At 66.4% G+C, this 46973-nt stretch carries 36 protein-coding genes, 1 other RNA gene and 1 pseudogene; 31 read left to right on the top strand and 7 right to left on the bottom strand.

The features are described from left to right. The first annotated feature begins 73 nt into the window (after window positions 1–73). From fabZ to ssrA, 5 genes are all read left to right on the top strand, one after another. On the top strand, window positions 74–517 hold the full coding sequence (gene fabZ, locus EFAMC1_RS09105) for a 3-hydroxyacyl-ACP dehydratase FabZ (protein WP_154053964.1): 444 nt from the start codon (window positions 74–76) through the stop codon (window positions 515–517). Between the two features lie 5 nt (window positions 518–522). Then, the gene (locus EFAMC1_RS09110; protein WP_154053965.1) at window positions 523–1860 is read left to right on the top strand and encodes an acetyl/propionyl/methylcrotonyl-CoA carboxylase subunit alpha; all 1338 of its coding nucleotides are present in this window, start codon (window positions 523–525) and stop codon (window positions 1858–1860) included. Window positions 1861–1913: 53 nt separating this feature from the next. Next, window positions 1914–3629, top strand: coding sequence for an acetyl-CoA carboxylase carboxyl transferase subunit alpha (accA, locus tag EFAMC1_RS09115; RefSeq protein ID WP_154053966.1), 1716 nt, complete (start codon window positions 1914–1916; stop codon window positions 3627–3629). Window positions 3630–3711: 82 nt separating this feature from the next. Further along, window positions 3712–3945 carry an acyl carrier protein gene (locus EFAMC1_RS09120; RefSeq protein WP_154053967.1) on the top strand — a complete coding sequence of 78 codons (234 nt, stop codon included), beginning with the start codon at window positions 3712–3714 and terminating at the stop codon, window positions 3943–3945. Window positions 3946–4259: 314 nt separating this feature from the next. Then, window positions 4260–4626, top strand: a transfer-messenger RNA (tmRNA) gene (gene ssrA / locus EFAMC1_RS09125). An 86-nt stretch (window positions 4627–4712) separates the two neighbouring features. Here the strand turns inward: ssrA and EFAMC1_RS09130 are convergent. Then, entirely contained in the window at window positions 4713–5957 is a 1245-nt protein-coding gene (locus EFAMC1_RS09130; protein WP_154053968.1) for a hypothetical protein, read from the bottom strand. A gap of 46 nt (window positions 5958–6003) precedes the next feature. After that, on the bottom strand, window positions 6004–6567 hold the full coding sequence (locus tag EFAMC1_RS09135; RefSeq protein WP_154053969.1) for an RNA polymerase sigma factor: 564 nt from the start codon (window positions 6565–6567) through the stop codon (window positions 6004–6006). Window positions 6568–6835: 268 nt separating this feature from the next. On the opposite strand from EFAMC1_RS09135, the gene EFAMC1_RS09140 reads away from it, so the two are divergent. The 20 genes and pseudogenes from EFAMC1_RS09140 to ychF all read left to right on the top strand — a co-directional run bounded on the left by EFAMC1_RS09140 (window position 6836) and on the right by ychF (window position 33580). Next, entirely contained in the window at window positions 6836–7783 is a 948-nt protein-coding gene (locus EFAMC1_RS09140) for a patatin family protein (RefSeq protein WP_261981850.1), read from the top strand. A 188-nt stretch (window positions 7784–7971) separates the two neighbouring features. Next, on the top strand, window positions 7972–8409 hold the full coding sequence (gene rplM, locus EFAMC1_RS09145; protein ID WP_154053970.1) for a 50S ribosomal protein L13: 438 nt from the start codon (window positions 7972–7974) through the stop codon (window positions 8407–8409). Between the two features lie 2 nt (window positions 8410–8411). Then, on the top strand, window positions 8412–8807 hold the full coding sequence (gene rpsI, locus EFAMC1_RS09150) for a 30S ribosomal protein S9 (protein ID WP_154053971.1): 396 nt from the start codon (window positions 8412–8414) through the stop codon (window positions 8805–8807). A gap of 403 nt (window positions 8808–9210) precedes the next feature. After that, window positions 9211–10557, top strand: coding sequence for a uracil-xanthine permease family protein (locus EFAMC1_RS09155; RefSeq protein ID WP_261981851.1), 1347 nt, complete (start codon window positions 9211–9213; stop codon window positions 10555–10557). Window positions 10558–10822: 265 nt separating this feature from the next. Further along, the gene (gene glmS, locus EFAMC1_RS09160; RefSeq protein WP_154053973.1) at window positions 10823–12667 is read left to right on the top strand and encodes a glutamine--fructose-6-phosphate transaminase (isomerizing); all 1845 of its coding nucleotides are present in this window, start codon (window positions 10823–10825) and stop codon (window positions 12665–12667) included. 3 nt (window positions 12668–12670) lie between these two features. Beyond that, on the top strand, window positions 12671–13162 hold the full coding sequence (gene acpS, locus EFAMC1_RS09165) for a holo-ACP synthase (protein ID WP_154053974.1): 492 nt from the start codon (window positions 12671–12673) through the stop codon (window positions 13160–13162). A 7-nt stretch (window positions 13163–13169) separates the two neighbouring features. After that, on the top strand, window positions 13170–14810 hold the full coding sequence (locus EFAMC1_RS09170; protein WP_154053975.1) for an NAD(P)H-hydrate epimerase: 1641 nt from the start codon (window positions 13170–13172) through the stop codon (window positions 14808–14810). Between the two features lie 131 nt (window positions 14811–14941). Beyond that, window positions 14942–16102, top strand: coding sequence for an alanine racemase (gene alr / locus EFAMC1_RS09175; protein ID WP_154053976.1), 1161 nt, complete (start codon window positions 14942–14944; stop codon window positions 16100–16102). Window positions 16103–16220: 118 nt separating this feature from the next. Beyond that, a pseudogene (locus EFAMC1_RS09180) lies at window positions 16221–16826 on the top strand (uracil-DNA glycosylase); the annotation flags it as partial. 179 nt (window positions 16827–17005) lie between these two features. Further along, the gene (gene tsaE / locus EFAMC1_RS09185; RefSeq protein WP_154053978.1) at window positions 17006–17515 is read left to right on the top strand and encodes a tRNA (adenosine(37)-N6)-threonylcarbamoyltransferase complex ATPase subunit type 1 TsaE; all 510 of its coding nucleotides are present in this window, start codon (window positions 17006–17008) and stop codon (window positions 17513–17515) included. Between the two features lie 161 nt (window positions 17516–17676). Continuing rightward, on the top strand, window positions 17677–18819 hold the full coding sequence (locus EFAMC1_RS09190) for an ATP-binding protein (protein WP_154053979.1): 1143 nt from the start codon (window positions 17677–17679) through the stop codon (window positions 18817–18819). A gap of 38 nt (window positions 18820–18857) precedes the next feature. Continuing rightward, the gene (gene tsaD, locus EFAMC1_RS09195) at window positions 18858–21287 is read left to right on the top strand and encodes a tRNA (adenosine(37)-N6)-threonylcarbamoyltransferase complex transferase subunit TsaD (RefSeq protein ID WP_154053980.1); all 2430 of its coding nucleotides are present in this window, start codon (window positions 18858–18860) and stop codon (window positions 21285–21287) included. A 75-nt stretch (window positions 21288–21362) separates the two neighbouring features. Continuing rightward, entirely contained in the window at window positions 21363–21839 is a 477-nt protein-coding gene (locus tag EFAMC1_RS09200) for a hypothetical protein (protein WP_154053981.1), read from the top strand. A gap of 125 nt (window positions 21840–21964) precedes the next feature. Then, a complete protein-coding gene (locus EFAMC1_RS09205; protein WP_154053982.1) occupies window positions 21965–24061 on the top strand; it encodes an NAD(+) synthase in 2097 nt (698 codons plus the stop codon). Window positions 24062–24120: 59 nt separating this feature from the next. Continuing rightward, window positions 24121–26574, top strand: a complete 2454-nt coding sequence (locus EFAMC1_RS09210; protein WP_187324644.1) for a LuxR C-terminal-related transcriptional regulator — start codon at window positions 24121–24123, stop codon at window positions 26572–26574. Window positions 26575–26766: 192 nt separating this feature from the next. Continuing rightward, window positions 26767–28629 carry an ATP-binding cassette domain-containing protein gene (locus EFAMC1_RS09215; protein ID WP_187324645.1) on the top strand — a complete coding sequence of 621 codons (1863 nt, stop codon included), beginning with the start codon at window positions 26767–26769 and terminating at the stop codon, window positions 28627–28629. 199 nt (window positions 28630–28828) lie between these two features. After that, the gene (groES, locus tag EFAMC1_RS09220) at window positions 28829–29119 is read left to right on the top strand and encodes a co-chaperone GroES (RefSeq protein WP_154053985.1); all 291 of its coding nucleotides are present in this window, start codon (window positions 28829–28831) and stop codon (window positions 29117–29119) included. An 87-nt stretch (window positions 29120–29206) separates the two neighbouring features. Continuing rightward, complete coding sequence (groL, locus tag EFAMC1_RS09225; protein WP_154053986.1) at window positions 29207–30847, top strand: chaperonin GroEL; 1641 nt, start codon at window positions 29207–29209, stop codon at window positions 30845–30847. 297 nt (window positions 30848–31144) lie between these two features. Beyond that, on the top strand, window positions 31145–32416 hold the full coding sequence (locus EFAMC1_RS09230; protein WP_154053987.1) for a 4Fe-4S ferredoxin: 1272 nt from the start codon (window positions 31145–31147) through the stop codon (window positions 32414–32416). 87 nt (window positions 32417–32503) lie between these two features. Then, entirely contained in the window at window positions 32504–33580 is a 1077-nt protein-coding gene (ychF, locus tag EFAMC1_RS09235; protein ID WP_154053988.1) for a redox-regulated ATPase YchF, read from the top strand. A gap of 326 nt (window positions 33581–33906) precedes the next feature. On the opposite strand, the gene EFAMC1_RS09240 is transcribed toward ychF, so the two are convergent. Beyond that, window positions 33907–35211, bottom strand: coding sequence for an LCP family protein (locus EFAMC1_RS09240; RefSeq protein ID WP_154053989.1), 1305 nt, complete (start codon window positions 35209–35211; stop codon window positions 33907–33909). Next, window positions 35211–36713 (bottom strand): LCP family protein, encoded by a 1503-nt coding sequence (locus EFAMC1_RS09245; RefSeq protein ID WP_154053990.1) that lies wholly within the window; start codon window positions 36711–36713, stop codon window positions 35211–35213. Before EFAMC1_RS09245 ends, EFAMC1_RS09240 begins: the two co-directional genes overlap by 1 nt. A 267-nt stretch (window positions 36714–36980) precedes the next feature. Between EFAMC1_RS09245 and guaA the strand changes: the two genes are divergently transcribed. The 5 genes from guaA (at window position 36981) to EFAMC1_RS09270 (ending at window position 43126) form a co-directional block, all read left to right on the top strand. After that, window positions 36981–38600: a glutamine-hydrolyzing GMP synthase gene (gene guaA / locus EFAMC1_RS09250; RefSeq protein ID WP_154053991.1), complete on the top strand. Its 1620-nt coding sequence runs from the start codon at window positions 36981–36983 to the stop codon at window positions 38598–38600. A 172-nt stretch (window positions 38601–38772) separates the two neighbouring features. Then, complete coding sequence (fic, locus tag EFAMC1_RS09255) at window positions 38773–39429, top strand: protein adenylyltransferase Fic (protein ID WP_222838697.1); 657 nt, start codon at window positions 38773–38775, stop codon at window positions 39427–39429. A 193-nt stretch (window positions 39430–39622) separates the two neighbouring features. Next, complete coding sequence (locus tag EFAMC1_RS09260; protein ID WP_261981852.1) at window positions 39623–40225, top strand: GIY-YIG nuclease family protein; 603 nt, start codon at window positions 39623–39625, stop codon at window positions 40223–40225. Window positions 40226–40283: 58 nt separating this feature from the next. Further along, window positions 40284–41516 (top strand): ATP-binding protein, encoded by a 1233-nt coding sequence (locus EFAMC1_RS09265; protein ID WP_154053993.1) that lies wholly within the window; start codon window positions 40284–40286, stop codon window positions 41514–41516. 377 nt (window positions 41517–41893) lie between these two features. Further along, window positions 41894–43126: an ATP-binding protein gene (locus EFAMC1_RS09270; protein WP_154053994.1), complete on the top strand. Its 1233-nt coding sequence runs from the start codon at window positions 41894–41896 to the stop codon at window positions 43124–43126. Between the two features lie 110 nt (window positions 43127–43236). Here the strand turns inward: EFAMC1_RS09270 and EFAMC1_RS11535 are convergent, their stop codons facing one another. After that, window positions 43237–43656: a DUF2992 family protein gene (locus EFAMC1_RS11535; protein WP_410054790.1), complete on the bottom strand. Its 420-nt coding sequence runs from the start codon at window positions 43654–43656 to the stop codon at window positions 43237–43239. On the opposite strand from EFAMC1_RS11535, the gene EFAMC1_RS09280 reads away from it, so the two are divergent. After that, complete coding sequence (locus EFAMC1_RS09280; RefSeq protein ID WP_154053995.1) at window positions 43598–44698, top strand: transposase; 1101 nt, start codon at window positions 43598–43600, stop codon at window positions 44696–44698. The two genes, EFAMC1_RS11535 and EFAMC1_RS09280, sit on opposite strands and share 59 nt — an antisense overlap. A 34-nt stretch (window positions 44699–44732) precedes the next feature. Here EFAMC1_RS09280 and EFAMC1_RS09285 read toward each other — a convergent pair whose 3' ends face one another. Both EFAMC1_RS09285 and EFAMC1_RS09290 read right to left on the bottom strand, forming a co-directional pair. Next, window positions 44733–44954, bottom strand: a complete 222-nt coding sequence (locus tag EFAMC1_RS09285; RefSeq protein ID WP_261981853.1) for a nucleotidyl transferase AbiEii/AbiGii toxin family protein — start codon at window positions 44952–44954, stop codon at window positions 44733–44735. Between the two features lie 245 nt (window positions 44955–45199). Next, window positions 45200–46486, bottom strand: coding sequence for an ATP-binding protein (locus EFAMC1_RS09290; protein ID WP_261981854.1), 1287 nt, complete (start codon window positions 46484–46486; stop codon window positions 45200–45202). Window positions 46487–46973 lie beyond the last annotated feature (487 nt).

Raw genomic sequence — 46973 nt, forward strand, 5'->3', positions numbered from 1 at the left:
GCAGCGGGAGCGCCGCGCCCGCGGCCGACCGGGCAGGACGCCCGGAGCACCCGGGGCAACTTGGAGGTCGCCCATGAACAAGACCGAGCTTGAGGGCCTGCTGCCGCACCGCCCGCCCATGCTTCTCCTCGACGAGGCGGAGGTCGTCGAGGGCCCCGACGGCCCCGAGGCCCACGGCCGCATCACCATCACCGGCGACGAGTTCTTCGTCCAGGGCCACTTTCCCGGAAACCCCGTGGTGCCCGGCGTGATCCAGTGCGAGATGCTCGCGCAGAACTGCTGCGTCCTGCTTGCCGACGACCCGGCGGCCAAGGGCGCCACGCCCTACTACACGAGCCTCGACAAGGTGCGCTTCAAGCATCCCGTGGTGCCCGGCGACACGGTAGAGCTCGTCTGCCGCCTCACGCGCGCCCGCGGCCCGTTCCGCTTCGCGGAGGGCACGGCCAGCGTAGACGGCAAGGTGTGCTGCAAGGCGGAGATGTCGTTCGCCCTCATGCCAGCGGGCAAGGAGGCATAGGCCCCGTGTTCGAGAAGATCCTCATCGCAAACCGCGGCGAGATCGCTGTTCGCGTCATCCGCGCCTGCAAGGAGATGGGCGTGCGCACCGTGGCCGTCCACTCCACGGCCGACGCCGGGGCGCTGCACGTGAACCTCGCCGACGAGTCGTACTGCATCGGCGGCCCACGCGCCCAGGAGAGCTACCTCAACGAGGATGCCATCATCACCGTGGCGCTCGAGACGGGCGCCAAGGCCATCCACCCCGGCTACGGCTTCCTCTCCGAGAACGCCGGTTTCGCCCGCGAGTGCCGCGACTGCGGGCTCGTCTTCGTGGGCCCCACGCCCGAGGTCATCTCGCGCATGGGTGACAAGGACGCCGCCCGCCGCACAGCTCGCGCTGCCGGCGTGCCCGTCGTGCCCGGCTGCGACCTCATCGCCAGCCCCGGGGACGCCACCGCCGAGGCCGAGCGCATCGGCTGCCCCGTGCTCATCAAGGCCCGCTCGGGCGGCGGCGGGCGCGGCATCCGCAAGGTCGAGCGCCCCGAGGACGCGGCGGCGGCCTTCGAGGAGGCCCGCGCCGAGGCCGAGAGCGCCTTTGGCGACGGCGAGTGCTACATGGAGAAGTTCGTGCACCCCGCCCACCACGTGGAGGTGCAGATCCTCGCCGACGCGGCCGGCCGCGTGCTGTCGCTTGGCGAGCGCGAGTGCTCCGTGCAGCGCCGCAACCAGAAGCTGCTCGAGGAGAGCCCCGCGCCTTGCCTCGACGGCCATGACGACATCCGCGCCGCCATCCACAAGGCCGCGCGCGACCTCGCTCGCGAGGTGGGCTACGTGGGCGTGGGCACCATCGAGTTCCTCTACACCGACGACGGCGCGTTCTACTTCATGGAGATGAACACGCGCCTGCAGGTGGAGCACCCCGTCACTGAGATGGTCACGGGCCTCGACCTCGTGAAGTGGCAGCTGCGCGTGGCGGCCGGCCAGCCGCTGCCGCAGAAGGGCGACGAGGTGCCGCCGGTGAAGCGCGCCATCGAGTGTCGCATCAACGCCGAGACCCCCGACTTTCTGCCCTCGTGCGGCACGGTCACGGGCCTGCACGCGCCGGGCGGCCCGTGGGTGCGCTTCGACTCGGCCCTCTACCAGGGCGCCAAGGTGCCGCCCTACTACGACTCGATGCTCGGCAAGCTCATCGTGAGCTCGCCCACGCGTGAGGAGGCCATCCGCAAGATGCGCGCCGCGCTGGGGGAGCTCGTGATCGAGGGCGTGTCCACCAACGTGGACCTGCAGTTCGACATCCTGGCAAACCGCGAGTTCGCTGCCGGCATGTACCACACGAACCTGATGGAGCACCTCTATGAGTAGCGAGGGTGGCGGGCACGCCTGGGGCGTACCTGCCGCGTGCGAGGGGAGTCACCATGTGCGCTAGGCGAGACAAGCGCGAGAACGAGCTCGAGGGGCCCGTCACCGAGGTGGCCGTGGAGCTGCCACCGCGCACGCTTTTGGTGAAGTGCCCGGGATGCCGGCGCGTCATCGACCAGGAGCAGCTCTCCGCGAACTACGACGTGTGCCCGCGCTGCGGCCATCACCTGCGTGTGAACGCCCGGCACCGCCTGCGCCTCACGGTGGACGCCGGCTCGTTCGAGGAGTGGTACAAGGACCTCGAGGTCCGCGACTTCCTCAAGTTCCCGGGCTATGCCGAGAAGCTCGACGCAGCGCGCGCCAAGACCAGCGAGGCCGACGCCGTGGTGTGCGGGCGGGCCACCATCCGCGGGCGCGCGTGCACCATCTTCGTCATGAACGGCGACTTCATGATGGGCTCGATGGGCTCGGTCGTGGGCGAGAAGATCTGCCGCACGTTCGAGCGGGCCATCGAGCTGGGCCTTCCCGTGGTGGGCTTCACCGTCTCCGGCGGTGCCCGCATGCAGGAGGGAACCACCTCACTCATGCAGATGGCCAAGGTCTCGGCGGCCCGCCGTCGCCTGGCCGAGGCGCACCTGCCCTACGTCTGCGTGCTCACCGACCCCACGACGGGCGGCGTCACGGCGAGCTTCGCCATGGAGGGCGACGTCATCCTGGCCGAGCCCGGCGCGCTCGTGGCCTTTGCCGGCCCACGCGTCATCGAGCAGACCACGCACAAGCGCCTGCCGGCGGGCTTCCAGCGCTCCGAGTTCCAGCTCGAGCACGGCTTCGTGGACCGCATCGTGCCGCGCCGCTCCACCCCCGACGTCCTGGGCGAGCTTCTGGCCCTGCTCGCCGGCGAGGCGCCGGAGGAGGGCAGCCTCGACGAGCTCAAGCCCGAGCCCGCGCCCAAGCTGCGTCCGCGCCGCCGTGGCAAGGACGAGGTCGACGCCTATGCCCGCGTCACGCAGGCCCGCTCCACCTCGAGGCCCACGCCGCTCGAGCTCATCGAGCGCGCCTTCGACGGCTTCGTCGAGCTGCACGGCGACCGCCTCTTTGGCGACGACGCCGCCGTGGTGGCCGGCCTCGCCTGGGTGGGCCGGCGCGTGGTGATGGTGTGCGCCACCGAGCGCGGCCGCACCACCAAGGAGCGCGTCGAGCGCAACTTTGGCTCGGCGCACCCGGAGGGCTACCGCAAGGCGCTGCGCCTCATGCGCCTGGCCGAGCGCTTTGGCCTGCCCGTCGTGTGCCTCGTGGACACGGCCGGCGCGTTCTGCGGCATCGGCGCCGAGGAGCGCGGCCAGGGCGAGGCCATCGCGACCAACCTCGTGGAGATGAGCGGCCTTTCCGTGCCGGTGGTCTCGGCGGTGGTGGGCGAGGGCGGCTCGGGCGGCGCGCTCGCGCTGGCCGTGGCCGACCGCGTGCTCATGCTGGGCAGCGCTGTGTACTCGGTGGTGAGCCCGGAGGGCTGCGCGTCCATCCTCTGGAAGACGGCCAAGCGCGCCCCCGAGGCGGCCGACGCCCTGGGCCTCACGGCCTCGGACCTCATGCGCCTCGGCATCGTCGACGACGTGGTGGACGACGAGGGCCTCACAGCCGACGAGCTGGCCCACGCGCTGCTCGTGAGCGTCGAGGCCCACCTCGACGAGCTGGCCAGGCTGGAGCCCGACGAGCTCGTCCGCCGGCGATACGAGCGCTTCCGCGGTATGGGGGCGCAGGCGCTCATCGGGTAGGGTATAGTGTCCGCGACATAGGGTTGCCCGCGCGCGAGCCGGGCGGCGCGGAAGACCCGCGTCAGAGGAGAAGGGGGCCGTCATGGCCGAGGAGTCCACGTTCGATCGCATCGTCAAGATCCTCCAGGAGCAGGATGGCCTCGAGGACGTCGAGATCACCAACGACACCAAGCTCTCCGACCTGGGGCTCGACAGCCTCTCCGTGGTCGAGGCCGTCATGGCCTGCGAGGACGAGTTCGGCATCGAGGTCGACGCCGACGCCGCCCCCGAGACCGTGGGCGACTTCGTCGACATGGTCGAGGCCCTGCTCGACTAGCATCGTTCGCTCGCGTCCGGCGCCGCTCGCTTCACTCGAGTACGCCGAGTGTACCGTTTGCACCAGTTATCCGCCTGTTTTTGCCGTGCTAACTGGTCAAAACGGTACACTCGGCGAAAGATAGCCGGCAAGTGGGTATACTGTGGGTCCGCGTCTGCGTGTCGGGCGCGCCTGCGGTCGGGACGCCGCACCCCGTGGCCGAGGCGCCGCACCCAGCGGCTACGTGCCGCCGTATCTTGATAACTCGCATGGTGGTTTGGCGGGGCTGTGGCGCATGGGCGTTGGCGGTTTGGGTATACTCTCAAGCACCTTTTGGGGGCGACTGGTTTCGACAGGGTGTTCCTGAGGTGGGCAGCAAGCCGTGGTCTCCTCGCCACGTAAAACAGGGGTACCGTCAAATTGAATTGACGACAACTCTTATCAGGGCAACCTTGCCCTCGCTGCTTAATCTAATTTAGCAGCCGTCAATGCGGGAATCGCTCCTGTTCCCGCGGCGACGTCACGTTAGGGAGCTGCTGGCGCGGACGTGGTTGGTATGCCGCGCAGTAAGCCTGAACCAGCTGGGGCGTCGAGCGCGGGTCACCGTGTGCGAAGCGCCCGAGACTCAAACGGCGACTGAGCTTGGAGACACCTGCCAGGGGAGTGCTTTGGACCGGAGTTCGATTCTCCGCGCCTCCACCAAGAGCGATGAGCGGGCCGTGGCCGTAGCAGCCGCGGCCCGCTTTCTTGTGCGTAGCGGAGGGGTGAACTCTGTGCAGGGCGCTTGGCTACTCGGTGATGTCCGCTATCGTGTAAATGGGCGCTGTCAGGCGCGCGTCGGTCTCGGACGCCTTCTCTACGGCCTCTTTGTCCCAAGTGGCCCAGGGGAGCCTGTCTTTGACAATCTCATCGGTTGGGTCTTTTATTGCGCAGAGCGCGTCAAAGCGACTGGAAAGAACCTGTTCATAGTTGTCTGCGAGCTGAATGCGATAGAGGCGGGTTTCGGTCGATCCGTCTTCATAGGTGGCCGTTGCTTCTAGCGTCGTTGCGGCAACTTGTTTGGCAGCCAGCGCGATACCGGAGACATAGTTTTTCTTCGCCCACGCGAGGGTGCTCTCGCGCGTCGAAGTGACCTCATCGAAAGCCGTCTCGTACGCGTCCCTAAGCTCGGGCAGCTCCTCGTCTACGTTCGCCCAGGACTCCGGGTTTTCTTTCGGGTTTCCTGCTCGCGTGCCAACGAGATTGAGGTCTTCGTCGAGGACGTCGCCAATGGAGGCCTTTGTTAGGCGATAGAGCGAGCGAAGGGTCTCATCGCTGCGGTAGAACTCGGCTTCGTCGGCCGCCACGCTCAGTAAGTTGTAGACGCCGTCAGTCGTGTGGTAGATGCCGTCCGCCCCTTGGCTGTCGTAGCTTATTGTGACAACGTTATTTGCTACTTCCTCGGGGGTTGACGTCAATGACCCCAGGTCGTTCGGGTCTGATCTCGCGGGGTAAAAGGCGGGCGCGTCGGTGCCGTTTGAGGCCCAAATCCAGCTTCCAATAGATACCGTGTTCCATTGTGCGGTGCCGGGTTCTCCGCTTGCGCCTGTGTTCGTTGGATTGGTGCCGGAGCCAAGCACGCGAAATTCCACGGAGGAGACCCCGCGCCCAGCCAGAGAGAGGTTCAGCTCGAGGGCTTGGTGCCAGCCGATTGTGTCGCGGGCGGGCATGATTCCCGACCCCGTTGACTGAACGGCGACGCTGTTGCCGGGCTCTGCTGCGTTGGCAATGGCGAGGCCGAACGCATGGGAGGCCCCGGCGGCCTGCTCTGAGCCGGGGGTGCTGATACCGCTTGGGATGAGGGCCGGTGTGGCTAGGGCGAGGCCGGCAACAATGGCGACGGCGGCTCCCGCGCGGGTAAGCCTGGAGAGCGGCTTTGGCCGGTACGCCTGCTCATTCTCTCCGGCACGGAGCCCACGAATGCGATCAAGGGTTCGGGCGTTGAGATCGTCGCTCGGACGCACGGGTTCCATGAGCGTTTTATACTCGTTCACGAGTCCTCCTTAATTGTGGTGGTCGCTAAAGCCAGCGGCGGGCTTTCTACGCCCATTCGAATTCTCCGTACTCTTCACCTCCCAAGATGTCCTTAAGCCTTGCTCGCGCTCGCTGTAAGCGACTCCGGACGCTGGATGGTTTGATACCGAGCACGTGGGCTATCTCCTCGCAGGAGAGTTCCTCGCAATAAAACAGATGCACTGGTGCCCTGAGTTTTGGCGGAAGTTGCCGGACGGCATCCCAGAGGGCCTTGATTGCCACCTCGTCCCCGATGATGGATGGTGGTCGGTCGCGGTCTTCCGGGTTCAGCTCGAGGGCGTCCATGCTCGTGGTTCTGCGTCGCCACCATGAGCGGGCTAGGTCATGGCAGCGGTTGAGCGTTACTCGCAGAAGCCAGGCCCGCAGGTGGTCATCGCCGGAGAAGCTCGTTGCGTCGCAGGCGAGGCTTACGAAGACGTCCTGATAGATGTCTTCGGCGTCCGCTCGCGAACCTGTTTGGGCAATCGCGAGCCTCAGGACGCTGGCCCCATGCGCTTTCATTGCGTGCCTGAGAAACGAGTCGCTGCGGAGCACGGTTTTGCGGGTGCGTCCGAACGGGGAGTTGCTCATACCTGCCTCCTCTCTTTCTTCACTGTAGATTCAGGCCTGCTAGCCAATAACACGCGGTCGGTGGGCGGGTGTCTCAAAAAAAGACGAATGAGTGATGGCGCACGTGTTCGCGGTGAGGGACCGCTCCGAGGCGACTCTGGTTGCCGGCGGTTTATCGGAACGATGCGCGAAGCCACCGGGTGCTCGTTATGTCAACCTGCGGGGTATAACTGAGCCATCGACTTTGATGCTGGGCGCGTGGCGCCCGCTGCTGACCTTGGGAGGTCTCATGTCTCTCGACATCATCAACAAGGTTGCGTCTGCGGCGCGGGGTGCTGCGGCCAAAAGGGACGATGCCCAGCTCAATGTGATGGGCGCGCCGCGCACCGGCGTCGACCTCGTGCTGGAGGGCGGCGGCATGCGCGGCATGTTCACGGCCGGCGTGCTCGACGTGCTGCAGGAGCGGGGCGTCTACGGCTTCGACACGGTGTGGGGCGTCTCGGCCGGCGCCATCAACGCGGCGAGCTACCTGTCGCGCCAGATCGGCCGCTACATGCGCGAGAGCCTCGCCTTTCGCGACGACCGCCGCTTCATGAGCCTGTGGTCTCTGGCCACGACGGGCAACATCGCTGGGGCCGACTTCATGTACCACCAGCTGCAGGACGAGATCGACCCGTTCGACTACGCGACCTTCGCCAGGCGCCGCTCGCGCTACATGGTGGTGGCCACCGACGTGGTCTTTGGCACGGCCGACTACCTCGAGGTGAGAAGCCTGCCGGAGGACATCGACAAGGTGCGGGCCTCGGCGTCCCTGCCGGTGCTCTCCCGTATCGTGGAGGTGGGGGAGAGCCGCCTGCTCGACGGCGGCACGGCCGACTCCGTGCCCGTGGAGCGCGCGCTTGCCGAGGGCGCCGACAAGGCGCTCGTGGTGCTCACGCAGGACCGCGGCTACGTGAAGCGCGGGCCCTACGAGCTGCAGCCCCTGGCCGACCGCCGCTACTCGGACTTCCCGTACTACCTGGAGGCGCTGCGCACCCGCGCCGAGCGCTACAACGAGCAGCGCGAGCACATCTGGGGGCTCGAGCGCGAGGGCAAGGCCGTGGTCATCGCGCCAAGCGAGCCCGTGCGCGTGGGCAGCACCTCCGGCGCCGACGGCGAGGGGCTCCTCCGCCTCTACCTGGACGGCCGGCGCCAGGCGGTGGCAGCCCTGGAGGCCGTGCGCGCGCTGGGCGCGTAGATTGGGCGAGCACATGGTCGGCTCTCGCCCTTTTGCGCCGTCTTGCACATTTCCTTCAAAAATCACGGATTTGACAGGATTTAGCTTGCACTTCGCAAGCCGCGACATACAATAGGAAAGCTTCTTTTGCAGAGCCCCGTAACCTCTTTAAAAGAACACCGCAACACGCAAGCACACGGAGGAGTCAAATGAAGTCGACTCAGTACGCCAAGCCCGGCGAGGTCACCCGCAATTGGGTCCTCATCGATGCTGATGGCGCCACGCTCGGCCGTCTCGCCACGAAGGCCGCTATGATCCTTCGCGGCAAGAACAAGCCGCAGTACACGCCTCACACCGACACGGGTGACTTCGTTGTCATCATCAATGCCGATAAGGTCCAGCTTACCGGCAACAAGGCTGACAAGAAGACCTACTGGCGCTACAGCGGATGGCTGGGCGGCATGCACTTCGAGAGCTTCAAGGAGGCCATGGAGAAGCACCCCGAGCGTGTCATCGAGCACGCCGTGAAGGGCATGCTTCCCAAGAATTCCCTCGGCCGTAAGCAGTTCACCAAGCTCAAGGTCTACGCTGGCCCCGAGCACCCGCACACCGCCCAGAACCCCGTTCAGGTTGATTGGAGGGCCTAACGATGGCTGACAACACCGCTGTCTACACCGGCACCGGTCGCCGCAAGGAGGCCGTCGCCCGCGTCCGTCTCGTTCCCGGCACTGGCAAGGTGACCGTCAACGGCCGCGACGCCCTCAACTACTTTGGCCGTCAGCAGCTCGTCGACGACGCCTGCGCCCCCTTCAAGGTGACGGACACCGTCGGCCACTTCGACGTCATCGCCCTCTGCGACGGCGGCGGCATCACGGGTCAGTCCGGCGCCCTGCGCCTCGGGATCGCCCGTGCCCTCCTCGAGGCCGGCGAGTACCGCGCCGAGCTCAAGAAGGCCGGCTACCTCACCCGCGATTCCCGCGCGGTCGAGCGCAAGAAGTACGGCCTCAAGAAGGCCCGCAAGCGTCCGCAGTTCTCGAAGCGCTAGGCCTTCGGTCGCAGACGACTCTGCCCCTGCACCTACTGGAACCCGTCAGCTCTGGCTGGCGGGTTCCTTTTTTCGCAGGCTCCTCTGCAGCAGGGCCCCCATGCTGCAGAAGCCATACGCCTGCGGCCTTTTCGGCCGTCCGTCTGCGGAACCTTGCCCGGCCGCTCCGGTCCGTGCCCCGTTTGCCGTCCATTACCTACCTTCTGGCATCCCGCACCCTTACCAGGAGTAAGTAGCCCTAACTCTCTGTAAGAATGGGCACGACAACGCCTTGCCGGACGAGCGCGCAGCAACGTCCCGCGTTGGCCAACCAACGGTTTCGGTGCGTCTGGGCGATGCCCCGTCGTGCCGTGCGTCTCTATGGGGAGCCTCAGGGCTCAGGATAGTCGAGAGGGTGATGCGCGTGAGCAGGGGAATTGCGTCGGCGGGCGGAGAGGGAGAGCTCTACAAGATTGACGGCAAGCCGTCGCTGGGGATGGCGTTCCCCCAGGCGATGCAGCACGTCCTGGCCATGCTCGTGGGCAACATCACGCCGCCCATGCTCATCGCGGCCTCGCTGGGGCTTCCCGCCTCGGACGAGACGATGCTCATCCAGGCGGCCATGATCATCGGCGGCATCACCACGCTGCTGCAGCTCTTCCCGGTGTTTGGCTTTGGCATGGGGCTTCCCGCCGTCATGGGCGTGGCCTTTGCCTACATGCCCATCCTCACCATGATCGGCACGCAGTATGGCATCTCGGCAATCTTTGGCTCGCAGCTCGTCGCCGGCTTTGCCTCTATCTTCATCGGCATGTTCATGGAGAAGATCCGGCGGTTTTTCCCACCCATCGTGAGCGGTACCGTGGTGCTCTCCATCGGTCTCTCGCTCTATGAGACGGCCATCAACTACATGGGCGGCGGCGCGGGCGCCAAGGCGCTGGGCACGTTCGGCTCGCCCGAGTTCTGGGTGCTTGCGCTCGTGACCCTCGTGGTGACCCTCGCGTGCAGCCTGTTCGGCAAGGGCTACATCAAGGTGTCCGGCATGATCGTGGGCATCATCGTGGGCTATGCCATCGCCCTGTTCATGGGCGGCATCGTGGCGTTTGACGACGTGAGCGCCGCCGCGTGGTTCTCCGTTCCCGTTCCGTTCCACTTTGGCCTCGAGTTCCATCCGGACGCCATCATCCTCATGGTGCTCATGTACGTGGTGCAGGCGGTGCAGACCATCGGCGACGTGTCGTCCACGGCCATGGGCGGCTTTGGGCGCGAGGCCACCGACCAGGAGCTGGGTGGCGCCATCAAGGGTCAGAGCATCTGCGGCATGATCGGCGCGTGCCTGGGCGGCCTGCCCACCGACCCCTATAGCCAGAACGTGGGCCTCATCTGCACCACCAAGGTCGTGGCCAAGCGCGTCTTCTTAATCGTGGCGGCCGTGATGCTGGTGGCGGGCGTCTGCCCCAAGTTCAGCGCGCTCATGGCAACCATCCCACAGCCGGTCTTGGGAGGCGCCACCGTCACGGTGTTCGCGGCCATCACCCTCTCGGGCATCCAGCTGCTCACCGAGGAGCCGCTCAACTACCGCAACCGCATGATCGTGGGCATCGCGCTCGCCCTGGGTGTGGGCATCGGCGCCGTGCCCGAGATCCTGCAGTTCATGCCGCAGCTGGCCCGCAACATCTTCGGCAGCCCGCTCGTGGTGTCGTTCATCGTGGTGTTCGTGCTCAACATCATCGTGCCGGAGGACAAGTCGGAGGACTCCGAGGAGGGATAGCACCCGGTGCGCGCGACCGGGGTTGGCGCCCGTCGTGGCGCAGCCGTCCGGCGACGTACGTGACGGGGCCGGCTGAGCCGTGCCCGAACGGGGGAGGATGCGTGGTGCCTCGGACTGGCGCCGCGTACCTCCCCGCTCGCACACATGGGGCTGGTACAATGCCATAACCTGCTGTTGAAGCTCCCGATACAAGCTCGGCGGGAGTTGCGGCGTATTGGGGTCGAACGTGCGGCCGCGTCGCCGCCGACCAAGACGGGAGTCTGCCATGTGCGGAATCGTTGCCTACACCGGCTCGTCCCAAGCCATCCCCTTTCTCCTCGACGGGCTCAAGACGCTCGAGTACCGCGGCTACGACTCCGCGGGCGTTGAGGTGCTGGCCCAGGACGGGAGCCTCGCCGGCGTGAAGTGCGCTGGCCGCGTCTCGGCGCTGGTCGAGAAGTGCCAGACCCGGGACCTGCGCTCCACCTGCGGCATCGCCCACACGCGCTGGGCCACCCACGGTGCCCCCACCGACAGAAACGCCCACCCGCACACGAGCTGCGATGGCCGTGTGGCCATCGTCCACAACGGCATCATCGAGAACTACCGTTCGCTTCGCGAGGAGCTCCAGGCCCGTGGGCACGAGTTCAGGAGCGAGACGGACTCCGAGGTCATCGCTCACCTCGTGGAGGAGGCCCTGCGCGGCCCCGCCGCTGGGGACGTGGTGGAGGCCCTGCGCCAGGCGACGCGTCGCCTCGAGGGGTCTTGGGCGGTCGCGGCCATCAGCGCCGACGATCCCGGCACGGTCGCCTGTGCGCGCAAGGGCTCGCCTCTGGTGCTTGCCGCGACCGATGGCGGAGCCTATGCGGCAAGCGATATAACGGCGCTTGCCGGCATCACCTCGCATGTCATCCAGCTCGACGACGGCCAGCTGGCGCGCATGGACCCGAGCGGCGCCGTCACCGTCTACGACGCGTCTGGCAGCGAGGTCGCCAAGCCCGACACGCTCGACATCGACTGGGATGCCAGTGCGGCCACGCTCGGCGGCTACGACGACTTCATGGCCAAGGAGATCGCCGAGCAGCCGGCGGCAATCGAGCGCCTGCTCAGGGGGCGCCTCTCCGACGGGCGCATCAACCTCGACGAGCTCGACCTCACTGACGACGAGATCGCGGCCATCGACCGCATCTACGTCGTCGCCTGCGGTACGAGCCTGCACGTGGGGCTCCTCGCCCGCCGTTTCATCGAGGGTTGGGCGCGTATTCCGGTGGTCGCCGAGGCCGCGAGCGAGTTCATCTACGAGGATGTCCTCGTGACCGACCACACGCTCTGCGTCATCATCACGCAGTCCGGCGAGACGGCCGACACCCTGGCCGCCGCGCGCAAGATGCACGCCGCGGGCGCCAAGGTCTTCGCCATCACCAACGTCTTGGGCTCCACGGCCGCGCGCGAGAGCGACGGCGTCCTCTACATCCAGGCCGGCCCCGAGGTCTCCGTCTGCTCCACCAAGGCCTACACGGCGCAGATGGTGGCGGCCACGATTCTTGCCCTGCTGCTTGCCCAGAAGAACGGCCACATGGCCACGGGCGAGGTGGCCCGGCGCTTCCGCGAGCTCGCCCGCGTGCCCGACCTCATGCGCGTCGTGCTCGACCGCAGCTGGCAGGCCAAGGCGGCCGCCCGCGAGTTCGTGCACGCCCCCTCGGCGCTCTTCATCGGGCGCGGCGTCAACTCGGCGACGGCCTCGGAGGGCGCGCTCAAGCTCAAGGAGGTCAGCTACCTCCATGCCGAGGCCTATGCCGCCGGCGAGATGAAGCACGGTCCCATTGCTCTGCTCGAGCCGGGCTTTCCCGTGGTGGCCATCGTGCCGCGCGACTCGGTGCGCGACAAGACCGTCTCGAACATCCAGGAGGTCATCGCCCGCGGGGCCACGTGCGTGGCGGTTGCCACCGACGGCGACGAGGACGTGGCCTCGCTCGTGGAGCGCGTCATGTGGATTCCGGACTGCCCGGAGAACATCGTGCCCATGGTGGCGATTCTGCACCTGCAGGTGCTGGCGCGCTATGTCGCGCTGGCTCGCGGCTGCGACGTGGACAAGCCGCGCAACCTTGCGAAGTCCGTGACGGTGGAGTAGCGCATGGCTCTGGCTGGCGTTGGCGTGGACATGGTGGAGATTGCTCGCATGGAGCGTATCCTGAGGCGGACCCCTCGGTTCAGGGAGCGCGTCTTCTCGGAGGAGGAGCGCGCGTTCTGCGATGCCACGGCGCGACCGGCCGCCCACTACGCCTGCAGGTTCGCCGCGCGCGAGGCGGTGCTCAAGGCGCTTGGCTGTGGCTTTGCTCCGGGGGTGCGCTACAGTGACGTAACGGTGGGCTCGGACGCCTCGGGAAGGCCCCGCGCCCTGCTGTCGGGCCGCGCCGCCGAGGTGGCCCGCGAGCAGGGGGTTCTGGCCGTGGCCATCTCGCTCTCGTTCACGCGGGAGATGGCGGTGGCCAACGCCGTGGCGACCACGGCGGAGACGGCGCCCAAGCCCAGGCAGGCCCGCGACCCGCGTCGCGAGCTTGCGGAGTCGTTCAAGGAGGCGCGCTCGGTCATCGACGAACTCGAGCGCGTGCGGGATAGGAAGTGAGTGGGCCATGCAGCCTGTTTTGAACGTTGAGGACATCAGGGCGGTCGAGCAGCGTCTCGCCGACGTGGGCGTGAGCGTCTCCGAGCTCATGCGCCGCGCCGGCGGCGCGGCGGCGCAGGAGGTGCTGCGCCTGGGCGACGTCTCGCACGTTGTCGTGCTGGCGGGCCTGGGCAACAACGGCGGCGACGGCTGGGTCGCGGCCGAGGAGCTCAAGGCCAAGGGCGTCTCGGTCAAGGTGGTCTCCCCCTGCGACCCCGACGACCTGCACAGCGACCTGGCGCGCATCGTCGCCAAGGGCGCGGCCGAGGCGGGCGTCGACTGCGTGGTGGGGCCCGCCCGCGACGAGCTGGACGAGCTGCTGGCCGATTGCGACACGGTGGTCGACGCCATGCTGGGCACGGGCTTCCACGACGCGCCGGTGGCGCCGTTCTCCATCTGGATCGACGCCCTCAACGCCTCGGGCGCGCGCGTGGTGGCGGTGGACGTGCCGAGCGGCCTCTCCGCGCAGACGGGCCACGCGCCCGGCGCCGTGGTGGTGGCTGACGTCACGATCACGATGCTGGCGCTCAAGCCGGGCCTCCTCTCCGACGACGGCCGCGACGTCTGCGGTTCGATCGTGGTGGCGCCGCTGGCCGAGCAGACCCGGAAGCTCGTCTTCGACGCCGACCCGGTTGCCTGGCGCTGCGAGCCCGAGGACTACCTCGACGTGCTCAACCCGCCCACCTGCGTGGTGGACAAGTACACGCGCGGCAGCGTGCTCGTGGTGGGCGGCTCCACGCGCTTCCCGGGTGCGGCCATCATGGCGGCCAAGGCCGCGGCGCGCGCCGGCGCCGGCTACGTGACCCTTGCCGTGCCCGAGCCGGTGGCCAACCTGGCCCGCGCGCACCTGCTCGAGATCCCGGTGGTGGGCCTGCCGGCCGACGCCGACGGCACCTTCTCCAGCGCGGCCCGTGCCCAGGTGGCAGACCTCGCCGCCCGCCGCTCGGCCGTGCTCGTGGGCCCCGGCATGTGCGTCACGGGCGGCACCGTGGGCGTGGTCTCCACGCTGCTCGCGAGCCCAGCCCCGCTCGTCGTCGACGCCGACGGCCTCAACAGCCTGGCTCGCCTCACGAGCAGCCGCATCGACGAGTTCCCCGAGCTCCTGCGCCGCAAGGCCCCGCTCGTCCTCACGCCGCACCGCCGCGAGCTCGGCAGGCTCGTGGGCCTCAAGGACAACCCGCCCGACTCGCTCACCTCGGCCCTCGAGGCCGCGCGCCGCATCGTCTGGTCCGACGGCGGCAGCGAGCTCGTGGTGGTCGCCAAGGGCACGGCCACGGCCTGCGTGGGCGTCGAGGTCGCGCTTCTGCCCAAGCCTGGCCCGGCGAGCCTCGCCACGGCCGGCTCGGGCGACGTCCTGGCGGGCATCATGGCGGGCCTGCTCGCCCGCGGCTCCGACACGGACGCGCTGCCCATGCTGGCCTCGCTCGCCTGCGAGGTGCACGGGTGCGCCGCGTCCATCGCGCAGGAGCGCTTTGGCTCGAGGGGCGTCATGGCAGCCGATATAATCGACACCGTTGGCCTCGCGGTCGACGCGGTGGAGGACCGGGCCGCCTACAGCGACGCCGACGACGCGGACTCCGCCCAGGACAAGGGCTCGGACAAGGCGTAGACGTCTCGCCCGTGGGGCGCTCGGCTCACGGCGCGGACGCGTCGGGCCGGCGCCCCGCGGGCGAGCAGCACGAAAGATTGGGAACAGAGAACGTCGCGGCCCCGGGGCCTGCGACGACGGGGGCGTATCGCATGGGTCAAGACAGGTGTCCAGACACGCGCTGGGCGTGGGTGGAGATTGACAAGGGGGCGCTGCGCCGCAACACGCGCGCCTTCAAGGACCTGCTCGAGCCGGGCGTGCGCATGATGGCCGTCGTCAAGGCCGATGCCTACGGCCACGGGGCGGTGCAGTGCGTCAAGGTTATGCGCGCCGCCGGTGCCGACCAGTTTGCCGTGGCCACGGTGAAGGAGGGCCTGGAGCTTCGCGAGGCGGGCATCACGTGGCCCATCCTCATCCTCTCCGAGCCGCCCATGGAGTGCGTGCGGACCCTCGTCGAGCACGACCTCATGCCCTCGGTCTACACCCAAGGGTTCGCCCTGGCCTACGGCGAGTGCGCGGCGGCCCTCGGCAAGGTGGGCAAGTACCACCTCTCGCTCGAGACCGGCATGACGCGCATCGGCGTCAACTGGAAGGACGCGGTGGAGTTCCGCCGCGGCATCGACTTCCACCGCGGCCTCTCCTGCGCGGGCACGTTCACGCACTTCGCCACGGCCGACGTGCCCGGCGACTGGACCTTTGCCCTGCAGTTCAAGCGCTTCACCGAGGCCGTCTCGGCCATGCGGGGCGCGGGCATCGACTGCGGGCTCGTGCACTGCGACAACACGCCGGCCACGATCCTCTATCCCGACACGCACCTCGACATGTGCCGCGTGGGCGTGGGCCTCTACGGCATGCAGCCGGCCGAGAGCACCCGCCCGCACATCTCGCTCGACCCGGTCATGGGCGTGCGCGCCAAGGTGACGCGCGTCATCTATCCCGAGACGGGCGCGGGCGTGAGCTACGGTCTCACCTACACGGTGGCGCGGCAGAACACGCAGATCGCCACGATTCCCGTGGGTTATGCCGACGGCCTGTCCCGTACGCTCTCGGACAAGATGGACGTGCTGGTGCATGGCACGCGCTGCCCGCAGGTGGGCCACATCTGCATGGACCAGTGCATGTTCGCCGTGGACGTCAACACGCGTCGCGCGGTGCGCCCCATGGACGAGGTTCACTTCGGCGACGTGGTGACCATCCTGGGCGCCGACGGCAACGAGCGCATCACCGCCGAGGAGATGGCCAAGCTCAGGGGCACCATCAACTACGAGGTCACGTGCAACTTCGGCATGCGCCTCGAGAAGGTCTACGTCTAGGCTCTGACTGCCTGGCTTGTGGGCGCGGGGCTGGCGGAGATGACTCGGTCGGTCCCCTGACCTGCGACTTATTGACCTGGTGCCCACCCTTCCCGTTCCTCGCATTGGAGGTCGTCCCATGTCCGTCATGCACATTCCCGGCCACGAGCACCAGCAGCCCCGCGAGGTCATGCTCGAGGAGATTCAGAACGTCCTGGGCAACTGCCAGCGCTGCGAGCTGGGCCAGACGCGTACCAACATCGTGTTTGGCGTGGGCAACCCGCATGCGCGCGTGATGTTCGTGGGCGAGGGGCCGGGGCGAAACGAGGACATCAAGGGCGAGCCGTTCGTGGGGGCGGCGGGCCACAAGCTCGACTCGCTGCTGTCGGTGGCGGGACTCACACGCCAGGAGATCTACATCGCCAACGTGGTGAAGTGCCGCCCGCCCGGAAACCGCAACCCCAAGCCGGCCGAGATCGAGGCCTGCTCGCCGTTCCTGCGCGAGCAGATTCGCTCCATCTGGCCCGACGTCATCGTGTGCCTGGGTAATTTCGCCTCGCAGTGGGTCCTCAAGACCGACCGCGGCGTCACGAACCTGCGCGGCCAGCTCTACCAGCAGGGACACTTCGTGGTGTGCCCCACGTTCCACCCGGCGGCGTGCATCTACCACTCCGACTGGCAGCCCCTTCTGGAGGAGGACCTGCGCCGCGTGGGCCAGTGGCTCAGGGCCAACCCGCCCAAGGAGGATCCGGCCGAGGCGGCGCGGCGCGTGGCTCGCGAGGTGGGCATCGACCACGACGGCGACCCCAACGAGGGGCTGCGCATGGTGGACGCCAGGGAAGTTGCCGGGCGCAAGGCACCGGCCGGCGCGGGCGTGCCCGACTCGCGGCACGGCTCGGGGCTTGGCGCGGACGGGGGCGCGCGATGAGCAGGCTCGAGCTTGACTCTCGCTCCGCCACCGAGACCCAGGAGCTGGGTCGTCTCATGGCGGGGGCACTGGAGCCGGGGGACGTCCTCGTGCTCACGGGCGACCTCGGTGCGGGAAAGACGCAGCTCACGAAGGGCATCGCGCGCGGTTTGGGTATTGACGACGAGGTCACGAGCCCCACGTTTGCGCTCGAGGCCATCCACGAGGGCGGCCGCATGCCGCTCTACCACTTCGACCTCTACCGCCTGCACGACGCCGACGAGCTGGGCGACGCCGGGCTCTGGGACGTGCTGGGCACGGACGGCGTCTGCGTCATCGAATGGGGCGAGCAGTTTGCCGACGAGCTGGGCGACGAGCGCGTCGACGTGCTCGTCACGCGCGCGGAGGGCGAGGTGGAGGCCGGCGGCGAGCCGTTGCGCCACATCGAGCTCGTCTCGCACGAGGCCCGCGGCGATGCCCTCGTGGCCGCCGTGGCCGACGTGCTGCGGGGCCAGGGCCCAGCGTAGGCCGGCGGCACCCCCCACCTGCCCGGCGTTGTCAAGGGGTAACGATCGGTACAACTCGGTATAAGTTAGTACAAATTAGTACAAGTTGGTGCAAGTCGGTATAAGTTGGTGCAAGTTGGTATAACTTGGTATAAGTTCACCAACGACGGGAGGACTTTGCGATGGCTACCAACCCCTTCAAGCCGACTGCCGGCAAGATGCCGCCCGTGCTGATTGGACGCCAGGGAATTATCGATGACTTTGCCGAGGGTATCGACAACGGCGCGGGCGCCCCCGGCAGGCTGATGCTCATCACGGGACAGCGAGGCTATGGCAAGACGGTCATGCTCACCGAGCTGGGGCGCGTTGCCGAATCCCGCGGGTGGGGCGTCATCTCCGAGACGGCCTCGGAGGGGCTGTGCGGACGTCTCATCGAGGCGCTGGCAGACAAGGGGGTTCGTCTACGCGGCCTGAGCCTCACCCCCACGATCGGCGTTCCCGGGGTGACGGCGAGTCTCGGCGGCGCGAGCTTCTCCGCGGCAGAGCAGGGGGCGCTTACCCTCCGAGACGCCATTGAGGCCCGCCTTAAGAAGCTTCCGGCCGGCAAGGGCATCGCCTTTACCATCGACGAGGCCCAGGCTGCCTCGATGGAGGACATGGTCGCCCTTGCGACGGCGCTTCAGCACGTCATTCGTGACGAGGACATGCGCAATGTCTCGGACGCCGAGAAGCACGGGGTCGCCTTCGTCTTTGCCGCATTGCCCTCGCTTATGGACGAGCTTCTTCACGAGCGTGTGCTCACCTTTCTCAGGAGAAGCGTCCAGAGAAACCTTGCCGACGTCTCGATTCCTGACGTGCGCCTTGCCTACATGGAGACTGTTGCCGATTCGGGAAAGTCCATTACTGACGACGTGGCTCTCGAGGCAGCACGACTGTCTGACGGCTATCCGTACATGATTCAGCTCGTCGGCTACTACATGTGGCGTTCGGCGGAGCTGCGTGGGTCTCGTCTCATCGAGGTCGAGGACGTGAGGCGGGGGGTCGAGGACGCGACGTGGGCGTTTGGCGACGCCGTGTGTGCCCCTCTCATCGATGGCCTCACGACGGCCCAGCGCCTCTTCGTCGACGCCATGGTGCGAGACTATCCGGAGCCTGCCCGCACGTCAGACGTCGAGAAGCGGGTGAGACGCAGCGCCAGCTGGGTGAGCAAGTATCGGGCGAGCCTCATCAAGGAGCGGGTCATCGAGCCGGCCGGCTACGGGAGGGTCCGCCTGGCGGTGCCGCATCTTGGGGACTACCTGCGCAACCGCACGCACGCGTCGTAAACTGTCTGCATTACGTATAAGCCTTGGGAAGGGCTTCCATGAACATCGATTCCACCACATCGCAGCTTGTGCTTGCGATTGATACCTCCACTGACATGCTGGCGTGCGCGGTGGCAGAGCTGGTGCCGGGCCAGGCGGGCGCGGACGTGCGCGTGCTGGCTACGGGCGACCACCAGTGCCGCCGCCAGGCAAACGTCGAGCTCGTGAGCACGTGCCAGGACACCCTTGCGCGGGCGGGCCGCTCCATGGACGACGTCGACGCGGTGCTCGTGGGACGCGGCCCCGGCTCGTTCACGGGCGTGCGCATCGGCATCGCCACGGCAAAGGGCCTGGCGTGCGGGCTGGAGCGTCCGCTCTTTGGGGCCTCCACGCTCGACGCCGTTGCCTGGGGCGTGTGGCGCTCCGGCGTGCGCGGGCTCGTGGGCGTGGTGGGGGATGCCATGCGCCGCGAGGTCTACCCGGCCCTCTACCAGCTGGGCGAGGCTGGCCCCGATCGGCTCTTCGACGTCGAGTCGGTGTCCAGGGTGCCCGCGGCCGTCTCCGCGTGGGCTGAGCGTGCCGACCACGACCAGATCATGCTTGCCGGAGACGGGCTCAAGAAGTATCGGGTGCAGTTCGAGGCGGCTGGTTTGTCGCGCTTTGCCGACGAGGACGCCTGGCACCCGACGGGGGAGGGGCTGCTGCGCGCCCTTGCCGCCGAGCTGGTCGCCGCACATGTCGGCTCCGGGGACGCGACGGCATCCGCCCAGTCGGGTGACCCCGCGCTCGTGCTGCCCGTCTACACGCGCCTCTCCGACGCGGAGGAGAACGAGGCCAGGCGCCTGGGCCTCAAGGAGCCCGCGACGGTGGCGACCACCGGCTGCGACGATGCCCTGGCCGACCGCCACCTGCAGCTGCGCCCGATGAACGTGAACGACGTGGCGGCCGTGACGGCGCTCGAGGGCGAGGTGTTTGCCCCGAGCAACCACACACCCTGGAGCGCGCAGCTCTTCTCGGACGACCTTGCCGAGCCGGGTCACATCTGGTGGGTCGCTCACGACGAGGGCCAGATCGTGGGCTATGCCGGTGCCGTCATGGCGGGCGGCGACGCGCAGGTCTCCAACGTGGCCGTGGCCGAGGGCCGCCGGCGCGAGGGCGTCGCGGGCAGGCTGCTCGCGCGCGTCACCTACGACGCGCAGATGCTGGGAGCCGCCACGTCGTCGCTCGAGGTGGACGCCGACAACGCCGCAGCCCAGCGGCTCTATGCGCAGCTTGGCTACGGGGAGGTCGGCCGTCGCCCCAACTACTACGGCAAGGGCCACGATGCCCTCATCATGGAGGCGCAGCTGCCGCTCGTGACGCCAAGCCGCCACGACACGCCCGACCCGCACGCCTCCGTGCGCCCGTGGCCCATCGTGGCCGCGCCGCGCTCGGACGAGGAGGCCGCCACCATCGCCGGTGCCGGTCCGCTCATCCTGGCCATCGAGAGCAGCTGCGACGAGACAGCCATGGCCATCATCGACGGCGCCGGCCAGATCGTGGCCAACGTCGTTGCCACGCAGATCGACTTCCACGCGCGCTTTGGTGGCGTGGTGCCCGAGATCGCGAGCCGCAAGCACGCCGAGGCCGTCGTGGGCGTCTACGAGGAGGCCATGGCGCAGGCGGGCGCGCACTTTGGCGTAGACACGTTGGTCCCGGCCGACCTCGCGGCCGTGGGCGTGACGCAGGGCCCGGGTCTCGTGGGCGCACTCGTGGTGGGCATCGCGTTTGCCAAGGGCCTTGCCGCCGGCTCTGGCCTGCCGCTCATTGGCGTCGACCACCTCGAGGGGCACCTCTTTGCCAATCTCTTCGAGACGCCGGACCTCAGGCCTCCCTTCGTGGCGAGCCTCGTCTCGGGCGGGCACACCATGCTCGTGCACGTGCGCGACTGGGGCGACTACGAGGTGCTGGGGCAGACCATCGACGACGCGGTGGGCGAGGCGTTCGACAAGGTGGCCAAGGCGCTGGGGCTGGGCTATCCCGGCGGCCCCGTCATCAGCAGGCTGGCGGCGAAGGGCAACAAGAAGGCCATCCACTTTCCGCGCGCGATGATGCACTCGGGCGACTACAGCTTCTCGCTGTCGGGCCTCAAGACAAGCGTCATCACCTACATCAACAACGAGAACAAGGCCGGCAGGCCCATCAACCTGCCCGACCTCGCGGCGAGCTTCGAGGCGGCCGTCATCGACGTGCAGGTGGCCAAGGCCGTGGACGCCGTCAGGCAGACGGGTGCCAAGGACTTTTGCGTGGGCGGCGGCGTGGCGGCGAACCCGCAGCTCCGCGAGGCGTATAAGCGTAGGTTCGGGCACATGGGCGTGCGGGTGACGGTGCCGCCCCTCTCGGCCTGCACCGACAACGCGGCCATGATCGCCCTCGTGGCAAAGCGCAGGTTCGACCGCGGCGAGCTGTCTGACCTGCACATGGACGCCGATCCCAACATGAGCCTGTAGGGTTGTCCGGGGCGGGCTGTTGTCTGGGGCCGGTCCCCTTGCGGTCCGGCCTCCTTCTGAGGGGAGACGAGCGAGATGGGCAAGGGCTCCAAGACGCGCAGGGAGCGGGGGCGGGCGCGGGCTCGCGAGCGCGCGGAAGCGGTGCGCGAGGCCAAGCGAAGCGAGGCGCGCGGGGACGCCGCCGGTAGCGAGGCCGCCGGGTCCGAGGTGCCGCTTGGCGGACGTATCTGGTCGGTCGTCGGGCCGTCCCGTCCGCTTCTGCTCGTGGACACGGCCGTGGTGGCTGCGCTGGGCCTGCTCGCGGCATGGGTGACGCCCAACGCCGCGCGCACGGTCATGGGCAGCCGGGAGCTCTGGGCCTTCATGATGGCGGTGTGTGGCGCATGGCTGGTGCTTGGCGTCGTCGCGGCGCTCATGCACTTCTACTACGTGGGCACGGGCCAGGTGGGCCGCAAGGCATTTGGCAAGGAGACCGAGCGCCAGAGCCTCTTCCTCTGGTCGGTCGTCGTCTTCGTCTCGACCCTGGCGCTGGCCGTCAACCTGGCTGCGTAGGGGACCTGTTGGCGCGAGCCCTCCGGCGTGCGGCCGCGCGCGTTGGTCGGGCTTGCTCCCCAGGCATCGCCGTCCGCCCAAGTCTGTAGACTTGTGCCAATGACCACAGGCAAGGGGGGGTTCCCATGCGAGACGGATTCGTGAAGGTGGCCGCGCTCACGCCGGCCATACGCGTCGCCGACGTCGACTACAACGTCGACGCATGCGTCGCCGCGGCGCGCGAGGCGGCGGGGGAGGGCGCTCGCGTCATCGTTTTGCCTGAGCTCGCAATTACGGCCTATACCTGCGAGGACCTCTTCTGGCAGGACGCGCTGCTCGATGCCGCGGCCCGGGGCCTGGCCTGTCTCGTCCGCGAGACGGCCGCCCTTGACGCCCTTTTGCTCGTGGGCGTTCCCCTGCGCGTGAACGGCAAGCTCTACAACTGCGCGGCCGTGGCGAGCCGCGGCCAGCTGCTTGGCCTCGTGCCCAAGCGCAACATCCCTACCTACAACGAGTTCTACGAGGGCCGGCACTTCTTGGCCGGGCCGGACGAGGCGGCGTGGCTGTCGCTTGCGAGCCTCGGGTTGGGCGAGCTCGCGGGCACAGGCCCGGACGGCGACGTCGTTCCCTTCGGTAGCCGCCTGCTCTTTGCGTGCGACGAGCTGCCCGGCCTCGTGGTGGGCGCGGAGATCTGCGAGGACCTCTGGGTGCCAGACCCGCCCTCGACCGCGCTTGCCCAGGCGGGCGCCACGCTCGTGTGCAACCTCTCCGCGTCCAACGAGCTCGTCGGCAAGGCCGACTATCGCAGGAGCCTCGTGGCCTCCACGAGCGCCCGGCTGGTCTGCGCCTATATGTATGCGAGCGCAGGCTGGGGCGAGTCAACGCAGGACCTCGTCTTTGGCGGGCACGACCTCGTGTGTGAGAACGGCCGCGTGCTGGCCGAGACCAAGCCGCTCGCCGACGCCGGTCTGGCCCGGGTGGGCGAGGGCCACGCGGCGGTGGGCGTCTCCGCCGCCATCGACGTGCAGCTCCTCGCGGCGGACCGCCGCCGCATGTCGACGTTCGAGACGCTCTCCAGCCCGGACGACCACGGCTTTACCGTCGTGCCCTTCTCGCTCGGCGTGTCCGAGACGAGCCTTGCCGGGCGTCTCGTCGACCCGCACCCCTTCGTGCCGGCCGACCGCGCACGCCGCTCCGAGCGCTGCGAGGAGATCTTTGCCATCCAGGCGCACGGCCTGGCCAAGCGGCTTGCCCATACGCACAGCGCGCGGGCGGTCGTGGGAGTCTCGGGCGGCCTTGACTCCACGCTTGCCCTGCTCGTGTGCGCGCGGGCGTTTGACCTGCTGGGACTTGACCGCGCGGGCATCCTCGCCATCACGATGCCCGGCTTTGGCACGACCGCACGCACGCACGACAACGCCCGGGCCATGAGCGAGGCGCTCGGCTGCGAGCTGCGCGAGATCTCCATCGCGGCGGCCGTGCGCCAGCACTTCGCCGACATCGGGCACGACGAGGCCGACCACTCCGTGACCTTCGAGAACGCGCAGGCCCGCGAGCGCACGCAGATCCTCATGGACGTGGCCAACCAGGAGGGCGGCCTCGTGGTGGGCACGGGCGACCTCTCCGAGCTTGCGCTGGGCTGGGCCACCTACAACGCCGACCACATGAGCATGTATGGCGTGAACGCGGGCGTGCCCAAGACGCTCGTGCGGCACCTCGTGCGCTACGTGGCCGACGCGGCTGCGGCCGGTGGCAAGGCGGCGCTCGGCGCGGGCCTCGGCGAGGAGGCCGTGCGTAATGGCGCCGAGCTTGCGCGCGTGCTCTACGACGTGCTTGACACGCCGGTCTCGCCGGAGCTGTTGCCGGCGACGGGCGACGGCAAGATCTCGCAGAAGACCGAGGACCTCGTGGGTCCGTACGAGCTGCACGACTTCTTCCTCTACAACGTGCTGCGCTGCGGGTTTGGTCCGGCCAAGGTCTACCGCCTGGCGCTCGAGGCCTTTGGCGGCCGCTACGCCTCCGGCACCGACGCCGACGACGCGGCCGTGGGCACCTATGACGCCGAGGCGGTCATGAAGTGGCTGCGCAAGTTCTACTGGCGGTTCTTCTCCCAGCAGTTCAAGCGTAGCTGCCTGCCCGACGGCCCCAAGGTGGGCACCGTGGCCGTGAGCCCGCGCGGAGACCTCCGCATGCCGAGCGACGCCGTCTGCGCCCTCTGGCAGCGTGAGCTCGAAGGACTGTAATGCTCGCGCGGGGCACGAGGGGGAGCCGGCGTGCCGGGAAGCGGGGCTCGAGGGGGATCATGGACCACGCCGCGCCTCTGGTGCGCGTGCTGTGGTGCGCATGGCTGGGGGCGCTGTTTGGGGCGCCCCCGGTGCTCTCGCTCGAGGGCGTGCTCCCGAACAGTGGGTACGCGCTCGTTTTTTCTGACCTCAGGATGGTCATGACCGTGTGCGGGGTCCTGGGCATCGTCGGGGGCGGATATCTGAGGGACGTGATTGACCGACGGCGGCTCCATGGGCTGCCGCTGGTTTGCGATGCCGGCGCGGGCGGACTGTACGTGGCAGCGTCATGGGGGAGGGCGACGGGCTGGATAGCCGGAGGCCCCGACGAGCCGCTGCCCCTTGTGGCGTCCGTTGTCCTGGGCGTCCTGGGAACGTCGTTGGCGGGCGTTGCGTCGTTGTGCCATGCGGCGCTGTTCGCATGGCTGCCCTCAGGACGTCGCGCTCCGGAAGCGGTGGCGGAACGTCGTCCGTCTGCCCAGGAGCTGCCGCGGCATTCGCTTGCCTCAAGGATCTGTGCCTTCGTGCCCTTTTCTTCAGCTTTCCTGTTGGCCTGGGGCCTGATGCCCGCCGGCGCCCGCGCCTTTCCGGGCTGGACGGTTCTGCGGGCGTCCCTGGCCCAGGCGTTTCCTCTCTCCGACCAAGAGTGGTGGCAGATCGTCTTCTACGTCATTCCTCCGGGCCTTTCGGGGACGATTGGCCCCTTCGTGCTGCGTCTTGGTGCCGCCGATATCGACATGCAGTCGATTGTGCCCATGGCGGCCTGGATGCTGGGGCCCCTCTGCCTGGTTGCCGTCGGGTCTGCCGTGAGCCGTCTCGTGCCGAGTGGGCGGGGGAGTGTTGCCCCGCTTCTTGCAGCCCTTTTCCTGGGTGCCTATACCTGTTGGGTCGCCTGCTGTGCGTGGCCGACGCTCATGCTGTGGCTCGCGCTCTCATGGTGGAGGCTCGTGGCGGCAGCCGCGGCCCTGATGCTCGGGGCGGTCCTGGTGCCGGTCGTGTCGCGCCGCCGGCCTGGCACCGGTGCGCTGTGCCCGAAGGGCACCTGCCGGTCTGGCACCGGTGCGCCGTGCGCGGCGGATGCCTGCCGGCCTGGCGCTTGCATACCACATGCCGTGGGGGACCGCGCGCCTGTCTCGCACCATGAGGCGCGCGATGGGAGGGGCGTGTCTCCCAGTATGGGCTTCCGTGACGACGGGGCCGCTGCCGCCCTCGCGGAGCGCGGGGGATTCTCGGCCCGCGAAGCCCAGGCGGTGACCTTGCGTCTGCGGGGTCTGAGTTCGGCGGCGGTGGCGGAGAGGATGGGCATCAGCCCGTCGACCGTACGCAACCTGCAGGCGCGTGCCTGCAGGAAGCTCGGCGTCTCCTCGTTTGGGGAGCTGACAGACTGGGCTGGCGACTTGGGGGAACAGGCCGGTCGAACCGGCGATGCGGCCAGCCGGACCAGCGGCTCCGGAAGGTCGGCCTGTCGAGCTGGCGGTGCGTCTGTGTTTCGGCGTGGTTCTTCGGATGAGGGAATCTGCCGAGCCCAAGGTTCCATGGCCGCCTCCTCAGAAGTTCCCAGGTACTGTGCCCCGGCTCTCATGCGGGCTCTGTTGCCGGACATTCTGGTGGGCGCCTTGGCCCTCGCCTTTATCCTCGTGCCTCTCGGCCCCGCCGATCCCGATGCGAGCCCCCTGCGGTGGCAGCGGCCGTTCATTCGCTTTGCCGCACTGTTCGCGGCTGTTCTTTGGCTGGTGGCGTGGCGATGGGTGTCGAATCGCGGTGTGCGCGGCTTGGGGCGATGGACGCTGCACTTCCGGGCGCTGCACGTGGTGCTCTGCGTTGCAGTTGGCATGGGCTGGGGAATGGCGCTCGACGCGACGGTGCCCCTTGCCATGGTGCCACGCGCTCCCGCCGTTGGGGTTCTTGCCCTGCTGTTCGCGGGGCTGGTGGCACATACGTCGGTAGAATTCGATCGTGTCGGGCGGACGAGAGTCCCCGTGCCGTGGAGCGGCGCAGGCTGGCTGCTGGTCGCTGCCGGTGCGTTCATGGGCTCCCTTGCATCGTGGTGTCTCTTTTCTGCGCAGCGGGTGCTCGTATTGCTCAACCAGGGAGAGAGGGCCGTGAGGCTCGCCTCGGCGGCGGGGTGGGTCGAGGGCGGGCTGGGGCTCCTGGCGTTTGGGGCTCTCGTGTTCGTGGCGCTCGACGCGCTGCGAAGGTATCAAGCCGGTGGCCTCTCCGATGGCGAAGGCGCGGCCGGACGGCCTGTTACGGACGAGCGCGTACGCGCCTACCTTGTGAGCCGGGGCCTGGGCGAGACCCAAATCGAGGTCATGATGATGACGATGGCCGGAGCTTCTCGTTCGGAGATCGCGCGTCGCCTCACTATCGCTGTGGGAACGGTCAACTCGTCACGATATATGGCCTACCGCGCCCTGGGCGTGCATACGCGCGCGGGCTTTCGTGACGCGGTGCTCAGGGGCCTGAGTCAATAGGATCTGGCCCACGACCGCCGGCCACGCCTACCGCGTGCTGTCGGCGTCAGTCGCCCGTAGACACCCCTCATATCTGCAGATGCATACCTCTTGTCTACAGACGCCTCTCCTTTCGCAGGGCATGGTGGTGACGGGTCGGTAAAAGCCGATTTGATGGTGAATGACCCATGTCAACCAACGTGGGGGTGCGGTATGAAACTGTTCGCAAGGTACCTTGGGGCACTCGTCCGCGTGGCCTTCGATAGGCGCCGAGGCATTATTCCGCTTGTGATCGCTCAGATCATCATGCTGCTCCCCCTGGTCTTCGGATTCCCTTCCGGCTACGAGGCAATCACCCTCGTGGCCCGGCAGAATCTTGACCTGAAGACAAGCCTGCTGAGCAGCGCGCAGCCCGCGGGCATCCCCCAAGATGTCATCGATGCGGACAGACGAGAGAGGGACATCCTGAGCGAGGCCCTCTCCGCGGCGGATGGCAGCGCTGCCCAGCTCGAGGGCCTTGCCGACTACTACAGTCTTGGCGCAAGCTCCGAGGCAGCCTCCCGGGATAGTGAGCTTTGGCTTCTCGACCAAGCGCGGGCGACGCTCTTGCGTTCCATCGCGGAGTTGAAGCGTCCGGAAGTCTATCAAACGACGCGACAGATGCCATTCACCTACTATCTCGCCTATTCATTCTGGGTCATCCCGGTCGCGCTCGTGGGTATCGTCGTCGCGACGGGTGTCTCGTCGGTGCTGTCCGTCCTCTGCGACGGCCGGCTGTTGTGCCGGGCCCCGGTGAGCGAGCCCGTGCGGTGGCTCGGGGCCTACCTCGTGATGCTCCTCGCCTCGGTCGTATACCTGCTTGCGGCCGTGGCGCCAACTGCCCTGATTACGGTGGCGCGCTCCGGCGCGGGCTCTCTCGACTATCCCGTCGTGTCGGTCCTCGACGGCGAGGTCGTTGTGTCGACGGTCGGACGGGTGCTGGCGGGCGACGTCGCGCTCACGGCCATGGCCCTGGCGTGGGGCCAGGCCCTGATGACGCTCGTCGTGGCGTCATCCTCCTCGCCCGCCGCCGGGCGCGGTGTGATCTTCGCGGCGTTCCTGCTGCCGCTGCTCCCGCTGTACCACGAGCCGGGCATGCCGTGGAGGGGCCTTCTCACGTTCCTGCCGATGACCTACCTCTTGGTGTCGGGGGTCGTGGGAGCCCCGCTCTATGTGAACGGCTCCGAGATGCGATACGCGAGCGGCGCGACCCTCGGCCTCGGGGCTGCGGTGTGTGGCGCGTCCGTGCTCCTGCTGCTTATGCTCTTGACGTTCCTGGGCCTTGGGCGGGACGCCGCCCGCCGGAGGCGCCTCGCCCCCTCCGCGGCGACGCGCCCGGCGGTTCTGGGCCTGGACGACGTTTCGGTGGGCCACGGGCGGCGACACGTGGTGCATGTCTCGTCGTTCTCGCTGGCGTCGAACGCGGTGACGGGCCTTGTCGCCCCCAACGGCAGCGGAAAGACCTCCCTCATGGCAGCGATGGCTGAGCCGTGGCTGCCCGGGGTGTCCGGTCGGGTCTCGAGGGTGGACGCGACCGGCTCGTGCGCCGCGTGGCGGCGTGCAGTGGTGTTCGTGCCGGGTCCGCAGATGCTCTATCCCTGGCTGACGGGTCGCCAGCAGGCACGCGTGGCGTGTGGGCTCTGGGGGTCGGGGGCCAGGCTTGACAAGCTCGCGAAGCTGCTGGGTGCCGAGGCGCTGCTCGACGTCCCTGTCCGCAGGTGTTCGCAGGGCATGGCGCAGCTCGTCTGCCTGACGGTGGCGCTCTGCACGGGTGCAGCTTGTCTGCTGCTCGACGAGCCGACGAGCGCGCTCGACTTCAAGAATGTAGGGGTGGTGAGCGGGGCTCTTCGGTCGTATGCGGGGGACGGCAAGGCGGTCATGCTGTCGACTCACGACGTCGCCAACGTGGACAGCTCGTGCGACCGCGTCGCCTGGATCGTGGACGGGGAGCTCGCATGCGATGAGGCCCCCGCCTTAGGGCGCCGTTCATGCGCCGAGGAGTACGAGCGTCGCTATGCTAAACCTCCAAAGGTGTAGGCCATTACTTCGAGATATCACAAAATCTAAGTGCGATGGAAGAAGATTTTTTCATTTCCCGTTGTTATATCGCGGGCAGCTGGGTACTATTCAAAGCGTTAGCAGATGGCGCGGCGCGAGATCGCCCGCGTCGACCGTGCCTGCACTGTGGTTTGCCCGCGAGGGCGCACGCAGGCACCCGAGAAGGAGGTTCATCGATATGACGCTTAAGCCGCTTGGAGACCGCGTTCTCGTTAAGCCCGCTCCCAAGGAGGAGAAGACCGCGACCGGTCTGTACATCTCCAGTGGCGCCCAGGAGAAGCCGCAGAAGGGCGAGGTCATCGCTGTCGGCGCCGGCAAGTTCAACGACAAGGGCGAGCGCATCGTCCCGGACGTCAAGGTGGGCGACGAGGTCTACTACGGCAAGTTCGGCGGCAACGAGGTCAAGGTCGACGGCGAGGACTACCTGCTGCTCCGCGCCGATGACATCTACGCGATCATCGAGGCCTAAGCCCCAGACTCGCTCATCCGAACCTTTCGTCGCATGGCCGCACGACTCGGCGGCCGCACGACGTGAACTCTGAAAGGAAGCCTTCCAATGGCTAAGAACATTGCCTTCGGCACCGATGCCCGCGCCAAGATTGCCAAGGGCGTCAACACCCTGGCTGATGCCGTTACCGCGACGATGGGCCCCAAGGGCCGCTACGTCGCCCTCGAGCGCTCCTACGGCGCCCCCACCATCACCAATGATGGCGTCTCCGTCGCCAAGGAGATCGAGCTCAAGGACAAGGTCGAGAACATGGGCGCCCAGCTGGTGAAGGAGGTCGCCACCAAGACCAACGACACCGTGGGTGACGGCACCACCACTGCCACGCTGCTTGCCCAGGTCATCGTGAACGAGGGCCTGCGCAACGTCGCCGCCGGCGCCGACCCGCTGGCCATTCGTCGCGGCATCGACAAGGCCGTGAACGCCGTCGTCGAGTCCATGAAAGCTGCCGCCAAGCCGGTCGATACCAAGGAGCAGATTGCCTCCGTTGGCACCATCTCCGCGTCTGACCCGCAGGTCGGCCAGAAGATCTCCGACGCCATGGAGGTCGTGGGCAAGGACGGCGTCATCACCGTCGACGAGGACAAGACCAACTTCGGCATCTCGGTCGACACGGTCGAGGGCATGCAGTTCGACAAGGGCTACATCTCCCCGTACTTCGCGACCGACAACTCCGCTATGACCGCCGAGCTGGACAACCCCTACATCCTCATGACCGACCAGAAGGTGTCCAACATCCAGGACATCCTGCCGGTGCTCGAGGCCGTTCAGAAGTCCGGCAGCTCGCTGCTCATCATCGCCGAGGACGTTGACGGCGAGGCGCTCGCCACGCTGATCCTCAACAAGCTCCGTGGCACGCTGAAGATCGCCGCCGTGAAGGCCCCTGGCTACGGCGATCGTCGCAAGCGCATGCTTGAGGACATCGCCGTCCTCACCGGTGGCCAGGTTGCCATGGAGGAGCTTGGCATCAAGCTCTCCGACACCACCGCCGAGATGCTCGGCCGTGCCAAGAGCGTGAAGATCACCAAGGACAACACCACCATCGTCTCTGGCGCCGGCTCCAAGGAGGCCATCGACGAGCGCGTTGCCCAGATCAAGGGCGAGATCGAGCACACCGACTCCGACTTCGACCGCGAGAAGCTCCAGGAGCGTCTGGCCAAGCTCTCCGGCGGCGTGGCTGTCATCAAGGTTGGCGCTGCCACCGAGGTCGAGCTCAAGGAGGTCAAGCACCGTATCGAGGACGCCCTGCAGGCCACCCGTGCGGCTGTCGAGGAGGGCATCGTCGCCGGCGGCGGCGTGGCCTTCCTTGAGGCCCTGCCGGTGCTCGACAAGGTTGAGGCCACCGACGAGGAGAAGATTGGCGTCGAGATCGTCCGCAAGGCGCTGGTTGCCCCGGTCAAGAAGATTGCCGAGAACGCCGGCTTCGAGGGCTCCGTCGTGGTCGAGAAGATCAAGGGCCTGCCTGCGGGCGAGGGTCTAAACTCCGCCAACGGCGAGTGGGGCGACATGATCAAGATGGGCGTGCTCGACCCGGTCAAGGTCACGCGCACCACGCTCCAGAACGCCGCCTCCGTCGCCTCGCTCATCCTCATCACCGAGGCCACGGTCACCGATGAGCCGAAGGACACCACCATCGAGGAGGCCATCTCCCAGGCTGCTGCTCAGGGCGGCCAGGGCGGCGGTATGTACTAAGCCCGATGGCAAACTAGCTAGCTGCGAGGCCCCGGTCTCGTTCCTCTAGCGCTTCCGACGGCGGCCCGGCCTATACCCTCCGCGCGAGGTCACTTGCTTTGCAAGTCCCCAAGTCTCGCGCTTTGGTAAAGGCCGGGCCGCCTGTTGGTAACGGTGCTGGAACGAGGCCGGGGCCTCTTGCTGCTTGTTGGCCATGCGTTTGGCTTCGGCCTTCTTGGAGCCTGTCGTTTGGCGGGGGAGATAGAATAGGGGCTTGCGTTGCCCGGGGGATGGTGGCGCTTGGCGTAAGGGAGATGTATGGCGCAGAATCGGGACCTGCTCGATGAGTTCATCGACATAAAGAATGACTGGCAGGCGCTCTCGAACCCTGTCAACGATGTCGCGAACGCCCTCTCTGCGCGGCCGGAGGAGGTCCAGGCCTGGAACCCGGCCGAGTTCAAGGAGCGTCCGCGCGCCAACGTGAACCCCTGCGTGACCATCCAGGGAGACGACCCCAAGCTCTGCACTCGCTGCGTCGACGTGTGCCCGGTCTCCGCCATCGACATGTCCGAGGGCGGCATCGAGGTCTCCGACAGGTGCCGCAAGTGCGGCCTGTGCTCGTCCATCTGCACGAGCGAGTGCTTCACGGCCACCCAGATCACCCCGCGCAAGCTCTACGAGCGCATCGTCCGCGCGGCCTCGGCGTTCGAGCATGCCTACGTCACCTGCACGCGCGGCCTTGGCCGCATTCCCGAGGGCAACGAGGTCGTGCTGCCCTGTGTGGGCGCTGTGCCCCCTGAGGTCTGGTACGCCATTCTCGTGGACTATCCCAACGTCTCCATTTCCCTGCCGCTTGGCATCTGCGACCGCTGCCGCAACGTCACGGGTGAGGACGTCTACGTCAACGCCATCGGCCAGGCCGAGGAGCTTTCGGGCAAGGGCATGGGCCTCGAGGTCGACGAGCACTCGCTCGACCGCACCAAGAACCACGCCTTCGAGCGCAAGGAGTTCATCGACAGTATCAAGAAGCAAGGACTCTCCGCCGTGGGCGCGGTGAACCCCGCCATTGCCGTGGCGCGCTCCATCACCAAGAAGATTGACGAGAACACGCGGCGCATCAACGCGATCACCAGCACGCTCGACGCGGCGGCGGCTCCTACGACCGTCCGTCGCCGGCGCGTGCTGACCCAGCGCCGGCAGATCATGCTCACCACTCTGCAGAGGCATCCCAAGCTCGCGGTGCGTATGGAGCCCAGGCGCCCCACGTGCGACCCGGAGCGCTGCAACCTCTGCGGCGACTGCGCCAAGGTGTGCCCCACGCGCGCGTGCGAGGTCACCGACGGCGGCGTCTTCAGGGTCGAGGCTGCCTACTGCATCGAGTGCGACGCCTGCATCAAGGTCTGCTCGGAAAAGGCGCTCTCCTACGAGTCCTACAACGCTGCGGAGCTCGTGGTGCCCGACAAGGAGGAGACTGAGCGCAAGAGGCGCCAGGCCGAGCAGAAGGCCGAGATGGAACGCCTCAAGAAGCAGGGCATGGAGCAGCTCAAGCGCGGCCTCGACTTCCTCGAGAAGCTGGATACGGACGACTAAGATAGTGCGAGGCGGCTGGCCCCGACGCGCCACGTGTGCCGCGCGCGGCCAGGCCCCAGACGCATTCAGGCGCGGAAAGGAACGAACGTGTCACTCTCCATCGGTATCGTGGGCCTCCCCAACGTGGGCAAGTCGACGCTCTTCACGGCCCTCACCAAGAAGGGCGGCCTTGCGGCCAACTACCCGTTTGCCACGATCGACCCCAACGTGGGCATTGTCGACGTGCCGGACGGCCGGCTCAAGGAGCTGGCAAAGATCGTGAACCCGGGGCGCATCGTGCCGGCCACGGTCGAGTTCGTGGACATCGCGGGCCTGGTCAAGGGCGCCAGCACGGGCGAGGGCCTCGGCAACCAGTTCCTGGCCAACATCCGCGAGACCGATGCCATCTGCGAGGTCGTTCGCTACTTCTCCGACCCCAACGTGATGCGCGAGGTCAACCGCTCGGACGCGTTCGTCGACCCCGAGAGCGACGTCGAGACCATCAAGACCGAGCTCATCCTGGCCGACATCCAGACGCTTGAGAAGCAGCTGCCCAAGCTCGAGAAGGAGGGCAAGCGCGACAAGGAGCTCATGCCCAAGTTCGAGATTGCCAAGCGCCTGCTCGACTGGCTGAACGACGGCAACCGTGCGGCCACGATGGACATGGCCGACGACGAGCGCGCCGCGGCCAAGGAGCTCTTCCTGCTCACGCTCAAGCCCATCATCTACGTGGCCAACGTGGACGAGGACAAGCTAGGCGAGGACCTGCCGCCCATCGATGGTATCAAGCCCCTGCCCATCTGCGCCGAGGTCGAGGCCGAGCTCTCCGAGCTGAGCGAGGAGGAAGCGGCTGAGTACCTGGCCGACCTGGGCCTCGAGGCGAGCGGCCTGGACACGCTGGCGCGCGCGGCCTACAAGACACTGGGGCTCCAGAGCTACTTCACGGCCGGCGAGATGGAGGTCAAGGCCTGGACCGTGCCGATTGGCGCGACCGCCCCGCAGGCCGCTGGCGTGATCCACTCCGACTTCGAGCGTGGCTTCATCAAGGCCGAGGTCATCTCGTATGACGACTACATCGCGCTTGGTGGCGAGAAGGGGGCGCGCGAGGCCGGCAAGCTCCGAATGGAGGGCAAGGACTACGTCGTGCGGGACGGCGACGTGATGCACTTTCGGTTCAACGTGTAGGTGCGGCTTATTCAACTTGACGGGCGCAGCCCGACATCCCTCCGCTCGGGGTCACTTGCTTCGCAAGTCCCTTAGCCCCTCGCTTCGGGATGTCGGGCTGCGCCCTTCTGGTTGCGGGGCGGCTCCAGGCTGCGGGCATCACGTCGCCGTCCTGCACGACGAGGTTCCGGTTGCTGGGCTTTTCTTGAAAAAGTGCAGTATTTGGGGCTGGGTATTGCGGTTGGGTAAGCTGTGGGTTTGTTTGATAAATGCTGGTAGATGGTTTGTGGCTGGGTGTGGAGAGAGGCTTGTATTTTGCAGTTTTGGACGGGTCTGCGTTCTTGACGCTAGCCGGCTAGGCCGGCGGTGGGGTTGTCGGCGTCGCTCTCGTAGGGCGAGAGACCCTTGTCGACGCGGTCCATCATGGTCTTCCAGGCGTCTTCCCGGACGATCTCGTACCAGGTGCCGCCAATCTGCTTGCCGGTCGTGGGCTCGAGGCCGCTCATGAGGTCCTTGCTGGCGTCGAAGCCGATGAAGCGCAGGCCCAGGAACATGAGGTCGACGCCCGAGAGGTCGGTCGAGGCGCTGTCGGCGGCGGCGTTGACGGTGGCCACGAGGGTGAAGGGGTTGCCTGAGAGCCCCTTCTTGAGGATGGCCCCGAGCACCATGCGCTGGTTGGCGGTGCGGTAGTAGTCGCCGCTGCCGTACTTGTCGTAGGCGTGACGGGCGCGGCAGAGGGCGAGCGCCGTGACTCCGTCGATGGTCTGCTGCCCCGCCTTGACGTCGAGGTGCGCGTCGGCGTCCTGCAGGTCTATGGGGATGTTGACGTCGATGCCGCCGATGGCGTCCACGACGTTGACGAAGCTGTCGAAGTCCAGCTCGGCATAGTGGGCGATGGGCACGCCAGCAAGCTCGGAGACCTCCTTGATGAGGAGGGGTGCCCCGCCAAGCGTGTAGGCCGCGTTGATCTTCTGCTTGCCGTAGCTGCCACCCAGGTCGACGAGGGTGTCGCGCTGGATGGAGACGAGCGTGACCTTGGCTCCGATGGGGTCGATGCGCGCGAGGATCATGGAGTCCGTGCGATAGACGCCGCCCGTGCTGTTTTCGGCCACGCGGTCTGCCGACTTGTCGGTGCCCACGAGCAGCATGTAGAAAGGCTGTCCTGGCAAAGCCGGCGTGAGCGCCGCGCGCGTGTCGGACGTAATGCCGTCGTTGAGCCGACCTGTGACGCTGACGCCAAAGACGATGATCACCACGAGCAGCACGGCGAGCATGGCGCCAACGCGGTGCAAGACCTTGCGCGGCGTAAGCGGAGCGTGGGGGTGTCGAGACGCCGGTCGTCCCCCTCGTTGTCCGAGCCGGCCCTCGACAGCGCGGCGGCCCCTCTCCACGCCGTTCTCGGCTGCGGAACGGGCCGCACCAACCCAGTCGCGCTCACGCTCGCGGCGCATGCGGGCATAGCGGTCCGGCGTGTTGGCGGCGTGCGCCGCGTGGCGATGGGCCCCCTCGGGCATGCGATGGCGAACCGCGGCGCCGCGTGCGCGCTGCTGCTCGCGGGTCATGACGCGATGGCCGCCCTGCGCGTCCGGCGTGCCGGCGACTCGCTGGCGGTCGGCCGCGGCACGGCTCCAGTCAAAGTCGTGGCGGGCCACTAGTTGTTGGCCATGTCCTGGCCGAGGACCACCACGACGTCCGCCTCGCCCGAGTAGGTTCCGTCATCGGCACGCACGTTGGAGAGGCCCAGCGACTTGGCGACTGCCTGGGCCTTGGCCTTGTTCTCCTCGCCCACGTAGATGATGCGCGTCGTGCTGTAGTCGTAGCTGTCGGCCGTGGCCGCCTTCGTGTCAAAGCCCTGCTTGGAGAGGGAGGATGCGACGCGTCCCGCCAGGCCGTTCACGCCCGCGCCGTTCAAGACCTCGACCGTGCCGGAGTGTTCGGTGGCGGCAGAGGAGTCGCTTGCCGAGGAGCCCGTGGTGCTGGCAGACGTGGCCGCGTCGGTGGAGCCGTCGGCGTTCTTGGTGGCCGTGCCCGCGCCGGCAACGCCCAGCGCGGAGTCCTCGGACTCGCTCTCGTAGGGGGAGAGGCCCTGGTTCACGCGGGTCATCATCTTCTGCCAGGCCTTGGTGTCGCAGATCTCGTACCAGGTTTCGTTGATGATCTTCGAGTTGGTGGGCTCCATACCGCTGAACATGTTGGTGTTCATGTCGAAGCCGCGGAACGTCGTGGCGAGCGAGAGGATGTCCTGGATGGAGAGGTCAGTCGAGACGCTGCCCGCGAGCGTGTTGACCGTGTTGGTGATGGTGGCCGGGTCGCTTGCGAGGACCTTCTTGAGGATGGCGCCGATGACCATGCGCTGGTTGGCGGCACGGTAGACGTCGCCATCTCCGTACTTGTCGTAGGCGTGGCGCGCGCGGCAGAGCTGCAGAGCCTGCTCGCCGTTGATGGTCTGCTGGCCGGCCTTGATGTTGGCTCCCGTGTATTTTGGGTCGATGACGTCGACGGGCACGTTCACGTCGATGCCGCCAATGGTGTCGACCACGGAGACGAACTGGTCGAAGTCGATCTCGGCGTAATGCGTGATGGGGACGCCGGCGAACTTCGAGATGGTCTCCACGGTGTAGGCCGCACCGCTCGTGTCCTCGCCCTTGTCCTTCTTGGCGGCGCCGATGGAGTAGGCGGCGTTGATCTTCTGCTTGCCGCCGTCGGACCCAAAGTCGACGAGCGTGTCTCGGTGGATGGAGACGAGCGTGACCTGCTTGTTGGAGGGGTCGACGCGCGCAAGCAGGATGGAGTCGGTGCGGTAGGCGGCGTCATCGGCGCCATACTCCGCGCTCTCGGCGCGGTCCCACGACTTGTCGATGCCGATGAGCAGCATGTAGAACGGGTCGCCGCTCGCCGTCTCGGTGAGCTGGCCGCGCAGGGCCGAGTCGATTCCCTGGTTGAGCTTGCTGGAGATGTTGGAGAGGTACGCGAAGGCCACGGTGCAGCCCAGCGCCAGCACGGCGATGATGGTGATGACCACGGCACGGACGGCACCCTTGGCCTTGCGCTTGGTGCGGGCGCTGGCATAGCGGTCGAGCGAGGTGCGTGAGTAGGGCTGGGGTGCGCCCTGTGCGTCGCGGTCCTGGTTCTTGGTGGCCTTGCGTCTGAGCATGCAAGCTCCTTGGTCCCTATGCGTGCTGCCAAGTCGTGGCAGCAGTGTTTAAGCGCATCAATGATACTCGCGAGCTGCGGGAACCCAAAAAAGTACACGGTTTGGTCAGGGAGTGTTCACAAGAACACCGTGACTCTTGACAAGGCTGAAAGGCCGCTGCGCCGTGCTCGCTACGCTGGCGTATCGTATGATTGTGCAGTTGGAGAGTCGGGGTGGGAAGGTGCGGAAGGCCCCCGCCCACGTCAAACGTCGTCCATGGAGGAGCCCATGCAGCCAAGTGCCGCCAAGCAGAAGGTCATCGTCCTCGACTTTGGTGCCCAGTACGGGCAGCTCATCGCCCGCCGAGTCCGTGACCTGCACGTCTACTCCGAGATCATGCCGTGCGACGCCTCGGCGGCCGAGATTGCCGCCGAGCAGCCGAGCGCCATCATCCTCTCCGGCGGCCCGGCGAGCGTCTACGCCGACGACGCCCCGAAGATCGATCCCGCCGTGCTGGAGCTGGGTGCGCCGGTGCTGGGCTTCTGCTATGGCCACCAGATCATGGCCGTGACGCTGGGCGGCGAGGTCGCGCACTCCGAGGTGGGCGAGTACGGCCCCGCCAAGCTCTATGTTGACGAGGATGCCGAGGCCGGCCAAGCGAGCGCCCTCTTTGCCGGTACGCCTGCCGAGCAGACCGTGTGGATGAGCCACCGTGACGCCGTGAGTCGCGCCCCGGAGGGCTTCGTCGTGACGAGCCACACTGACGTGTGCCCCGTGGCCTCGATGGAGTGCCCGGAGAAGAGGCTCTACTCCACGCAGTTCCATCCCGAGGTGCGCCACAGCGAGTGCGGCAACCAGGTGCTCTCCAACTTCCTGTTCAACATCTGTGGGCTCGAGAAGAACTGGACCATGAGCGGCCTGGTCGACCAGAAGGTGGCCGAGATTCGCGAGAAGGTGGGCGACCACCGCGTGATCCTGGCGCTTTCGGGCGGTGTGGATTCCTCCGTTGTCGCGGCGCTCTGCTCTCGCGCCATCGGCAAGCAGCTGACCTGCGTGTTCGTGAACCACGGCCTGCTGCGTAAGAACGAGCCGGAGCAGGTGGAGGAGGTCTTCACCAAGCAGTTCGACGTCGATTTCATCCACGTGCACGCCGAGGACCGCTATGCCGCGCTGCTGGACGGCGTGACGGAGCCGGAGCAGAAGCGTCGCATCATCGGCACGCAGTTCTGGGAGGAGTTCTTCGCTGTCGCCAAGCAGCTGGAGGAGGACGGCCGTCCCGTGCAGTACCTCGCGCAGGGCACCATCTATCCGGACATCATCGAGAGCGGCGCGCGCAAGACCGGTGGCAAGGCGAGCACCATCAAGAGCCACCACAACCTGATTCCGTTCCCGGAGGGTGTGCACTTCGACCTCATCGAGCCGCTGGACCACTTCTTCAAGGACGAGGTTCGCGAGCTTGGCCTGGCGCTGGGCCTGCCCGAGCACATCGTGTACCGTCAGCCGTTCCCGGGCCCGGGCCTCGCGATCCGCATCATCGGCGCCGTCTCGCCCGAGAAGCTCGAGATCCTGAAGGACGCCGATGCCATCGTGCGCGAGGAGCTGGACGCGTACAACGAGCGCCTGTTCGAGGAGACCGGCGAGCGCAACAGCGAGCACAGCTGCTGGCAGTACTTTGCCGTCCTGCCGGACATCAAGTCCGTGGGTGTCATGGGCGACGAGCGCACCTACGCGCGCCCAATCATCCTGCGCGCCGTGGAGAGCTCCGACGCCATGACGGCCGATTGGGCGAAGATTCCCTACGACGTGCTGACGCGCGTGAGCAGCCGCATCGTGGCTGAGGTTCCGGGCGTCAACCGTGTGGCGTACGACATCACGAGCAAGCCGCCCGCGACGATTGAGTGGGAATAGATATTTCCTTGGTTGTTGGGGCGTATTTAATTTAAACGACAGTGAATACCCCAATAAACCTCTAATTTGATATGCCGGTTCCAATGAAGATTGGAACCGGCATGCGTTTATTCCAAGTGAAGTAGACGCTCGTTTTTTGGGGGGCTTGGCACTTGGTGTTTGTAGGAGGGCGCTGATGCTTGATAACAAGTTAGGAATTGCGAGCGAAGCGGAGCTTGCCCGCGAGGAGGAGCTGCTGACCAAGCAGCGCGCCCTTGAGCTCTTCGAGAGCGGCCTGCTCGACACGTTCGAGGTGGGCACCTTCGCTGGCCTTGCGAGGATCCACGGCTACCTCTTCCGGGATGTCTACGCCTTTGCGGGCAAGATGCGTACGGTCAACATCGCCAAGGGCAACTTCCGATTCGCCCCGCTCATGTACCTCGACGCGGCGCTCGCTGCCATCGACAGGATGCCTCAGGGCACGTTTGACGAGATAATCGAGAAGTACGTCGAGATGAACGTCGCCCACCCCTTCCGCGAGGGCAACGGACGTAGTACGCGAATTTGGCTCGACTGCATCCTCAAGAAGGAGTTGGGGCAGGTGGTCGACTGGAACCTCGTGGACAAGGAGGACTATCTCCTTGCCATGGAGCGCAGCCCCGTGCGCGACACCGAGATAAAGGCTCTGCTCAAGGCCGCGCTCACGAGCGACATCAACGACCGGCAGGTCTACATGAAGGGCATCGATGCGAGCTTCCGCTACGAAGGCTACGCCACCTACACAATGGATGAGGTCGCCGAGCGGGGCACGGCTGACTCCCAGCCGGACGGGGAGGGCGGTGCCCAATGATCAGCCTCACCGCCATGACCATGCAGCTCATCGACAACGAGCCGGACGGCATACGCATCTGCCGCGTGGAGGGTGAGTCGCTCGTCACCGTCGTCGTCCCGCGCGAGAAGCTGGCCGAGGCCGCCACCTCCCCGAGCTACCCTTCCGTAGTGTCTACTACCTGCTCGACGAGGATCACGGCGTCCTCTCCCGCGTGTATGCCGGACAGACCACGCAGGGGCTTGGACGCCTCGAGGCCCACAAGGCCAAGAAGGAGTTCTGGAACAAGGCCGTCATGTTCCTCGACGACGACAACAACATCGACCGCGACGTGCTGGACTCGCTTGAGGCCAAGACCAACGACTACGTGCGCAAGCATGGCTCCTACGAGACGGACAACTCGGCGACCCCTTCTCCCAGGCTCTCGCCGTACAAGGAGGAGCGCGTCGAGGCGCTGCACGCCGGCATACTCTTCCGAATGAGGGCGCTCGGCTACGACCTCGACCGTGTAGAGGCGATGCCGACGACGGGCTCCACGCTCTTCCACACCAGGAAGAACGGAGTCCGCGCGAGTGGGCGCTACGACAATGACACGGGCCGCTTCACCGTGCCCGCGGGCTCCATGGTCGAGCTCTCCAGACCCGTCTTGAAGAACCAGGGCGCCATCGCCGCCCGCAGGCGGCTCTTCGGCGAGGCAAGCGACCGCATGGAGCTTGCCGATGACGTCGAGTTCGCGAGCCCAAGCGCCGCCGCCGTGTTCGTGCTCGGCGGTAGCCAGAACGGCTGGACGGAATGGGTCAATTTGCATGCGTGTTAAGGGGCAAAAGTCTCATATAATGCAATATATTGACCGTTAACGGGAGTTTGGTGCGCGGATGAGCGAGTCGTTGTTTCGCAGGGAACGCTATCTGAAGAAGATTAGGCCTTATTACGATGCGGACGACATCATCAAGGTCGTAACCGGCGTGCGCCGCTGCGGCAAATCATGCCTCATGAAATCCATAGCCGACGAGCTTCTCGAACGCGGCGTGCCGGAGAAGGACGTCGTCTTCCTCGATCTTGATTCCAGGAGGCTTCGCGGGATTCGAACCCCCGACCAGCTTGAAGAAGCCATCGGGGCCAGGCTGAAAGACGACGACCCCAAGTTCCTCTTCATCGACGAGGTCCAAAACGTAGAGGGGTTCGAAGATGTCGTCAACGCGTACCGAAATGACGGTGGCTTCTCGGTTTTCATTACCGGATCGAACTCCTACCTCCTTTCGGGCGAATTGGCCACCAAGCTCACCGGGCGCTACGTGGAGTTCGACATGTTCACCCTGGGCTTCGGTGAGTACCTCCAGATGAAGAGCAATTTAGGTCAAGCCTTGGAAAACGATGCGAGGGAATTCGAGACATGGCTCAGGGAGGGCGGCTTCCCCCGTTCGCTGGGGTTCACCGATCCGCAGGCGAAGGACGCCTACGCCAGGGACGTCGTCGACCAGATCATAGAGAAGGACATCAAGGCGCGGAAGAAGATTCGCAACACCGTGGCCTTCGAACGGTCGATGGCGTACGCCATCAATAACTTCGCCGCGACGACCAACCTCTCCAACGTGGTCGAGTACCTGAGGGACGTCGAGCATATCGCGGTAAAGCACCAGACGCTGTCGGGCTATCTCGATCTGCTGGAAAACGCGAAGCTGCTGTACAAGTGCCCCCGCTTCGACCTCAAATCGCGACGATCGCTTCGCGGCGAGGAGAAGTATTACCTCGCGGATCCCGCGATATACCGCGCGCGCAACACGGACGCCAGGCTGAACTATGGGCCGGCATTGGAGAACGCGTTGTTCACGCACCTGCTGTCGAAGGGCTATTCGGTGAGCGTGGGGAGAATTGGCAAGCTCGAGTGCGACTTCATCGTCCGTAAAGGCGACGAGTACGCCTACGTGCAGGTGTCGATGACGGTGATGGATTCGAAGGTCGAGGAGCGCGAGTACGCGCCGTTCTCGAAAATACGCGATGGGTGGCCGCGCTACCTGTTCACCTTGGATCCCTTGCGAAACCAACGTGACGGCGTACGTCACCTGAATCTCATGGAATTCCTGAAGGAGGACGGAGACCTGTTCTAGCTTCGCACCTTAAGCCTTCCGAAAGTCTCCCAAGTATGTTGATTCACGCGAATCAGGGGGGGGGTCAAGCCGCCTGCAACCATTCCTGCTCGCGAAACGGGGAGTAGTCGCAAGGGGAACCGCGGCCTTGGGGCGGCTGTGCTGCTATTCCCGAGAACCCGAATCAGCCGCGTGATTCGCGGACGATTCGGACGAGACGGCACGAGGAGGCACGATGTGGACGATACGGCACGAGGCGACACGTTGCGGACGACAGAAGGTATTGAGAGGGAGTAGAAAATTCCTCAGTTATGGGGGTACAAATCATACCTTTGATATACTATACTCCCATAAACATATGATTTGATATACTGGCTCCAATGAAGACTGGAGCCAGTATGCGTCTATTCCCTCGCGAAAACTATCTGAAGAAGATTCGCGGCTTCTACCATGACGACGGGATAATCAAGGTCATCACCGGCGTCCGCCGCTGCGGCAAGTCCTGCCTCATGCAGTGCGTCGCCGAAGAGTTGAGGGCCGAAGGCGTCGATGACGAGCACATCGTCTTTTTCGACCTAGACCGGTACGGGTACCGATCTGTCAAGGCTCCAGAACAGCTCGAGGCCCTCATTGAGCCCCTGCTCGCTGTCTCGGGGACGAAGTACCTTTTCATCGACGAAGTGCAGAACGTCGAGGGTTTCGAAGACGTGCTCAACGGGTTTCGCACCGAAGGCGGCTTCTCCATCTTCATCACCGGGTCGAACTCCTATCTGCTCTCGGGCGAGCTGGCCACGAAGCTAACCGGGCGCTACATCGAATTCGAGATGCAGACGCTGGACTTTGGCGAATATTGCCAGATGAAGCGCTTCTCGGGGCTGCCCATGAACCCGAATCCGGTCGCGGAATTCGATGCCTACATCCTCGAGGGAGGCTTCCCGAAGGCATTGGATTACCCCCAGCTCGCCGACAAGCGCGCTTACGTCGCGGCGGTAATCCAGGAGATCTTCGAAAAGGACATCCGCAGGCGCGTGAAGATCAAGAACGTCTCCGTGTTCAACCAGGTGCGCGACCACGTCATCAACAACTTCGGCGCCACCACTTCGCTTGCGAACATCCAGTCCGACCTCGAAAGCAAGCGGGGCGTGAAGGTCAAGCGCGAGACTCTCGCGCGATACCTTCAGATCCTCGAGGACGCGAAGATCGTCAGCAAGTGTGCGCGCTTCGACCTGAAGTCGCGAAAACTGCTGCGCGGTGAGCAGAAGTACTACCTGGCGGACCTGGGCTTCTACTTCGCCCTCAACGCCGACAACCGCATCAACTACGGACCCGTCCTCGAGAACATCGTTTACCGCTACGCTCGCGCGCGGGGTTGCAAGGTCAGCGTCGGGCGCATCGGAAAGCTGGAATGCGACTTCATCCTCAGAAACCCAGAGATGGGCTACGCATACGTTCAGGTCGCAATGACCATCATGGCCGACCGGTCCACCGAGGAGCGCGAATACCGCCCGTTCGAGCAGATCAGAGACAACTACCCCAAGTACCTGTTGACGCGAAACGATCCCATTCAGCAAAGGGACGGCATCATCCATGCCAACATCCCCGAGTTCATGCAGGAGGGGAGGACCTTCTGAGCGGGATGGAGATTGGCTGTTGACGAGCGGCGCAATGGACAGCGGTGTCGGTTTCAAGTGAAACTGCCACCGCTTCTGTATAAGGGTTTAAGGGTTGCCACAGATGGCGATCAATGTCCGCGATGCCCCTGCTTGCGCCTCAGCTTCCGCTGCTCGAAGCGCGCCTCCGCCTCGTCCGCGCGACGTTGGCTTCTTGCGCGGACCGACTCCCGTTTCATCGCCTCCCGCTGACTCGCGAGCGCCCGCTGCGCCTTGGTTCCCATCGCCGGCCGCTTAAGGGCCTTCGACGCCTCGCGGGCGCGCCGCTTGGGGTTTCGCAGGCCTGCCTCCCTCGGCGGGACCGTCGCCGAAGAACGCGGACGCGTCCCGAATTGTGGTGTAAGCGGGAAGCCGGCCGCGCCGAAGGGGCGCGGCCGCCCCTCTAGAATCGTGAGCTGCCAGGCATGCGGTTCGGGAGAGAGGACGACCGCAATGGACACTGTACACGAGGGCGCCGCCGCTCGGGCCGCGGCCAGGCCCGACGGCAGCATCGACCTGAACGCGACGGCGCGCGGCCTTCTGGAGTCGCCGCCCGACGCCGTGATGGACGAGCAGGCCTCCGAGATGGCCGCGGAGCTCGGGGTGGCCGGGAACGGCTACCGCGAGCGGGCGCTCGACACCTGCGTCGGCAGGGTCACGCCCAGGGTGCCGAGGCTCCGCGAGGGCGGCTACTTCCCCGAGGAGATCGTCTCGAGGCGGTCGAGGACCGACGCGGCGCTCGCCTCCTGCGTCCGCGAGATGTGGGCGAGGGGCGCCTCGACCAGGAAGGTCGAGGCGGTCGCGGCCGAGATGGGCCTCGAGGGCATGGGGCGCTCGAGGGTCTCGCGCCTCTGCGAGGCCCTCGACGCCGAGGTGGCGGCGCTCAGGTCCGCGCCGCTCGGGCACGTCGAGTGGCCCTACCCGTGGCTCGACGCCATCTACGTGCCCTGCCGGGAGGCCGGCAGGCCCAGGAGGGCCGCCCTCGCCGCGGCCGTCGCGGCCTCGAGGGAGGGCGCGAGAAGGGTCGTCGGCCTCGAGTGCGTCGACGCCGAGAGCCACCTGTCGTGGCGCTCCTTCCTGCTCTCGCTGCGCGCCCGCGGCCTGTCGGGGGCCGGGCTCGTGGTCTCCGACGCCCACGAGGGGCTCGTGAGGGCCGGCTGGGCCCGGGCGGTCGAGCTGCTGGCCGGCGCGGACGAGGCGTGCGCGGCGAGGCTCGAGGCGGCCGCCCCCTCGGCGCTGGCCTACCTCGACTTCCCGCCGGAGCACCGCAGGTGGATCAGGACGAACAACATCCAGGAGAGGACGGACGCCGAGATAAAGCGCAGGGCGCGGGTCGTGCAGGTGTTCCCGTCGGTGGAGTCGCTCGTGAGGCTCGTCGGGGCGGTGTGCTGCGACCAGGACGACGCCTGGGCCGCCGCCACGAACTTCATGGACCGCAGGAGCCTCGCGAGGGGCTACGAGCCCGCCGCCCGGCCGGCGACGACGAGGGAGGACGAGGAGCGGGTGCTCGCGCTCGTGGGCGCGGCGTTCGACAGGAAGAGGAGGGCGGCGTAGGATTCGGGGCGAGGCTCACTGCCCCGGAGGGGCGCTACACCACTTTTCGTGACGCGACTGCCTGTTCTCGACGTCGCCCGTCGAAGGAGTGGCCAAGGCGGTATATGTCGTAGTAATGGCGAGAGTAGCGCCTGGGCATGGCCTTGCCCTTGGGTGTGTTGGCCTCCCGGCGCAGGATGGTGCCCTTCTCCCAGAACGTGCGCTCGGGACTCGCGGTACGCACCGTGGTTGACAGCTCGGGCCCGAACGGAATCACGCCCGCCGCGTACGGGGTTCACTGGGTTTGCCCCAACCGGTCTCAGTCTTTCCAGTTTGTCCAAATCACTCCAGTCGCAACGATTCGGGAAGATCCATGCGGCCAAATTATGGTCATGGTTTTCGGGGCCTCTGTCATGGCTTCGGATGTCACGAAAGTCATCAAGTATTCGCAGAATCAGCTATCCCCTGTTCGCAGGTTGGGTTACCGCCTGTTTGCAACCATCGTTGCCGAGCTCGGCAGCCCTATTCCCAATTTGCAATATTTCCGATCGCGTACAGGGGAATGTTCCGCATCCAGCCCTGATCCCGGAAGCCCGACATGCTGAACCTGCGGGGGCTCATGCCTTCGTAGCGCCCGCTGAAGGCGCGGAGGCTCTTCGCGCGCAGGCTCTCCTCGGCCTTCACCTCGATGGGGAACACGCTGGACCCGGCCTGCACGAGGAAGTCGATCTCGCCGCTGGAGTTCTCGGCCGACCAGTAAAAGGGCACGAGGCCGCAGTCCGAAACGAGCTGCTGGCAGACGTACTGCTCGGTGAGGGCCCCCTTGAATTCCGTGAAAGCCGAGTTGCCGGCGATGACGCTCGCCTCGTCGAGACCAGCCATGGCGGCGAGGAGGCCAACATCCAAGGTGAAGAGCTTGAAGATTGCGTCATCGGCGTAGGGAGCCAGAGGGATTCCGGGCTTAGAGATTCGGAGCACTGGCGTGGCTATGCCGGCTTGGGTGAGCCAGGTGATGGCGAGCCGGTAGTCCCTCGCGCGGGCACCATCCCTGATATGGCCGAACACAAAGCGCTTGTTCTCCTGGCCCAAGTGCGCTGGAACGGACTTCCAGGCGGCCAGGGTGTACTCGGTCTCCCTGGCGGAAAGATGCTTGGAGATATCGCGCTCGTAGCCGAAGAGGATTTGCTCCTGCACCTCCCTTGCATCGGAGAGGGCGCCTGTATCGGTGAATGCCGCAACCGCCTCGGGCATGCCCCCCACGTAATAGTATTGCCGAAGGAGCTGGGTGAACTTCAGTGCTAGGGAGTCTATCATCAGGGCATCCCCGCTGTCGATGATGTCGCAGAGCCCGCCGTTGCCCGTAGCATGAAGGAACTCCCGGTAACTCAGGGGATGCAGGTCGAGCAGATTGACCTTTCCCACGGGAAAGCCGGTGCCCTCGTGGACGAGGATGCCCAGAAGGGAGCCAGCCGCGGCGATATGGTACTCGGGCGCGTTCTCGCAGAAGTACTTGAGCGAGGTGAGGGCCTTGGGGCATTCCTGTACCTCGTCAAAGACGATGAGCGTGGTCGAAGGGTCGATGCGTTCGCCCGTGACGGCCTGGAGAATCGTTATCAGCCTTGGGATGTCGTAGCCCTCGTCGAAGGCGGCCGCCATGAGCGGGTTGTCGTCGAAGCTGACATAGGCGACGTTTTTGAACTGGATCCTGCCGAACTCCTTGAGCAGCCACGTCTTTCCCACTTGGCGCGCACCGTTGAGGATGAGTGGTTTGCGGCGTTTCGAACTCTTCCACTTGACGAGGTCATCCATGAGAAACCGGTCCACTTTTCCTCCTAACATGAAGAAACGCCCTTATTATCTCATTATCTGGAGAAAATAAGGGCGTTAAATCGCCAATTATGGTCAAAATCAGGCGGAACTATTCCCACTCGATGGCGACGGTTCTGCCGTCCCGCCACTCCAGTTGCACCCAGTTTTCGATGCCGTCTCGGGCCGAGTGCCGCCAGGTAACACCATGTCGCGTTTCGTCGGCCTCGGGAGCAAAAGCTGGGACAACTTTAAAATCTCATTTCAAACTCAGGGGGTTGAGTTTTAGTTTTTGTCCCAAAGGGCGCGGTGGGACGCCTTTGGAGGCTCGATGGCGCCGAAAACGCCCGTTTTGATACTCAACAGCCCTTTATCGTGCAAGCCGCCAGCTGCAATCGTAAGTGAATCAGCGAGGGTGGCTTTCGAGCAGTTTGCAAAACCGCAGGTCAAATTATATACCCAGTCGCGTCACGAAAAGTGGTGTAGCGCC

Source organism: Olsenella uli, assembly GCF_901212675.1.
GTDB classification, from domain to species: Bacteria; Actinomycetota; Coriobacteriia; order Coriobacteriales; family Atopobiaceae; genus Parolsenella; species Parolsenella uli_B.

Bases quoted from the DNA above. Each gene is read 5' to 3' on its own strand.
- fabZ (WP_154053964.1), top strand. From the start codon at position 74: ATGAACAAGACCGAGCTTGAGGGCCTGCTGCCGCACCGCCCGCCCATG.
- accA (WP_154053966.1), top strand. From the start codon at position 1,914: ATGTGCGCTAGGCGAGACAAGCGCGAGAACGAGCTCGAGGGGCCCGTC.
- EFAMC1_RS09120 (WP_154053967.1), top strand. From the start codon at position 3,712: ATGGCCGAGGAGTCCACGTTCGATCGCATCGTCAAGATCCTCCAGGAG.
- EFAMC1_RS09135 (WP_154053969.1), bottom strand. From the start codon at position 6,567: ATGAGCAACTCCCCGTTCGGACGCACCCGCAAAACCGTGCTCCGCAGC.
- EFAMC1_RS09140 (WP_261981850.1), top strand. From the start codon at position 6,836: ATGTCTCTCGACATCATCAACAAGGTTGCGTCTGCGGCGCGGGGTGCT.
- rplM (WP_154053970.1), top strand. From the start codon at position 7,972: ATGAAGTCGACTCAGTACGCCAAGCCCGGCGAGGTCACCCGCAATTGG.
- rpsI (WP_154053971.1), top strand. From the start codon at position 8,412: ATGGCTGACAACACCGCTGTCTACACCGGCACCGGTCGCCGCAAGGAG.
- glmS (WP_154053973.1), top strand. From the start codon at position 10,823: ATGTGCGGAATCGTTGCCTACACCGGCTCGTCCCAAGCCATCCCCTTT.
- acpS (WP_154053974.1), top strand. From the start codon at position 12,671: ATGGCTCTGGCTGGCGTTGGCGTGGACATGGTGGAGATTGCTCGCATG.
- EFAMC1_RS09170 (WP_154053975.1), top strand. From the start codon at position 13,170: ATGCAGCCTGTTTTGAACGTTGAGGACATCAGGGCGGTCGAGCAGCGT.
- alr (WP_154053976.1), top strand. From the start codon at position 14,942: ATGGGTCAAGACAGGTGTCCAGACACGCGCTGGGCGTGGGTGGAGATT.
- tsaE (WP_154053978.1), top strand. From the start codon at position 17,006: ATGAGCAGGCTCGAGCTTGACTCTCGCTCCGCCACCGAGACCCAGGAG.
- EFAMC1_RS09190 (WP_154053979.1), top strand. From the start codon at position 17,677: ATGGCTACCAACCCCTTCAAGCCGACTGCCGGCAAGATGCCGCCCGTG.
- tsaD (WP_154053980.1), top strand. From the start codon at position 18,858: ATGAACATCGATTCCACCACATCGCAGCTTGTGCTTGCGATTGATACC.
- EFAMC1_RS09200 (WP_154053981.1), top strand. From the start codon at position 21,363: ATGGGCAAGGGCTCCAAGACGCGCAGGGAGCGGGGGCGGGCGCGGGCT.
- EFAMC1_RS09205 (WP_154053982.1), top strand. From the start codon at position 21,965: ATGCGAGACGGATTCGTGAAGGTGGCCGCGCTCACGCCGGCCATACGC.
- EFAMC1_RS09210 (WP_187324644.1), top strand. From the start codon at position 24,121: ATGGACCACGCCGCGCCTCTGGTGCGCGTGCTGTGGTGCGCATGGCTG.
- EFAMC1_RS09215 (WP_187324645.1), top strand. From the start codon at position 26,767: ATGAAACTGTTCGCAAGGTACCTTGGGGCACTCGTCCGCGTGGCCTTC.
- groES (WP_154053985.1), top strand. From the start codon at position 28,829: ATGACGCTTAAGCCGCTTGGAGACCGCGTTCTCGTTAAGCCCGCTCCC.
- groL (WP_154053986.1), top strand. From the start codon at position 29,207: ATGGCTAAGAACATTGCCTTCGGCACCGATGCCCGCGCCAAGATTGCC.
- EFAMC1_RS09230 (WP_154053987.1), top strand. From the start codon at position 31,145: ATGGCGCAGAATCGGGACCTGCTCGATGAGTTCATCGACATAAAGAAT.
- EFAMC1_RS09245 (WP_154053990.1), bottom strand. From the start codon at position 36,713: ATGCTCAGACGCAAGGCCACCAAGAACCAGGACCGCGACGCACAGGGC.
- guaA (WP_154053991.1), top strand. From the start codon at position 36,981: ATGCAGCCAAGTGCCGCCAAGCAGAAGGTCATCGTCCTCGACTTTGGT.
- EFAMC1_RS09265 (WP_154053993.1), top strand. From the start codon at position 40,284: ATGAGCGAGTCGTTGTTTCGCAGGGAACGCTATCTGAAGAAGATTAGG.
- EFAMC1_RS09270 (WP_154053994.1), top strand. From the start codon at position 41,894: ATGCGTCTATTCCCTCGCGAAAACTATCTGAAGAAGATTCGCGGCTTC.
- EFAMC1_RS09280 (WP_154053995.1), top strand. From the start codon at position 43,598: ATGGACACTGTACACGAGGGCGCCGCCGCTCGGGCCGCGGCCAGGCCC.
- EFAMC1_RS11535 (WP_410054790.1), bottom strand. From the start codon at position 43,656: ATGCTGCCGTCGGGCCTGGCCGCGGCCCGAGCGGCGGCGCCCTCGTGT.
- EFAMC1_RS09290 (WP_261981854.1), bottom strand. From the start codon at position 46,486: ATGGATGACCTCGTCAAGTGGAAGAGTTCGAAACGCCGCAAACCACTC.